The organism is Solirubrobacter ginsenosidimutans (genome assembly GCF_027587205.1).
In genome coordinates this window covers 56,742-109,502 of record NZ_JAPDOD010000032.1, presented here as the reverse complement: position 1 = coordinate 109,502, position 52,761 = coordinate 56,742, and the positions used below count along the sequence as shown (strand labels likewise).

The 52,761-nt window shown below is 71.4% G+C and carries 52 protein-coding genes and 2 pseudogenes (1 of these 54 cut by a window edge); 30 read left to right on the top strand and 24 right to left on the bottom strand.

Annotated elements, in window-relative coordinates; translation table 11 throughout:
• From OM076_RS28845 to OM076_RS28830, 4 genes and pseudogenes are all read right to left on the bottom strand, one after another.
• A pseudogene (locus tag OM076_RS28845) lies at positions 1-412 on the bottom strand (hypothetical protein); the annotation flags it as partial.
• Positions 413-691 carry a hypothetical protein gene (locus OM076_RS28840; protein ID WP_270043582.1) on the bottom strand — a complete coding sequence of 93 codons (279 nt, stop codon included), beginning with the start codon at positions 689-691 and terminating at the stop codon, positions 413-415.
• A gap of 43 nt (positions 692-734) precedes the next feature.
• Positions 735-1,700 carry an NADPH:quinone reductase gene (locus tag OM076_RS28835; protein WP_270043581.1) on the bottom strand — a complete coding sequence of 322 codons (966 nt, stop codon included), beginning with the start codon at positions 1,698-1,700 and terminating at the stop codon, positions 735-737.
• Positions 1,700-2,974: a mandelate racemase/muconate lactonizing enzyme family protein gene (locus OM076_RS28830; RefSeq protein ID WP_270043580.1), complete on the bottom strand. Its 1,275-nt coding sequence runs from the start codon at positions 2,972-2,974 to the stop codon at positions 1,700-1,702. Before OM076_RS28830 ends, OM076_RS28835 begins: the two co-directional genes overlap by 1 nt.
• Positions 2,975-3,090: 116 nt before the next feature.
• Between OM076_RS28830 and OM076_RS28825 the strand changes: the two genes are divergently transcribed.
• Both OM076_RS28825 and OM076_RS28820 read left to right on the top strand, forming a co-directional pair.
• On the top strand, positions 3,091-4,095 hold the full coding sequence (locus OM076_RS28825) for a hypothetical protein (protein WP_270043579.1): 1,005 nt from the start codon (positions 3,091-3,093) through the stop codon (positions 4,093-4,095).
• A complete protein-coding gene (locus tag OM076_RS28820) occupies positions 4,096-5,067 on the top strand; it encodes a hypothetical protein (RefSeq protein ID WP_270043578.1) in 972 nt (323 codons plus the stop codon). It begins immediately after the preceding gene.
• On the opposite strand, the gene OM076_RS28815 is transcribed toward OM076_RS28820, so the two are convergent.
• Both OM076_RS28815 and OM076_RS28810 read right to left on the bottom strand, forming a co-directional pair.
• On the bottom strand, positions 5,042-7,093 hold the full coding sequence (locus tag OM076_RS28815) for a M14 family zinc carboxypeptidase (protein WP_270043577.1): 2,052 nt from the start codon (positions 7,091-7,093) through the stop codon (positions 5,042-5,044). The two genes, OM076_RS28820 and OM076_RS28815, sit on opposite strands and share 26 nt — an antisense overlap.
• 97 nt (positions 7,094-7,190) lie before the next feature.
• Positions 7,191-10,655, bottom strand: a complete 3,465-nt coding sequence (locus tag OM076_RS28810; RefSeq protein ID WP_270043576.1) for an amidase family protein — start codon at positions 10,653-10,655, stop codon at positions 7,191-7,193.
• Between the two features lie 165 nt (positions 10,656-10,820).
• On the opposite strand from OM076_RS28810, the gene OM076_RS28805 reads away from it, so the two are divergent.
• A complete protein-coding gene (locus OM076_RS28805; RefSeq protein WP_270043575.1) occupies positions 10,821-11,300 on the top strand; it encodes a DUF1707 SHOCT-like domain-containing protein in 480 nt (159 codons plus the stop codon).
• Positions 11,301-11,803: 503 nt separating this feature from the next.
• On the opposite strand, the gene OM076_RS28800 is transcribed toward OM076_RS28805, so the two are convergent.
• The gene (locus OM076_RS28800; protein ID WP_270043574.1) at positions 11,804-13,105 is read right to left on the bottom strand and encodes an aminotransferase class I/II-fold pyridoxal phosphate-dependent enzyme; all 1,302 of its coding nucleotides are present in this window, start codon (positions 13,103-13,105) and stop codon (positions 11,804-11,806) included.
• Between the two features lie 23 nt (positions 13,106-13,128).
• On the opposite strand from OM076_RS28800, the gene OM076_RS28795 reads away from it, so the two are divergent.
• The gene (locus OM076_RS28795) at positions 13,129-13,998 is read left to right on the top strand and encodes an MBL fold metallo-hydrolase (protein WP_270043573.1); all 870 of its coding nucleotides are present in this window, start codon (positions 13,129-13,131) and stop codon (positions 13,996-13,998) included.
• Here OM076_RS28795 and OM076_RS28790 read toward each other — a convergent pair.
• Entirely contained in the window at positions 13,937-14,848 is a 912-nt protein-coding gene (locus OM076_RS28790; RefSeq protein WP_270043572.1) for an epimerase, read from the bottom strand. The genes OM076_RS28795 and OM076_RS28790 overlap by 62 nt on opposite strands.
• 40 nt (positions 14,849-14,888) lie before the next feature.
• Between OM076_RS28790 and OM076_RS28785 the strand changes: the two genes are divergently transcribed.
• Positions 14,889-15,626 (top strand): DUF899 domain-containing protein, encoded by a 738-nt coding sequence (locus tag OM076_RS28785; protein ID WP_270043571.1) that lies wholly within the window; start codon positions 14,889-14,891, stop codon positions 15,624-15,626.
• Here the strand turns inward: OM076_RS28785 and OM076_RS28780 are convergent.
• Positions 15,619-16,404 (bottom strand): acyl-CoA thioesterase, encoded by a 786-nt coding sequence (locus tag OM076_RS28780; protein WP_270043570.1) that lies wholly within the window; start codon positions 16,402-16,404, stop codon positions 15,619-15,621. The genes OM076_RS28785 and OM076_RS28780 overlap by 8 nt on opposite strands.
• A gap of 31 nt (positions 16,405-16,435) precedes the next feature.
• Here OM076_RS28780 and OM076_RS28775 point away from each other — a divergent pair, with 31 nt between their 5' ends.
• On the top strand, positions 16,436-16,777 hold the full coding sequence (locus OM076_RS28775) for a YbjQ family protein (RefSeq protein WP_270043569.1): 342 nt from the start codon (positions 16,436-16,438) through the stop codon (positions 16,775-16,777).
• On the top strand, positions 16,764-17,090 hold the full coding sequence (locus OM076_RS28770; RefSeq protein WP_270043568.1) for a DUF1707 domain-containing protein: 327 nt from the start codon (positions 16,764-16,766) through the stop codon (positions 17,088-17,090). The genes OM076_RS28775 and OM076_RS28770 overlap by 14 nt, the downstream gene beginning before the upstream one ends.
• On the opposite strand, the gene OM076_RS28765 is transcribed toward OM076_RS28770, so the two are convergent.
• A complete protein-coding gene (locus OM076_RS28765) occupies positions 17,087-17,575 on the bottom strand; it encodes a GNAT family N-acetyltransferase (protein ID WP_270043567.1) in 489 nt (162 codons plus the stop codon). The genes OM076_RS28770 and OM076_RS28765 overlap by 4 nt on opposite strands.
• A gap of 10 nt (positions 17,576-17,585) precedes the next feature.
• Between OM076_RS28765 and OM076_RS28760 the strand changes: the two genes are divergently transcribed.
• From OM076_RS28760 to OM076_RS28750, 3 genes are all read left to right on the top strand, one after another.
• On the top strand, positions 17,586-17,891 hold the full coding sequence (locus OM076_RS28760) for a hypothetical protein (RefSeq protein ID WP_270043566.1): 306 nt from the start codon (positions 17,586-17,588) through the stop codon (positions 17,889-17,891).
• Between the two features lie 751 nt (positions 17,892-18,642).
• The gene (locus tag OM076_RS28755; protein ID WP_270043565.1) at positions 18,643-19,206 is read left to right on the top strand and encodes a cupin domain-containing protein; all 564 of its coding nucleotides are present in this window, start codon (positions 18,643-18,645) and stop codon (positions 19,204-19,206) included.
• Positions 19,175-19,792: a 3-keto-disaccharide hydrolase gene (locus tag OM076_RS28750; RefSeq protein ID WP_270043564.1), complete on the top strand. Its 618-nt coding sequence runs from the start codon at positions 19,175-19,177 to the stop codon at positions 19,790-19,792. Before OM076_RS28755 ends, OM076_RS28750 begins: the two co-directional genes overlap by 32 nt.
• Here the strand turns inward: OM076_RS28750 and OM076_RS28745 are convergent.
• Positions 19,747-20,667 carry a helix-turn-helix domain-containing protein gene (locus OM076_RS28745; protein WP_270043563.1) on the bottom strand — a complete coding sequence of 307 codons (921 nt, stop codon included), beginning with the start codon at positions 20,665-20,667 and terminating at the stop codon, positions 19,747-19,749. The genes OM076_RS28750 and OM076_RS28745 overlap by 46 nt on opposite strands.
• Before the next feature lie 69 nt (positions 20,668-20,736).
• Between OM076_RS28745 and OM076_RS28740 the strand changes: the two genes are divergently transcribed.
• The 4 genes from OM076_RS28740 (at position 20,737) to OM076_RS28725 (ending at position 23,166) form a co-directional block, all read left to right on the top strand.
• Positions 20,737-21,204 (top strand): pyridoxamine 5'-phosphate oxidase family protein, encoded by a 468-nt coding sequence (locus tag OM076_RS28740; protein ID WP_270043562.1) that lies wholly within the window; start codon positions 20,737-20,739, stop codon positions 21,202-21,204.
• 36 nt (positions 21,205-21,240) lie between these two features.
• Positions 21,241-22,011 carry an LLM class F420-dependent oxidoreductase gene (locus OM076_RS28735; RefSeq protein WP_270043561.1) on the top strand — a complete coding sequence of 257 codons (771 nt, stop codon included), beginning with the start codon at positions 21,241-21,243 and terminating at the stop codon, positions 22,009-22,011.
• Between the two features lie 138 nt (positions 22,012-22,149).
• Positions 22,150-22,695 carry a hypothetical protein gene (locus tag OM076_RS28730; protein ID WP_270043560.1) on the top strand — a complete coding sequence of 182 codons (546 nt, stop codon included), beginning with the start codon at positions 22,150-22,152 and terminating at the stop codon, positions 22,693-22,695.
• A complete protein-coding gene (locus OM076_RS28725; RefSeq protein ID WP_270043559.1) occupies positions 22,696-23,166 on the top strand; it encodes a hypothetical protein in 471 nt (156 codons plus the stop codon).
• Positions 23,167-23,229: 63 nt separating this feature from the next.
• Here the strand turns inward: OM076_RS28725 and OM076_RS28720 are convergent, their stop codons facing one another.
• Positions 23,230-24,690: a hypothetical protein gene (locus OM076_RS28720; protein ID WP_270043558.1), complete on the bottom strand. Its 1,461-nt coding sequence runs from the start codon at positions 24,688-24,690 to the stop codon at positions 23,230-23,232.
• Between the two features lie 146 nt (positions 24,691-24,836).
• Between OM076_RS28720 and OM076_RS28715 the strand changes: the two genes are divergently transcribed.
• Positions 24,837-25,877: a hypothetical protein gene (locus OM076_RS28715; protein WP_270043557.1), complete on the top strand. Its 1,041-nt coding sequence runs from the start codon at positions 24,837-24,839 to the stop codon at positions 25,875-25,877.
• Here the strand turns inward: OM076_RS28715 and OM076_RS28710 are convergent.
• Entirely contained in the window at positions 25,874-26,602 is a 729-nt protein-coding gene (locus OM076_RS28710; protein WP_270043556.1) for an SDR family oxidoreductase, read from the bottom strand. The genes OM076_RS28715 and OM076_RS28710 overlap by 4 nt on opposite strands.
• A 74-nt stretch (positions 26,603-26,676) precedes the next feature.
• Here OM076_RS28710 and OM076_RS28705 point away from each other — a divergent pair, with 74 nt between their 5' ends.
• Positions 26,677-27,540 carry a LysR family transcriptional regulator gene (locus OM076_RS28705; protein WP_270043555.1) on the top strand — a complete coding sequence of 288 codons (864 nt, stop codon included), beginning with the start codon at positions 26,677-26,679 and terminating at the stop codon, positions 27,538-27,540.
• On the opposite strand, the gene OM076_RS28700 is transcribed toward OM076_RS28705, so the two are convergent.
• Together OM076_RS28700 and OM076_RS28695 are read right to left on the bottom strand one after the other, a co-directional pair.
• Entirely contained in the window at positions 27,537-28,013 is a 477-nt protein-coding gene (locus OM076_RS28700) for a MarR family winged helix-turn-helix transcriptional regulator (protein ID WP_270043554.1), read from the bottom strand. The genes OM076_RS28705 and OM076_RS28700 overlap by 4 nt on opposite strands.
• A complete protein-coding gene (locus tag OM076_RS28695; RefSeq protein WP_270043553.1) occupies positions 28,001-28,372 on the bottom strand; it encodes a cupin domain-containing protein in 372 nt (123 codons plus the stop codon). The genes OM076_RS28700 and OM076_RS28695 overlap by 13 nt, the downstream gene beginning before the upstream one ends.
• 100 nt (positions 28,373-28,472) lie before the next feature.
• Between OM076_RS28695 and OM076_RS28690 the strand changes: the two genes are divergently transcribed.
• The 3 genes from OM076_RS28690 to OM076_RS28680 are packed head-to-tail and all read left to right on the top strand — an operon-like array spanning position 28,473 to position 32,484.
• Positions 28,473-29,486 carry an AAA family ATPase gene (locus OM076_RS28690; RefSeq protein WP_270043552.1) on the top strand — a complete coding sequence of 338 codons (1,014 nt, stop codon included), beginning with the start codon at positions 28,473-28,475 and terminating at the stop codon, positions 29,484-29,486.
• Complete coding sequence (locus tag OM076_RS28685) at positions 29,483-30,448, top strand: DUF58 domain-containing protein (protein WP_270043551.1); 966 nt, start codon at positions 29,483-29,485, stop codon at positions 30,446-30,448. The genes OM076_RS28690 and OM076_RS28685 overlap by 4 nt, the downstream gene beginning before the upstream one ends.
• The gene (locus tag OM076_RS28680; RefSeq protein ID WP_270043550.1) at positions 30,445-32,484 is read left to right on the top strand and encodes a transglutaminase TgpA family protein; all 2,040 of its coding nucleotides are present in this window, start codon (positions 30,445-30,447) and stop codon (positions 32,482-32,484) included. Before OM076_RS28685 ends, OM076_RS28680 begins: the two co-directional genes overlap by 4 nt.
• Before the next feature lie 5 nt (positions 32,485-32,489).
• Here OM076_RS28680 and OM076_RS28675 read toward each other — a convergent pair whose 3' ends face one another.
• Positions 32,490-32,660: a hypothetical protein gene (locus OM076_RS28675; protein ID WP_270043549.1), complete on the bottom strand. Its 171-nt coding sequence runs from the start codon at positions 32,658-32,660 to the stop codon at positions 32,490-32,492.
• A gap of 51 nt (positions 32,661-32,711) precedes the next feature.
• Between OM076_RS28675 and OM076_RS28670 the strand changes: the two genes are divergently transcribed.
• Both OM076_RS28670 and OM076_RS28665 read left to right on the top strand, forming a co-directional pair.
• Positions 32,712-33,170, top strand: a complete 459-nt coding sequence (locus OM076_RS28670; protein WP_270043548.1) for a hypothetical protein — start codon at positions 32,712-32,714, stop codon at positions 33,168-33,170.
• Positions 33,171-33,178: 8 nt separating this feature from the next.
• Positions 33,179-33,400, top strand: a complete 222-nt coding sequence (locus OM076_RS28665) for a hypothetical protein (protein ID WP_270043547.1) — start codon at positions 33,179-33,181, stop codon at positions 33,398-33,400.
• Here the strand turns inward: OM076_RS28665 and OM076_RS46955 are convergent.
• The 3 genes and pseudogenes from OM076_RS46955 to OM076_RS28655 all read right to left on the bottom strand — a co-directional run.
• Positions 33,397-33,480 (bottom strand): annotated as a pseudogene (locus OM076_RS46955) (hypothetical protein); the annotation flags it as partial. The gene OM076_RS28665 and the pseudogene OM076_RS46955 overlap by 4 nt on opposite strands.
• Before the next feature lie 69 nt (positions 33,481-33,549).
• Entirely contained in the window at positions 33,550-36,615 is a 3,066-nt protein-coding gene (locus OM076_RS28660) for a VWA domain-containing protein (protein ID WP_270043546.1), read from the bottom strand.
• A 54-nt stretch (positions 36,616-36,669) separates the two neighbouring features.
• A complete protein-coding gene (locus tag OM076_RS28655; RefSeq protein ID WP_270043545.1) occupies positions 36,670-37,359 on the bottom strand; it encodes a L,D-transpeptidase in 690 nt (229 codons plus the stop codon).
• Between the two features lie 196 nt (positions 37,360-37,555).
• Between OM076_RS28655 and OM076_RS28650 the strand changes: the two genes are divergently transcribed.
• From OM076_RS28650 to OM076_RS28615, 8 genes are all read left to right on the top strand, one after another.
• Positions 37,556-38,131: a hypothetical protein gene (locus OM076_RS28650; RefSeq protein WP_270043544.1), complete on the top strand. Its 576-nt coding sequence runs from the start codon at positions 37,556-37,558 to the stop codon at positions 38,129-38,131.
• 258 nt (positions 38,132-38,389) lie between these two features.
• A complete protein-coding gene (locus OM076_RS28645; protein ID WP_270043543.1) occupies positions 38,390-39,205 on the top strand; it encodes a conjugal transfer protein in 816 nt (271 codons plus the stop codon).
• A gap of 2 nt (positions 39,206-39,207) precedes the next feature.
• Entirely contained in the window at positions 39,208-39,507 is a 300-nt protein-coding gene (locus OM076_RS28640; protein ID WP_270043542.1) for a hypothetical protein, read from the top strand.
• Positions 39,507-40,070 carry a TcpE family conjugal transfer membrane protein gene (locus OM076_RS28635; RefSeq protein WP_270043541.1) on the top strand — a complete coding sequence of 188 codons (564 nt, stop codon included), beginning with the start codon at positions 39,507-39,509 and terminating at the stop codon, positions 40,068-40,070. The genes OM076_RS28640 and OM076_RS28635 overlap by 1 nt, the downstream gene beginning before the upstream one ends.
• Entirely contained in the window at positions 40,067-42,478 is a 2,412-nt protein-coding gene (locus OM076_RS28630) for an ATP-binding protein (protein WP_270043540.1), read from the top strand. Before OM076_RS28635 ends, OM076_RS28630 begins: the two co-directional genes overlap by 4 nt.
• Positions 42,475-44,379 carry a hypothetical protein gene (locus OM076_RS28625; RefSeq protein ID WP_270043539.1) on the top strand — a complete coding sequence of 635 codons (1,905 nt, stop codon included), beginning with the start codon at positions 42,475-42,477 and terminating at the stop codon, positions 44,377-44,379. The genes OM076_RS28630 and OM076_RS28625 overlap by 4 nt, the downstream gene beginning before the upstream one ends.
• The gene (locus OM076_RS28620; protein WP_270043538.1) at positions 44,372-44,956 is read left to right on the top strand and encodes a hypothetical protein; all 585 of its coding nucleotides are present in this window, start codon (positions 44,372-44,374) and stop codon (positions 44,954-44,956) included. The genes OM076_RS28625 and OM076_RS28620 overlap by 8 nt, the downstream gene beginning before the upstream one ends.
• A gap of 3 nt (positions 44,957-44,959) precedes the next feature.
• The gene (locus tag OM076_RS28615; protein WP_270043537.1) at positions 44,960-45,979 is read left to right on the top strand and encodes a lytic transglycosylase domain-containing protein; all 1,020 of its coding nucleotides are present in this window, start codon (positions 44,960-44,962) and stop codon (positions 45,977-45,979) included.
• 5 nt (positions 45,980-45,984) lie between these two features.
• Here the strand turns inward: OM076_RS28615 and OM076_RS28610 are convergent, their stop codons facing one another.
• From OM076_RS28610 to OM076_RS28595, 4 genes are all read right to left on the bottom strand, one after another.
• On the bottom strand, positions 45,985-46,140 hold the full coding sequence (locus OM076_RS28610; protein ID WP_270043536.1) for a type II toxin-antitoxin system HicB family antitoxin: 156 nt from the start codon (positions 46,138-46,140) through the stop codon (positions 45,985-45,987).
• Positions 46,141-46,218: 78 nt separating this feature from the next.
• The gene (locus OM076_RS28605; RefSeq protein ID WP_270043535.1) at positions 46,219-46,875 is read right to left on the bottom strand and encodes a hypothetical protein; all 657 of its coding nucleotides are present in this window, start codon (positions 46,873-46,875) and stop codon (positions 46,219-46,221) included.
• A 1,024-nt stretch (positions 46,876-47,899) separates the two neighbouring features.
• Positions 47,900-48,274 (bottom strand): response regulator, encoded by a 375-nt coding sequence (locus tag OM076_RS28600; RefSeq protein ID WP_270043534.1) that lies wholly within the window; start codon positions 48,272-48,274, stop codon positions 47,900-47,902.
• Positions 48,275-48,416: 142 nt separating this feature from the next.
• Positions 48,417-50,276, bottom strand: a complete 1,860-nt coding sequence (locus OM076_RS28595; RefSeq protein WP_270043533.1) for a sensor histidine kinase — start codon at positions 50,274-50,276, stop codon at positions 48,417-48,419.
• 347 nt (positions 50,277-50,623) lie between these two features.
• Between OM076_RS28595 and OM076_RS28590 the strand changes: the two genes are divergently transcribed.
• Positions 50,624-51,328: a hypothetical protein gene (locus tag OM076_RS28590; RefSeq protein WP_270043532.1), complete on the top strand. Its 705-nt coding sequence runs from the start codon at positions 50,624-50,626 to the stop codon at positions 51,326-51,328.
• Between the two features lie 121 nt (positions 51,329-51,449).
• Here OM076_RS28590 and OM076_RS28585 read toward each other — a convergent pair whose 3' ends face one another.
• Positions 51,450-52,761, bottom strand: partial view of an arylsulfatase gene (locus OM076_RS28585; RefSeq protein ID WP_270043531.1) — the 3' portion only. It continues 1,055 nt past the right edge of the window; only the last 1,312 of its 2,367 coding nucleotides appear in the window; its start codon lies off the right edge, out of view; the stop codon is at positions 51,450-51,452.

The window sequence follows — 52,761 nt, the reverse complement described above, 5'->3', positions numbered from 1 at the left end:
CCGCGCCGCTCGCGCCGCCGCCCGCCGCGCCACCGAACAACTGACCCGCCGTCGCCGCCGCGGCGCCGCCGCCCGCTGCGCCGCCGAACAACTGGCCCGCCGTCGCCGCCGCGGCGGCACCTCCCGCCGCGCCGCCGAGCAACTCCGCCGATCCAGCACCCGCACCCGCCGCGCCGCCGCTCGGGACGAACCCGGCCGCGTCGAACCGCGCGAGTGAGCTGGGGCCCGACGGGCCAGGACGGCGGCCGTTCAGGAGCCGGGCGACCGCGGCGTTGCCCGCGTGGCGTTGCAGCGCAGCGATCTTCGCCGCGGTCAGCGGCGCAGCGAGACTCGGGGCCTCAGCAGCGACCGCGGGTGCCGGTTCGTTGACGACCGGCGCCTGCTCGACCTCGCGCTCCCGGCTCGGGTCCACTTACTCAGGCAGCTCTTCCGGCAGTTCCTCGACCGCCGGGCCTTCGGCTTCCGTCTCTCCGGGCGCTTCAGCTTCGGCTTCGGGCCCTTCGGCCTCCAGCCCATCCTCTTCGCGGGCCACCACGGCGCGCGAGGCCGCGGCGCGGGCCACGGCCTGGTTTCCCACCGCGGACGCCCACCCGAGCGTTCCGGCTTTCAGCGGCGGCGCCGGCGAGGCTGCCGGGCGCGCTCGTTCTTCGCCGCTGCGTTCCACCTCTGGGTCCCGCCTGCGATCCAGCACGGCTGAAACCGTACCGGTCAATCCGCGTCCGATGGGGAACCCATCAGGGCAGCTCGATGACAACCTTGCCCGCCACACCGCTTTCGACGGCGTCATGGGCACCGGCGACATCGTCCAAGGCGAACCGATGCACCGGCAACGGGGTCAGTGCGCCGACCGCCACCGCCTGGCTCACACCATCCACCGCGGCGCGCAGCCCCACCCGCGGGATCGTGTAGACGAGCACGAAGCGCAGTACGAGGTTGGGTGTCATCAGCGCCCGGATCGGCACGTCCGCCGACGGCACATCCGCCGCATAGGTCGAGATCACCGCGAACGGGGCGGCGACCTCCAGGTCGAGCGAAAGGTTCGGCCCCAGCGCCAACTCGACGATCCGCGACACACCGTCCGGTGCGGCAGCGCGGATCTGCGCCGCGGCGTCGGGGTCGCGGTAGTTGACCACCACCGAAGCACCCGCGACGTCGGCCAGCACGCTTTTCTCCGGCCCGGACACGGTCGAGATGACCCGCGCGCCCGACCACACCGCCAGCTCGATCGCCGCGTGCCCGACCGCACCCGCCCCGCCCGCGACCAAGACATCTTGCCCGTCGATCGGCCCGTCCGCCCGCAGGCAGTGATACGCGGTCAAGGCCGGGATCCCCAAAGACGCACCCAACTCCAACGATGCCGAAGCCGGCAGCGGCACGGCCTGCTCGGACGGGACGACGCAGAACTCCGCCGCCGTCCCCCACTGCCGCTGCCACGCCGCGAAGTACACCCACACGCGCTCGCCGACGCGCGCCGAGTCCACTCCAGGACCCACGGCATCGATCTCACCCGCCCCGTCCTGCCCCGGCACCTGGAACTCGAACGGCACCTCCGCACCCGCGCGCGACTTCCAGTCGGTGGGATTGACCCCCGCGACCAACACCCGCACCCGCACCTCGCCCGGCCCCGGGACCGGCGTCTCGACCTCACCCACCGTCAGCACGCCGGACGGACCCGGCGCCGTGTAATAGGCGGCCAGCATCACTCGTCGAAGAACGGTTCGCCGGGCCGCGCGTACTGCCGCGCAAGGTCCAGATTCAACGTCACGCCCAGCCCGGGTGCGTCAGGCACCTTGATCCTCCCGCCATCGATTACCGGCCCGTCGAACCCGACCGCCAGGTCGTTCCAGAACGGCACGCTCATCCCGTGCCACTCCAGCGCCAGGAAGTTCGGGATCGCCGCCGCCACGTGCACATTCGCGATCGTCCCGATCGGCGACGCGATGCAGTGCGGCGCCATCGAGATGTAATGCGTGTCGGCGTAGTCCGCGATCCGCCGCGTCTCCAGCAGCCCGCCGGTCTTCTGCGGATCCGGCGCGCACACGTCCAGCGCGCCGCTCTCGAACGCCTCGCGGAACCCGTGCCGCATGTACCCGTTCTCGCCGGTGCAGATCGGCACCGAGGTGGAGCGGGTGACCCGCGCCAGGGCAGGCACGTTCTCCGGCGGCACGGGGTCCTCGAGCCACAGCAGGCCCAGCCCCTCGAGCTCGTGGCACAGTCGCGACGCATCCGCGACCTGGTAGCGCCAATGGCAGTCGAAGGCGACGTCGACCGACTCCCCGACCGCGTCGATCACCGCCGCCGCCAAGCCGACCATGTACTTGATCTCCGCCCGCGACAGCGTCCCCGACGCCGTGTCCTGCATGAACGGCGTCGGCACGTCGAGATCGAACTTCAAAGCGCTGAACCCGAGGTCCGCCACCACCTGGCGCGCCCGCGCCGCGTACAGCTCGGGCGTGAAGACCTCGTCCGGCACCCCCTTCGCGTACGCGCGCCCGTGCTCGGGGTTGCGCACCGAGCCCGCCGCAACCGCCGAGACCGGTGACTGGCCCCAGCGCGCCGGTCGCTCGACCATCGTCGCGTCCATCGAGTGCAGCGCCTCGCCCGCGTGACAGTCCGCGTACATCCGCACGGAGTCGCGGAAGCGGCCGCCGAGCAGCCGGTGGATCGGGACGCCGTAGGCCTGGCCGACGAGATCCCAGAGCGCGGCCTCGATCCCCGAGATCGCGTTGTAGACGATCCCCGCCGACGACCCCGCGCCGGACGAGCCCCAGCGCAACTTGGCCCACAGGCGGTCGACGTCCCGCGGGTCCTCCCCGATCAGCAGCGGCGCGAGATCGCGCACGATCGACGTCAGCCCGGGCGCGCAGAAGCATTCGCCGAGACCGGACAGCCCCGAGCCCTCAGCGTCCACGCGCACGAACGTCCAGTCGTAGTTGGCCTCGACGACGGCGGTGTGCACTCCGGTGATCCGCATTCCGCGGCCATCGTCCCAGAACCGATTCCCCGCCGAGGCCTAGACGCATGTCCAATGACCAACCGCCGATCGCCGCCCTACCTTGCGGCACTCATGGACCGGAACGGAATCTCTGAGTGAATCGTCGTCGCGCGATCCTCGCGGCGGCCGCCGCCACGCTGGCCACGGCCGCCTTCGCCCCCGCCGCACACGCATGGACGGAGTTCTCCTTCTCGAGCCAGAGCGGGACCACCGCGCTCGTCGAGGTCGACGCCACGGCCGCCCACAACCGCCTCGAAGTCGTCCGCGGCGCCACCCTGCTCGCGCAGTCGGCCGGCGATACGGTCAGCATCAGCGACGACCTCCACGCCGGCGACGTCGCCAACCTCTATTCCGGCAACGCGCTCGTGGCGACCGGCACGTACGACGGCCTGCCCAAGCCTACGAACGTCTGCATCGGGCACACCGCGTTCTCGGCCGCCCGCGCGCAGAACGCCACGATCTTCGACGCCGGCGCGTACCGGCCGGTCGCCGGTTCGGTCGAGTGGGTCGCCGCGACCTGGACGGCGGACGCGGACGCCGTCGTCACCCTCCGACGGCCGCTCGTCGCCGGCGACACGGTCTACGTCACGACCTCCGTCACCGACGGCACCGCCGAGGTGCGTTCCTCGCGTGGCGAGCCGGCGATCCGCTGCTGGTACGACCCGCCGACCGACGGCACGCCGCCGCCCCCGCCCCCGCCGCCGCCGACTCAGGCGACGATCCCGCCTTCGGAGCTGATCCCCACGAACGCCCAGATGCTGGCGATGGTCAAGGGCTCGCTGTCCGTGTCGGGCTCGAGCTTGAAGAGCCGGACGACGCGCCGCCTCGCCCGCTCGAGCTCGGTCGCGCTGCCGTTCGCCTTCCCCGAGCCGGGACGCGTGGACCTGCAGCTGGTGGCCAAGCACAAGGTGATCGGCACCGGCACGAAGACCTCGGCGATCAACGGCAAGGCGATCATCACCGTCACCCTGACGAGCGCCGGACGCAAGCTGCTCAAGCGCTCGAAGAAGCTCAAGGTGACCGTCAACGGCATCTTCGCGGCGTCGCGCACCGGGGCGGAATTGTCTCGCGCGAGCCTGAGCGTGACAATGAAGGGCTAGATGCCTGACCTGCGCTCGTTCGTCATCGCCTTCACGACCGCCGCGGCCCTGGCCGCGGCGGGTGCTCCCGCGGCCCTCGCCGACATCAACTTCGTCGCGATGCCGGGCTACGCCGGGGTGGAGCTCGATGACGACGCCGCGTCGCGGCTGGAGCTGGTGCGCGACGGCGTGGTCATCGCCTCCTCCGACGAGGGCGTGATCTCCGTCGACGCGCTCGAAGTGGGTGACGTCGCGCGGGCGTACGCTGGCGATACGCCGGCGGGCAGCGCGACCTACGACGGCACGCCCGTGCTCAGCGACGTTTGCGTCGGCAGCGCCGCCTTCACCGCGACGCGCGCGCCCGCGGCGGCCTTCGAGTTCGCGGGCGCGTTCAGCGACAACGCGCTGGACCCCGTGACCGGGACGTGGGACAGCAACCCGACCGCACGCATCACCCTCGATCGCCCGCTCGCCGACGGCGACATGGCGATGGTGGCCGTCGGGAATGACCGGCTCGACCCGCCCGTCTTCTCGATGCGGATGGAGCCCGCGGTCGCCTGCACCGGCGCGCCGACCAAGCCCAAGCCGACACCCACCGGCACCCCCACGCCGGCCCCGGGCGCGAACGGGGAGCCAAAGGCCCCGGCTCACAAGCCCGCCTTCGCGGCGACCGTGCACGCCGCGGGCGCCGCGCTGGCGCGGCGCAAGCTCGCCCACCGCGCCCACGTCTCGCTCCCGTTCGCCTTCCCCGAGCCGGGCAAGGTCCAGTTGCGCATCGTCGCCCACGGCCGGACGATCGCCGTCGGGAGCCGGACCGCGGCCGGAACGGCGAAGGTCACGCTCAAGCTCTCCGCCGCCGGTCGCCGACTGCTTCAGCGCAGCCCGCACCTGAAGGTCACGCTGAAGGCCGTCTTCACGCCCTCGCGCGCCGGGGCGGCACCCCAGCGCGCGAGTACGAAGGTGACCCTTACGGGGTCGTCGTCGAGAGCGTGAACGTCAGCGTCTTGGCGTAGGTGCCGGTGCGCAGCGGCTCATTGGCCGCGATCGACTGCTTGAACGCGATCGCGACCGCGTCGTTGGAGACCGGCGCCGCGTAGGTCTTCACCGTGCTCGGCAGCGGATTGCCCGCGACCAGCAGCGGCGAAGCCAGCGAGAAGGTGCCGTTGACGAGGCGACCCGGAGCGGTCGTGCTCGGGTCGCTGGCGGTCAGCGTCGCGTCACCGGCGGTCGAGATGACCGTGGCCGACATCGTCGCCGTGTAGTCCTTCGCGACACCCGCGGTGAACGGGCCGAACGACGCCGACGCGCCGAGCGACAGCGACAGCGTCGCGGGAACGGTCCCGCTCACCGGCGCGTCGGTCCGGAAGCAGTACCGGCGCTGGGCGGTGGTGAGCATCGGCAGCGGCGCCGCCGAGTCCAGGATCGGCGCGATCAGGCCGCGGTAGGGCTGCTTGAGCGGGACGAACACGCCGCCCGCCGCGGGCTCGACCTTGATCCCGTGGATCGCGAGGCGCTGCGCGACGGTGCCGTCGGGATCGGCCTTCGTGTAGTCGATCTCCGGGATGAAGTACCCGCACGGCGACGGCGTCAGGATCGCCGAGGCCACTGGCGTGTCCACGTCCGGCTGGTCGTTCGGGTTCGCACCCACGCTGGCGACCAGCGGCCACGGGTAGGAGCCGCGCAGCACGGTCCGGCTGTTGGGCACGTCGGAGGTCTGGAACGCCACCGACCGCGCGACCGCGGCGAGGATCTGCGGCATGCGCGCGTCGAAGTACCGCATGCCCTCCCAGTTCTCCCACAGGTGGGCGTAGACCTTGCGGTTCTCGTTCGGCCGCGAGTTGGTGTTGCCCTCGGCGGGCCGCGTGACCCCGCCCGCGGCGCGCGCCTCGCCGAGCATGCTCAGGCCGTTCTTCAGCGCGCCGGTGTTGCGCAGGATGCCCTCGTGGCTGTCGCCGCCGGTGCTGTACGGCCCCATCCACCAGCCCGACTCGGCCGCGTGGTTGTACATCCAGCCGTTGACCATGTCCCTGCCCTCTTCGAAGAGGCTCTGCTCGACGTTGAGATGGCGGGCGCCGAGGATCGGCAGGTCCTCGCTGTCGCCCTCGTGGTTGTCGACCATGACGTCGGGCGTGTAGTCGCGGATCATCTCCGCGAAGCCCTTGGTCTCGTTCTGCGTGATCAGCGCGTGATCGCGGTTGAGGTCCTGGCCCGTGGTGTTGCCGCGGGTGTTGTGGGCGCGGCCGTCGGCGTTGATCGACGGCACCATCAGCACGACCATCTTCGTCAGCATCGCCAGGATCGCCGGGTCCTCGGTGGACGTCAGCTGGCGTGCCATCGTGAAGCACGACTCGCGGCCGGAGGCCTCGTTGCCGTGCACGTTGCAGTTGATCGCGTACGTCGGCTTGGCCGAGATCTCCGCCGCGGTCTCCGGCGGCTTCGGATAGCCGATGATCCACAGGTTCATCGGCCGGTTCTCGAGCGTGCGAGCCAGCTCGACCACCCGCATGCGGTCGCTGGCGGCGTCGAGCGCGGCGGTGTACTGCGCCTCCTCGACGTCTGAGGTGTAGACGTTCGTGGTGCGCGACTCCCACGCCGTGCGCAGCCCGCCGACGGCGCCGGTACCCGGGATCGGCAGCGTGGTCTGCGTGACCGCCGTCGAGTAGGGCTGTGGCTGGGCGGCGCTACCCGTTCCGATGCGCGCCCGCACGCGCCACGAGTAGCGCCCGCCCAGTACGTACCCCGACTCTGCGAAGGACGGCTTGTCCGGCGTGACCGTCCGCTGCGACTGCCAGACCCCGACGACCGTCGCCGCAGCCGTCGGCTGGTCATTGGCGTCGACCGGCGTGCGTTCGATCTGGTAGTCGGTCGCTCCCGCGACCGGATTCCACTTCAGCGTGGTGAACCCGACGTCCTGCGTCGCGGTCAACCCCGTGACCTGATTGGGCTCCTGTGCGCCCGCAGCGCACGGGAGGACCAGCATCGCGGCCATGACCACCGCGAATACGCCCTTGCCCCTCATTATTCCCTCCCCGTAGGAAGGGTAGAAAACTACCCCACCCCTCCACGCCCGCAATTGCGCGGGCGTGGAGATGAATCAACGGTGAGTGATTGAACCTTTAAGGGTTCGTCGTGGACAGCGTGAACGTGAGCGTCTTGCTGTAGGCGCCCGTACGCAGCGGGTCGGTCGCGGAGATCGGCTGCGTGAACGTGACCGGCACCATGTCGTTGGCGACCGGGCCGGCGTAGGTCTTCACGACCCCCAGGCCCTGGAGCGGCTGCGGCAGCGCGAAGCTGCCGTTGACGAGGTACCCGGGGTGGTTGGTGCTCGGGTCGGTCACGGTGATCGCGGCGTCACCCGCGCTGGAGATGACGGTCGCGGTGGTCGTCGCCGTGTAGCTCTTGGCGATGCCGGGCGTGAACGCGCCGAAGGTGGCCGGCGTCCCCAGCGTCAGCGAGAGCGTCGCCGGGACGGTGCCGCTGACCGTCGCGGCGGCGGCGTCCGCGTTGGCGGGCGTGTTCGGCGCGCACGCGCGCGTGGTGACCGTGTACGCGTTGCCCGGCACGCAGCGCCACAGGCTCGGGTTGATCTCGCTCGGCGGCTTGCGCAGCTTGGTCGCCTGCTCGTAGGCGTAGCCGAAAGCGAGCAGCTTCGCCTCGCTGTAGGCGGTGCCGTTGAACCCGATCCCGACGGGATCGCGCGAGCCGGCCGCGTACCCGGCGGGCACGACGAGCTGCGGGTAGCCGGCGCGGGCGCCGATGCCGGTCAACGTGCCCGCCGGCGTCAGGATCGCCTCGACGTCGTCGGCCGGATCGGCGGTCCCGCGGGTGAGCTGGTTGTCGATCGCCTGCTGCGCGGCCCGGCGCTGGGTGTCGCGCGCCGTGACGTAGGCGGCGTTCTGCGCCGGGTCGGTGAGGTCGGTCGCGTCGCTGGCGATCACCTGCGACTGCCCGTACTTGGTCGCGTCCGCCGGATGGGCGGCGTTGTAGTTCTTGATGTCGGTCAGCGTCTTCATCGGCGCGCTGGCGGGGAGCCGGCCGAGGTAGGCGTTGAGGTCGCGCTTGAACTCGGGGGTGAGGATGTCGAACGGCGCGTTGGAACTGGGCGTCGACACCGTGACGGTCGTCGCGCCGAGCGCCTGCACGACGCTGACCGCTGCGACGTACTGGGCGTTGGTGTTGGCGATCACGCCGATCCGCTTGCCCGCCAGCGCCGTCGGCGAGAGCGCCGCGAGGTAGTCCGGGACCGTGTCCGGCGCGGTCGCCGTGGCCGGGTCCTCCGGATCCTTGCCGGCGATGGCGCCGAGCTCCGCCGCCGCGTCGGCGACGGTGCGCGTCATCGGGCCGGCGGTGTCCTGCGTGGCGCTGATCGGCACGATGCCGGTGCGCGAGACGAGGCCGATCGTGGGCCGCAGACCGACGATCCCCTGCGCCGCCGAGGGCGACACGATCGAGCCGCTGGTCTCGGTGCCGATCGTGATCGTGGCCAGGCCGCTGGCCGCGATCGCCCCCGACCCGCTGGACGAGCCGGACGGCGTGATGTCGGCGTTGTACGGGTTCAGCACCTGGCCGCCGAGTGACGAGTAGCCGCTCGGCATCCCGCTGGTCAGGAAGTTCGCGAACTCCGACAGGTTGGCTTTGCCGAGCAGGATCGCGCCGGCGGCGCGCAGCTTCGCGACGACCGGCGAGTCCTTGTCGGGCACGCTGTTCTCGAGCGCGACGGACCCGGCGGTGGTCGGGATGCCGGCGGCGTCGAGGTTGTCCTTGACGATCACGGGGATGCCGTGGAGCGGGCCGCGCACGTGGCCGGCGGCGCGCTCGGCGTCCAGCGCCGCGGCCTCCTGGAGCGCCTTCGGATTGAGCCGGCGGACCGCGTTGATCGACGGTCCCTCGGCGTTGGTGAGCGCGATCCGCTGCAGGTAGGCCTTGGTGAGCTGGGTGGCGGTCAGCGTGCCGGCGGTCATGCGGGCCTGCAGGTCGCTCACGGTCGCCGTCTCCAGCGGGAAGTCGAGCGTGACGCCGGTCGCCACCTCGCGTCCGGGCGGGCACGAGCGCGGAGCGCCGGCGTAGCAGCGCCAGACCGCGGGGTTGATCTCGCTCACCGGCCTGCGCAGGTTGGACTTCTGTTCATACGCGTAGGCGAACGCGAGCAGCTTCTCCTCGCTGTAGGCGGTGCCGTTGAAGGCGATGCCGACCGGCAGGCGGTTGGCGGTGTTGTAGCCCGCGGGCACGACGACCTGCGGGTAGCCCGCGCGGGCGCCCGTGGTGGTCAGCGTGGCCGACGGGGTCATGATCGCGTCGAGGTTGTTGGTCGTCAGCGCGGTGTCGATCGCGGTGCGCGAGGCGGCGCGGCCGCCATCGCGGTTGGCGACGTAGGTGGCGTTCGTGGCCGGGTCGCTGAGGTCGATCGCCTGGCTGGCGGTCAACTGGCCCTGGCCGAACTTCAGCGCCTCGTCGGCGTGCGCGTCGTTGTAGGTGATGATGTCCGCCAGCGACTTCATCGGCGCGGTCGCGGGCAGGCGGCCGAGGTAGGCGTTGAGGTCACGCTTGAACTCGCTCGCGACGACGTCCGGGAAGTTCTGCGCCGGGGTCGGGGTCGGGATCTGGACCGTGGTGGCGCCGAGCGCCTGGATCGCCAGGATCGCCGCCTGGTACTGCGCGTTGGTGTTGTTGATGACGCCGATGCGCTTGCCGTTGAGCGCCGTCGTGGTGAGCGCGGCGAGGTAGTTCGGGACGGTCGCGGGGGCGCCGTCGGTCGCCGGGTCCTGCGGGTCCTTGCCGGCGATCGCCTGCAACTCGGTGGCGGCGTCGGCGACGGACTTGGTGATCGGGCCGACCGCGTCCTGGGAGGTACCGCCCGGGAGCATGCCCGCGCGCGAGACCAGGCCGAGCGTCGGACGCACGCCCACGCCTCCCTGCGCGACGGCCACGGTCACGAGCGCGCCGGACGCTTCCGCGCCGACCGTGATCGCGGCGAGACCGGCTGCCGCGGCGGCCGCGCTGCCGGACGACGGCCCGTTCGGCGTCGCGTCGACGTCGTACGGGTTCAGGACCTGGCCGCCGAGCGACGAGTAGCCGTTCGGCAGGCTGGTGCTCATCAGCCCCGCGAACTCGGTCACGTTCGTCTTGCCGACGATCACGGCGCCGGCGGCCCGCAGGCGGGCGACGACCGCGGAATCGGCGGCGGGAACCGAGGACTGCAGCGCGACCGAGCCGCCGCTCGTGGGCAGCCCGGCGACGTCGAGTTGGTCATTGACCAGGACCGGAATCCCGTGCAGCGGACCCTTCACGTGGCCGGTCGCGCGCTCGAGGTCGAGCAGCGCCGCGTCCTGGAGCGCGGCGGGGTTGACCACCCGGACCGCGTTGATTCCCGGGCCGCGCGCGTTGACCGCGGCGATCCGGTCGATGTAGGAGCGCGTCAGTTGCACGCTCGTGAGCTGACCCGCGGCCAGCTTCTGCTGCAGCTCGGAGACACTCAGCGTCTCCAGATTGAGCGGCGGATCCGCCGCTCTGGCCTCCTGCGATCCGACGAGTAGTAGCCCGACCAGCAGGCAGGCTACGCGCACCAGCTTGAAGCTCGACATCGGTTCCCCTCTCCCCTCCCTGGACCCTTTCGCGCCGAACTCAACCCGGCGCGGTGCCGTCCGTCAAGCGACGATCGATAAACGTCGAGTGGATCGGGTGGGGTTAGCCAGAGACTTGTCCACGCGTTCTTGCAATCGCGCTGCAGAGCCCCCACACTGGATCCCATGACGTACTCCGAGCTCCGTGCGTCCGACGCCGAACGTGAACGCGTGGTGACCTTCCTGCGCGAACACGCGCTGCTCGGGCGCCTCACGGATGACGAGCTCGAGGACCGGATCGGCCTCGCGTACGCATCGGTGACTGTTGGCGACCTCGAGAAGCTGATCGGCGATCTCCCGCGCGCCAATCACCCGTCCCGGCGCGCGCCCGCGCCGCGCCCCCGTACGGCGGCCCGCCCGTCGCGCCACCGCCAGCACGGGCCGCCGCCCGCGCTGATCGGCCTCGGCATCGGCGCGCTGCTGGTCAGCGGCGTCGGTGTGGCGATCGTCGTCGCGATCGTCGCGGTCGCCGTGGCGCTGCTCGCGGTCGTGTTCGCGGCGAGCATGGTCCTTGGGCCGCTGCTGCTCGTGGCGCTGCTGGTGATCGCGATCGGCAAGCGGCACCATCGCCGGCCGCAGTCGTCGCACTGGCACCCGCAGTACTAGGGACGCAAAGTCAACTGCGCCGGGTGGGGGAGGGGGGGTGGCGAGCCACCCGTCCTGGGCTGCCGTGAGTCCGTCGCTCGGCGCGGCTCTGTTGCCCGAAATCTCGTGCTGGGATACCGACAGTTACGGGCGTGGGCTGGCCAGCGTGTCCCACGCTCGCGCTGTCCCGGGTCGCCGTGGTTGAGCGTGCGCGTTTGCGGGCCTAAGCGGCGGGTTTCGATCAGGTTCCCACTGGTCGAGTTGGCGCGCTGGTGGGGGTTCGTACGCTAAGTGCGGTCAGGCCGCACTAGGAGTACGCACCCCCGTCGCGCATGACTTCGTTGCTCGCCGTAACCGATCACCGGCAGGCCCGGCGCGGACGGGGGTGTCAGTACCACGCCCGTAACTGTCGGTATCCCGGCACGGCACTTCGACCCCAACAGAGCCGCGCACCGGGCGGGTCCACGGCGAGTCAGATCCGGAGGGCGCGCCACTCCCCCACCCGGCGCAGTTGACTTTCGGGCCTAAGGCAGGTCTTCAGGCGTCAAGCACCACCGCAACCCAACGCGACGCCGCCGCACCTCCGCGACGTCCCGACGCACGTCGCGGTCGTGCAGCAACACCCCCGCGCACGCCGCCGCGATCGCAGGCATGTCGTCCTCGATGAAGCCCTGACGCGTGATCGCCTGTGTTCCGAAGCGGACACCGCCGGACGGGTCGGACGGAATGCCGATGTCCGATGCGAGCAGGTTGGACTCCGCGAGCTTGACGGCCGCGGCGGTTCCTCCGCCCGGGATCTCGATGGCCACGTGGTGGGAGGTGGTGTAGCCGCGGTCCGCGCCGCCGACGACGGCGAAGCCCTCCTCCGCCAACGCCTCCGCGAGCGCTTGGGCGTTGGCGATGCACTGGTCGGCGTACGCGCCGGCTGAGCGGTCGCGTTCCAGCGCTGCCGCAGCGAGCGGCACGAGCCGGGAAGCGTCGTAGTTGGCGAGCAGCACCGGATGGACGGCGTTCGCGACCTGCTCGGCCAGTTCGGCGTCGTTGGTGACGATCACCCCGCCGGGCGGGCCGCCGAAGGACGTGTAGGTCGAGAAGGTCATCAGGTCCGCGCCCTCGCGCAGCGGGTCCTGGAAGCGATCTTCAGCAATGAGCCCGGCGACCTGCGAGGCGTCGTAGAGCAGCGGGATGCCGTGCCCGCGCACGACGTCGGCGATCGCGCTCAGGCGGTGCGGGAAGAGCATCAGGCTTCCGCCGAGGACGAGCAGCCGGGGGATCTCCCAGCCGAGGAACTCGTCGAGGGCGTCGAGGTCGACGTCGAGCGCCTCGGTGTCGTAGGGCAGCGCCGCGACCCGGAGGCCGCGGACGCTCGCCACGCCTGCGGCGTGCCGGCCGCCCGCCCAGTCGGGGAGCACCGCGATCGTGTCGCCCGGATCGGTCAGCGCCGTGTACACCGCGAGGTTCGCGAGCGTCGCGCTCGTCGGGCGCACCTCGGCGAACGCCGCGCCCATCAGCCGCGCCACGGCCGTGGCGGCCGTGACCTCGACGACGTCGATCGCCTCGAGTCCCGGCTGGTACTTCGTCCCCGGGTAGCCCATGCTCGGCTGCGCGGCCAGCGCGCTCTCGTGGAGTGCGGCGACCAGCGGACTCGGGACGTTCGTGCCCGCGTTGAGTTGCAGGGTGTCCTCGTCGAGCCGCTGGGCGTGGGAGTGCGCGGCGGCCGCGGCGCGCTCGAGCGCTTCGGCGGGATCGGACGGCAGCGCGGCCTCGACGGCGGCCAGACGCCGGCGGGCGGCTGACGAGGCCCAGGGTGCGGTGTAGCTCTCCACTGGGGCGTAGGGTGTCAAACCCGGTGCCGGATGACCTGACAGCGCTGCGTGAGCTCGAACGCGTGCCCCTCGGGCTTCCCGCCGGGCTCGAGCTCCAGTGGCTCGGCGTGGCGGGTTACCGGCTCAGTTTCGAAGGCACGACGGTCCTCGTCGACCCTTACGTCTCACGGGCGCCCTTGCGCTCGCTGCTCCTGCGCCGCCCGGCGCTGCCGGACCTCGCTGCGCTCGACCGGTACGTCGCACGCGCGGACGCGATCCTCGTCGGCCACACCCATTGGGACCACGCGGTCGACGCCCCCGCGCTGGCCCGCCGGGACGGCGCGACGGTCTACGGCAGCGAGTCGCTCGCCCACCTGATGCGGCTGCACGGGCTCGACAGCGTCGTGGCGGAGCCGTACCGGGCGTACGAGATCGGCCCGTTCGTGGTGCGCTTCGTCCCCAGCCGGCACTCGAAGCTGCTCTTCGGCCGGAAGGTCCCGTTCGACGGCGCGTTGAGCTGCGAGGACCTGCACGGACTGCATCCCGGCGCCTACAAGTGCGGCGACGTCTTCGGGATCCGGATCGAGGTCGCCGGGACGAGCTTCTACCACCAGGGCAGCGCGGACCTGCGCGACGACGAGCGCATCGACCCGGTCGACGTGTTCCTCGCGGGCATCACCGGGCGCCAGGTGACGCCGCACTACTGGCGCCGGATCCTCCCGCGCCTTGACCCGCGGGTGGTCGTCCCGACGCACTACGACAACTTCTTCGCGCCGCTGGAGCGTCCGCTGTCCTTGATCCGTCGCGTCGCGCTGACTGAGTTGCCGGCCGAGATCCGCGCGGTCTCGTCGGCTACGACGCTCGCCGCCGTGCCACGAGATCCCGGGCGGCCTCGGGCCACGTCGGGTGGGTGAAGGTGAAGCCCGCTTCGACGAGGCGGCCGGGGACCACGCGGCGCGACTTGAGCACCAGCTCGGTCTCGGTGCGCATCAGGAAGGCGCCGGCCTCGAGCATCCACTTCGTCGCCGGCAAGCCGAACGGCATGCCCTCGGCTTTGCGCAACGCGGCCATGAAGTCGCGGTACGGCAGGGGCTCGGGCGCGGCGAGGTTGACCGGGCCGTCGATGTCCTCACGGGCGATCAGCAGCTTGATCGCGTTCGCGAAGTCGACGTCGTGAATCCAGGAGACGAACTGGCGCCCGCTGCCGGCGCGACCGCCGAGGCCGCGGCGGACGAGCGTGCGCAGCGTGTCGAAGACGCCGCCGCGGTCCGGGCTCATCACCATCGCCGAGCGCAGCAGGACCGTCCGCGTGGCGGCGCCGGCGGCGGCCTCCTCCCAGCGGCGGGCGACGTCGATGCTGAAGCGCCAGGTGTCCGGCAAGTTCGGCTCGTTCCCGCCAAGCGTGCCGTCCTCCGCGTTGGCGGGACCGTAGGTGTCGGCGTAGATCGTCGCGGTGCTGGACTGCAGCCAGACCCGCGGCGGGACGTCGGCCTGGGCGATCGCCTCGCGCAGCACGTGGGTGGATTCGAGGCGCGAGTCCATGATCGCCCGCCGATTGTCCGCGGTGTAGCGGCAGTCGACGGTCCGCCCGGCGAGGTTGATCAGCGCGTCGGCGCCGTCGAGCGTGTTCGTCCACGCGCCGAGCGTCCGGCCGTCCCAGCGCACGTCGCCGGAGCGCGAGAGGACGGTGACGTCGTCGGCGGCGAACGCGCGCTTGAGGACCGCGCCGATCTGGCCTGATCCACCCGCGAGGACGATTCTCATCCGACCGATGATTTCAGGGAAGCGGGTAGGTCTAACTGGTATGAGCCTTCCAAAGGTGGTTTCGCGTGGCGAGTGGCTGACTGCTCGTAAAGAGCTCCTGGAGCAGGAGAAGGAGCTGACCCGCCGTCGCGATGCGCTGAGCGCCGAGCGCCGGCGGCTCCCGATGGTCGAGATCGAGAAGGAGTACGTCTTCACCGGCCCCGACGGTGAGAAGACGCTGCTCGAGCTCTTCGACGGGCGGCTGCAGCTGATCCTCACGCACTTCATGTTCGACCCGAGCTGGGAGAACGGCTGCCCGAGCTGCACCGCCGGCACCGACGAGATGTCCGACGGCCTGATGGAGCACGTCGCGATCCGCGACACGTCGATGGTGTGGGTGTCGCGCGCGCCGATCGAGAAGCTCGAGGCCTACAAGGCGAAGCGGGGCTGGACGATCCCGTGGTACAGCTCGTTCGGGTCGGACTTCAACTACGACTTCCACGTCACCAACGACGAGTCGCGGGCGCCGCTGGAATACAACTTCCGCAGCAAGGCCGAGCACGAGGCGGCCGGCACGGGCTACTACGTCGAAGGGACCGAGAACCCGGGCACGAGCGTCTTCCTGCGCATCGACGACAAGGTCTTCCACACGTACTCGTCGTTCGCGCGCGGCGCGGAGTGGAGCGGCGGCTCGTACGCCTTCCTCGACCTCACGCCGCTTGGGCGCCAGGAGGATTGGGAGGAGCCCAAGGGCCGCTCTGAGAGCGTGCGGGCTGCGGTGCCAGACTTCGCTAGCTGATCGGCGGGAGCAGCAGACCGAGCTGACGGGATTGGGCGACGAGCGTTCCGTCCGTCGCCCACAGCTCACTGTCCTCCTCGAAGAAGCCGCCTCTCGCGAGCTTGGTCGTGAAGCGCGCGAGCAGCGGGCCTTCGACGGGGAGCGGTGCTCGGAAGTGCACGGTCAGGTCGATCGTCGGTGCCGGGTGGAGTTGGGTCAGACGCGCCCAGATCGCCGGGTACCAGCCGTCGGCGAGCACGCAGAGCGCGGGGCCGTCGAGCGGCCGCGGCTCGCGCAGGTCGATCCAGCCGCCGACCATCTCGTTGTCCGAGCCGGTGAGCGGGGCGTCGCCGAAGCGGGGCTGCATCGCGAGCTGGTTCGCGAAGGCCGGGGCGCCCGGGAGCGGCGGCGAGAGCTCCGCGGGTGGGGCGACGCCGTCCGGCATCGGCGCGTCTCCGACGTCTGGCGCATCCCAGGCGGGTGAGAAGGCGCCGACGCCGAGCGCGACCGGCTTGCCGTCCTGCTCGAGCCGGGCGGTGACGGTGGACAGCGCCCGTCCCGCTCGCTCGATGAGCGGCCGCGCGATCACCGGGCCGAGCTTCGGCGGGCGCAGGAAGTGCACGGTGAGCGACCGCGGCTGCCGCTGCGGATCGCCGATCGCGAGCTCCATCGCGTGCAGGACCATCGCCATCACGTAGCCGCCGTGCGGGCCGCGCGGCGTCGTCCACCCGTCGGCGATCCGCCCCTCGTACGCCCCCTCACCGGCGGGGGCGAGCGCGATGTCCTCGTCGAAGGCCATTCGGGCGCACTATGCCGATACGCTCGGCCGGATGACGGACTTCGAGCTGCCGATCACCACCGCCCAGGAACTGCCGGGCGCCGTGATCCGCGAGAACCTGGGCATCACCTTCGGGCTGGTCGTGCGCAGCATGGGCTTCGCGAAGAACTTCAGCGCCGGCTTCAAGTCGCTGCGCCAGGGCGAGGTCAGCGAGTACACCGAACTGCTCGAGGACACCCGCCGCCACGCGATCGACCGCATGGTCGCCAACGCCAAGCTCCTCGGCGCCAACGGCATCGTCGCGATGCGCTTCGACTCCTCCGAGATGGGCAACCAGCTGACTGAGGTCATCGCCTACGGCACGGCCGTCGTGATCGACAGTGCCGCCTCCTGAGCAGGAGCGCGCGGCCGCGGCGCTCGGCCGCCACTTCGCCATGGACCGGCTCGACGCCGACGAACTCGACCGTCGCCTCGATCTGGCCTTCGCCGGCTCGGTCTCGGACGCGTTGGACGGCCTCCCACCGCTCGCCGCGCCCGAGCCGGTGAAGCGCCGCTGGGGTCGCCGCCACGGCGAGTCGGACGCGGCCAACCCGTCCTGGATGCCCACCAAGGAACGGTTCATCGACCCGAGCACCCAGCGGGTGATGCGCGTGTGGGTCGACCCGGCGGACCAGTCCCGCCACTACGTCCCGGAACCGCGCGCCTAGAGCGTGCGCCACATGACGTGCAGCCCGACATAGCCGTGGGTCGGGTGCTGGAACGCTTCCGGGAGCGTCGTCATCACCTCGAAGCCGAGTGACCGCCACAGCGCGACCGCGCGCGCGTTGGTCTCGACGACCGCGTTGAACTGCATCGCCCGATAGCCGGCCTCACGGGCCCACGCGAGCACGTACTCACCGAGCGCCCGGCCGACCCCGCGGCCGGAATGGACCGGATCGACCATGAAGCTCGCGCTGGCGATGTGCGACGCGGGCCCGCGATGGTTGCGGTTCATCTTCGCGGTGCCCAGGAACGTCCCGTCGTCATCGACCGCGACCACGGTCCGGTCGGGCGGCTTGAGCATCCACATGTCCCGCGCGTCGGCCTCGCCGATGTCACGCGGCAGCGTGAACGTCTCACCCGCGGCCGCGACCGCCCGCACCAGCGGCCAGATCGTCGGCCAGTCGTCCTTCGTCGCCTCCCGGATCTGCATGCTTTCAAGGATGATCGGACGCCTATGGAGCGGGCGCACACAGCCCGCGAACGCCGATGGCTACGAAGCGTTTCTGCGCGACGACCTGCTGCCGCAGGTCGCTGCGCTCGAAGGCTCGCGCGGGGCCTACGTCATGCGCCGCGACACGCCGGACGGTGTCGAGTTCGTGACGCTGACGCTCTTCGAATCGCTCGCGGCCGTGCAGCGTTTCGCGGGCGAGGACGCCGAGGTCGCGGTCATCGAACCGCGGGCGGAGGAGTTGCTGGACTCCTACGACCCGCGCGCGCGGCATTTCGAGGTCGTCGTCGAGCCCTGAAGACGCGAAAACCGCCTCGGCGGGCGGTCTAGTCCTCGTTATCGGCAGAGGCGGAGCGGACCTTTAGCCCGATTCGCGATCGTGGCGCGTTGGCGCTCGTGTGGGACGAACGTCAACTGCTCCGGTGAGGGGGGAGGGAGTGGCAGTGCCGCCCGTCGCGGGCTGCCGTGGACTCGCTCGGCGCGCGGCTCTGTGGGCCCGAAATGCCGTGCTGGGAGACCGACAGTTACGGGCGTGGGCTGGACACCCCGATCCGCGCCGGGCCTTCCGGTGATCGGTTTCGGCGAGCAACGAGGTCATGCGCGAGGGGGGTGATGTACATCTGAGTCCTGTGAGGACTCAGATGTACATCACCCCCACGAATGCGCCAACTCGACCAGTGCGAACCTGATCGAAAACCGCGCACGGACCCTCAAACGCGCACGGTCAATCACGGCGACCGGAACAGCACGAGTGCGGGACACACTGGCCAGCCCACGCCCGTAACTGTCGGTCTCCCGGCACGAGAATTCGAGCCAACAGAGCCGCGCCGCGAGCCGGACGACGGCAGGCAGCAACGGAGCGTGCGCCACGTCCCCCTCCCCCACCCGGCGCAGTTGACGTTCGTCGTCCGCGCGGGTGACGCCCAGTCGTCCTGAAGGAGCACGGAAAGATCAGCCCGCGTGCCGACCAAGGATCGTCGTCGCGGCCGACGACACGCAAGGCCGGAAACCGGAGGATTTGCTCACCCCCCAAACGGAGCAAAGACACCATGGCCTTCAGCGGACAGATCATCCACAACCCCATCAGCGGTGAGCGCATCCACTTCCTGCGCACGGCGCAGGACACCGACGGTGCGCTGCTCGAGTTCGAGCTCCAGCTCACGCCCGACGGCAAGGTGCCCGGGGCGCACGTGCACCCGGAGCAGGAGGAGCGGTTCCACGTGCTCGAGGGGACGATGGCGTTCAAGCTCGGGTTCAAGAAGATCGTCGCCGGGCCGGGCGAGACCGTGGTCGTGCCCGCCGGTGCACGGCACAAGTTCGCCAACGGCGGCGAGTGCACGGCGCGGGTGCGCGTCGAGGTCGAGCCGGCGCTGGAGATGGAGCAGCTGCTCGAGACCACGGCCGAGCTCGCGCACGAGGGCAACACGCTGCGCTCGGGCATGCCGAAGCCGCTGCACCTCGCGCTGTTCGTCCAGCGCTTCAAGCGCGAGGTCCGCGCGCCGTTCCCGCCCGCCTGGATGGTGAGCGTCACGATGGCCCCGCTGCGCATGCTCGCGCGCCTGCGCGGGCACCACGCACGGTATGCCCCGGAGCTCGCTTTCGCGGCGGCGTAATGGTGCGACGCTGCTCGCCGCGGCGCTGGCGGTGCTGCTCGCGCCGCCGGCGCACGCGCAGACCCTGTTCGACGGGACGTCGCTGAAGGGGTGGCGGCACGCGGGTGGCGCGCCGCTGGAACTGCATGACCACACGATCCGCAGCGGCCCGGGCGACGACGGCCGGCTCGGGCTCTTGTACTTCGCCGCCAAGCGCTTCCGCGACTTCAAGCTCACGCTCGAGTTCCGCGCCCAACAGGGCGCCAACAGCGGCGTGCACCTGCGCTTCCCCAAGCCCGGCGGCTGCTCGTGGATCGACTGCGGTTACGAGGTGCAGATCAACGACTCGGCGCAAGACCCGCGCAAGACCGGCTCGATCTACGGGTTCGCCGACCTCGACGCCGCCCACGCCCACGTCAAGCCGCCCAACACGTGGTCACGGCTGACGATCAAGGCCCGAGGCCAGACCTACACCGTCTACCGCGACGGGAAGCGCATCAACCGCTTCACCGGCTCGCGGCGAAGCGCCGGCTACATCGGCCTGCAGGCGCACGGCGGCCCTCAGGACATCGTCGCGTTCCGAGCGATCCGCGTCCGAGCACTCTGAGCCTCCCACACGATCGGGTCGCCGCATGAGGGGACGGTCGCGCCCAACTCGACCAGCACCGACGCCAGCGCCTCGCGCCGCACCGCCCCGTAGGTCAAGACATGTGACAGCACGCCGCCATAGGTGAAGGACTGCGGCGGCTCGCACAGCGCGTCCACGAACGCGTCGTCGAAGGCGCCGCGGTCGCGGATCCGCTTCGCCAGACGCTCAAACGCCAGCGCCGCCCGCTCGAACCGCGGCTCCCAATCACCACCGGCAACCGGGACCGGCGAGCCCGCCATCGCCGCCACCCACACCTCGAGCGTGAAGACGAGCCGCTCGCACATCAGCGCCGCGCTCGGCTCGACGCCCTCGAACCACACGAGCACCACCCCCGGCCGCACCTCGCGCGCGAGCGCCTCGTCGGACAGCGTCGCGGCCGCCGCCAGCAGCTCGCGGACGCGATCGAGATGATGCGAGACGAGCCGATCGGTGAGGTCGGCCGGCGCGCCCGCGCGCACGCCCGGGATGAGGAGCCCCGCCGGCGGGTGGAAATGGATGCCGTTCGGCGCCTCCAGCTCGACCTCCCCCGCGAACGCGCTCGGCGGTGTCCCGTACGCCCGCGCGAAGGCGCGCGAGAACGCGGCGGTCGACCCGTACCCGGCCGCCTCCGCCGCACCCGCCGGCGACGCGGCGCCCGTCCGCAACTGCCACGCCGCCCGCTCCAACAGCAACCGCCGCCGCATCGCCACCGGCGACTCGCCCGTCGCGGCCGCCAGCAGCCGATCCAGGTGGTCGCGCGAGAAGTGCACGCGCGCCGCCAACGACGTCCCGTTGACCGGCTCGTCGAGCGAGCCGAGCACGACGTCGATCAGTTCCCGCAGGCGATCCTCCATCGCTGACATGTTGATCGTTTTCGACGTGTCGGTGGACACCGAGCGCGCCGCCCGCCACCGTGGACGCCCATGGCTACCTGGTCCGAATTCGCCGCCGCCGCCCCCGCGCTCGCCGAGCGCGTGCAGGAGCGGTTCGACGCCCACAAGCACAAGACGATCGCCACCCTGCGCAAGGACGGCGGCCCGCGCATCAGCGGCACCGAGTGCCAGTTCAAGGACGGCGAGCTGTGGATCGGCTCGATGTGGAAGGCGGTCAAGGCGCTCGACCTCCAGCGCGACCCGCGCTACGCGCTCCACAGCGCCACCGACGACCCGGACAACTGGCACGGCGAGGCGAAGATCGCCGGGACGGCCGAGGAGATCGTCGACGAGGAGGAGGTCAAGCGCCGCAACGGCGAGGCGGGCGAAAACGGTCCGAGCCACGCGTTCCGGCTCGACATCAACGAGGTCTCGCTCGTCGGTCTAAACGAAGCGAAGACCAAACTGGTGATCGAAGCCTGGACCCCCCACCGAGGTGTATGGACCATCGAGCGGTAACCGGAGGGTCACTCCGCATCGTCTAACGTGCGGCGAATGGCTTCGATTCGCGTAGGAGTACAGGTACAGCCCCAGCACGCCGACTACGACGGCATGCGCCGCGCGTGGCAGGACGCGGAGGCGCTGGGGGTCGACTCGATCTTCTGCTGGGACCATTTCTATCCCCTCTACGGCGAGGCGGACGGCAAGCACTTCGAGGCGATCTCGACGCTCGGAGCGATGGCGAGCGTGACCGAGCGCGCGCAGATCGGCGCGCTGGTGATCTGCAACAGCTACCGCAACCCGGAGCTGCTCGCCGACGCCCACCGCACGATCGACCACATCTCCGGCGGCCGGGCGATTCTCGGCATCGGCGCCGGCTGGTTCCAGCGCGACTACGACGAGTACGGCTACGAGTTCGGCACCGCGCCGGACCGCCTCAAGGACCTCAAGGCCGGGCTCCCGCGGATCAAGGACCGCATCGGCAAGCTCAACCCGCCGCCGATCGGCAAGCTCCCGATCCTGATCGGCGGCTCCGGCCCCAAGGTCACGCTCAAGCTCGTCGCCCAGTACGGCGACATGTGGCACGGGTTCGGCGACGCCGAGACGTACAAGGGCAAGAACGAGATCCTGCTCCAGCACTGCCAGGACGTCGGCCGCGACGAGACCGAGATCGAGCGCACCTGGGGCATCCAGGCCGACAACCTCGGCCACGCCGACGCGCTCGTTGAGGCCGGCATCACCCACCTGATCGTCGGCATCGGCGGCGACGGTTCCGGCTACGACCTGAGCGCCCTGCGCGAGCTCGTCGCCTGGCGCGATCAGTAGCCGTTGTTGGCGCCTGTTAGCGGCGTCAACACGCGGTGACGTGATTCACATACACGCCGCTTCGCTCGGGTAGGCCGTTCTCAACCCCATCGCTCCGGCGGTCCGCCGCCGGAGCTCCAGAGCGAACGGAGGAGAGACGTGATCTGGCTATTGGTCATCGTCGTCGTCGTGCTGCTCGCCGTCGTCGGCGTGCTCGCGTACCGCCAGCAGCGCTCGGCGAAGCTGCGTGAAGGCTTCGGCCCCGAGTACGACCGCGTTGTAGAAGAGCGCGGCGACCAGCGTGAAGCGGAGAACGAACTGCTGCAGCGCCGTGAGCGCCGGCGCCGGTTCGAGATCCGCCCGCTGGGCGCGACCGCCCGCGACCGCTACGCCGAGCGCTGGCGCGCGACCCAGTCGCAGTTCGTCGACCAGCCGGCGTCATCGCTCAACGACGCCGACGCGCTGCTCACCGAAGTGATGCGCGAGCGCGGCTACCCGGTCGAGGACTTCGAGACCCAGGCGGCCGACGTGTCCGTCGACCACCCCGAGGTCGTCGAGCACTACCGCAAGGCGCACGCGATCCAGAGCAAGCGCAGCGCCAGCACCGAGGACCTGCGCGAGGCGATGCTGCATTACCGCGCGCTGTTCGCCGAGCTCCTCGAACCCCCCACCCGCGAAGAGCAGACCCCCCAGGAGGTCAGGTAGATGGAAACCCCCACCAGCACCCGCGAACTCATCGGCGACGACACCAAGGCTGCCGACACCGCCGAGCCGCGCCGGTTCGAGCGCGAGCCGGGCGAGCCCACGAGCGCGATGACCGACGAGCGCCGCGACGCCGCGCGCGAGACCACCGAGCGCTCCGGCACCGCCGGTTTCGCCGCCGAGGCGAGCACCAAGGCCGACGATTCGCCCGAGCTGCTCCCGCGCGACCAGAACGAGGGCTTCCAGCGCCGCTGGGAGCAGATCCAGACCGGGTTCGTCGACGAGCCGCGCCAGACCGTCGAGCAGGCGGACGAGCTCGTGGCCGAGGTCATGAAGCGTCTCGCCGAGGGCTTCGCCACTGAGCGCGAGCGCCTCGAGGGCCAGTGGGGCCGCGGCGAGGACGTCTCCACCGAGGACCTGCGGATCGCGCTCCAGCGCTACCGCGGCTTCTTCCAGCGCCTGCTGTCGGCCTAAGACGCATCCGGGCCCTTCCTCGCGTGAGCTGGGGAAGGGACCGAACGTCTGTAGGCAGGTCGGTTAGCGCTTGATCCGCACGGCGTTGGCGGCGACGGTACGCGTCCCGCCCGCGCCGGTCGCGCTCACCGAGCACCCGATCCGCTGCCCGCGGTCGGAGCCGCGGACGGTGTAGCGGCTCGCGACGGAGCGCTTGATCGTCTTGCCGTTGCGCGACCACGCGTATGCGAGCTTCGAGGCGCCCTCCCAAGTGCCCGCGGCGCAGCGCAGCCGGTGGCCGGCCTTGCGCGTGCCCGTCAGCGCCGGCCGCTTCAGAACCGCCGGCGCGGCGCTGCGGACCGTGGAGATCCTCGCCACGTCGTCCCCAGGAGCGGGCGTGGACGTCTCGGTCGGCGTGGGCGTCTCAGTCGGCGTCGGCGTCGGCGTCGGCTCATCCTCGACCGGGTCCGGCGCCGCGAGCGTGACCGGCAGCGACACAACGCTTCCGCCGCCGCTGCGCACCTTCACCGTCTTGCCGGGGACGAGACCGAGCTGGGCCGCCGAGCCCGTCCAGGTCCTGCGACCTCCATCGGCTGCCGTCGAGGACAGCACGGCGGCCTCGAGGAAGTCGCCGCCGCTCCAGTACGCGAGGATCGCCGCGCCGCCGGCGAACCGGACGTAGCGGTCGGCGCCGTCGTTGGCGGGATCGCCGGTGTTCGCGTCGCCGTCGGTGTCGAGATAGAAGTCCGACTCGTCAGAGGTGACGCTGAGCCGGCACGCGCGGTCCAGCTGCGCGTCCAGGTTCGCGTCCGACGCCGTCGCCACTTCCGCGGCCGGGCAGGCGGGCGCGGCCGGCAGCTTCACCGGGGACGCCGGGATTCGGGGCGTCGAGGTCGAGAACCACCAGCCCGCGACCGAGTGGAACAGCGTGACGCCGCAATACATCGAGTGGCCGACGTCGGCGGGCGTGACCGTGTACGTGTCGCCCGTCCCGACGACGGGGCTGTCCGAGATCCCGTCGCGGTGCCATTCCTTCAGGAGCGGCGTCGCCAAGGCGCTGCTCCATTGGCCGCCGTCGCAGGTGAGCTGCTGGCCGACCTTGAACGTCCCCGTGACGGATGCGGGGACGACCTCCCGCAGCGGCTCGATGCTCCAGTACGCGTGCGCCGGGGTCTGCTCGACGTTGCCGTCGAGGTCGCGCGCGCGGATGAAGAGGTGCTCGGCGCCGAGGCCGATGTCCAGTGTCGGCCGCGTCACCGGGGAGGTGCACGGGTACCAGGGTTCGTCCCAACCTCGGCATTCGAACGTCGCGGGCTTGTCAGCCTGGAAGGCGATCACGGCATCGTCCGGCCAGTACACGTACCGGGCAGGGAGATCCGGGAACGGGTGGCCGGCACCGGCCGTGTAGCCGACGCCCGGATACTGGGTGATCGTCGTGTGAGGTGGCGTGGTGTCAGCCGCATTCGCGACGGCCGGGGCGAGAGCAAGGACCGCGGAGACCGCGAGAGCCGCCTTATACGAGGCGAGTGCGACGCGCTGAAGCATTGCCCACCACCCTAGCCCCGGCGACGCAATCCAGACCCTGAACACTTGTCGAAGTCTCAGGTCCTTCACACGGTCCAACAGGCATCCGGAGAGGGCGGTCGTGCGCACGCAGTTCCATGACCGCCCGGCCCCTCCCTCTCGCGGCAGTGTTCCTCGCCGCACTCACCGTCGGCGCTTCACGGGCCGACGCGGCAACCTTCCTCGGCTCGCAGGACACGTCCGCGACCCCCGACGCCTTCGCCTGCGCGGACTGCGCGCCCGGCCTCGACGTCGGCTTCCGCCAGTTCGCGCTGCGCCTCGCGACCGTCGATGCGCCGGAGGACGGCGTGATCACCACCGCGAGCGTCAACGCGCGCCGGATCGCCGGCACGGAGGCGCCGCGGATCGCGGTCCTGCGCCCCGCGGCCGACGGCGTGAGCCTGACGGTCGCCGCGTCTGCCCCGCTCCCGCTCGCCGGCGACGTGTCGCACGCCGACGACCTGCACCTCCCGATGGAGCGCGGCGACGCGCTCGGCTTCCTCTACCGGACCGGCGAAGTCGCGCTCGGCGTCCGCAATCGCCCGCGCCCCGACGGCGCCCTGCAGTCCTTCACGTTGCCGTGCGCGCCGTGCGGGATGGACGGCGGCACCGGCACCGAGCTGCTCTTCGACGCCGTGCTCGAGCCCGACGTCGATCAGGACAGCCTCGGCGACGAGACGCAGGACCCAGATGGCGGCGGGCTCGGCCCGAACTGGACCGACGACTGGTTCCGCGACTGGGACGCGGGCGACGGCCTCGACGACGACGCGACCGCGGACTTCGGCGACTCGCGCAATGGCGGCTCCGACAACAACAGTTCGGGCAGCGGCGGCGGCAAGAAGCGCAAGGTCCCGAAGGACCTCCGACTGCTGGAGTCAGATCGCCGGGGCATGAAGACCTCGCTGCTGATCAGCGCGCCGAAGGCCGGCATGGTGAGCGCAAGCGTCACGCTCCCCGGAAACGCCAAGACCGGCGCCGGCCCGTTCACGACGATCCTCACGGGCTCCAAGCGCGTCAAGCACGCCGGGCTGGTTCGCCTGCGGCTCGCGTCCACCCCGGCCGGCGCGCACGTGCTCGCCCGCCGCAAGCACGTCCGGACCAAGGTCGTCGTCGCGTACTTCCCGCGCAAGTCGACCCTCTCGCTGCTGATGCGCTCCGCCCGCTTCTAGATCACGCCGCCGTTGGCGCGCAGCACCTGGCCGTTGACCCAGCGGCCGTCGGGTCCGGCGAGGAAGGAGACGACGTTGGCGATGTCCTCCGGCTGGCCGAGCCGCTGGAGCGGCGGCTGCTGCGCGAGGCGGTCGATCGTCTCCTGGTCCTTGCCGTCGAGGAAGAGGCTCGTGGCAGTCGGGCCGGGAGCGACGGCGTTGACGGTGATGTCTCGCCCGCGGACCTCGCGGGCGAGCACCAGCGTCATCGCCTCGACCGCGCCCTTGGTGGCGGCGTAGACGGAGTACGTCGGGAAGGCGAGGCCGACGACGCTGCTGGAGAAGTTGATCAGCGCGCCGCCGTCGCGGAGGTGCCTGAGCGCGTTCTGGGAGATGACGAAGGTGCCGCGGAGGTTCACGCGCACCTGCTCGTCGAGCGTGGCGAGGTCGAAGTCGGCGAGCGGGGCGAGGTCCATCCGCCCGGCGGCGTTGATCACCACGTCGACGCCGCCGAAGCGCTCGATCGCGGCCTCGAACAGCGCCTTGACCGCCGTCTCGTCGGCGATGTCGGCCTGGACGGCGATCGCGTTGTCCGCGCCCGCCTCCTCGACCGCCGCGGCGGCTTCCCGCTGGTTGCCCGCGTAGTTGACGACGACCTTGAAGCCGTCGGCGGCGAGCCGTTTTACGATCGCGCGGCCGATCCCGCGGGAACCACCGGTGACGATTGCGACACGTTGCGAAGTCATGAGCATCAGCATGCGCCGCGGGAGCCGTTCAGACAAACTCGCATCCGTGGTCGAGACACATGCGGGCCGCGTGAATGCCTGAGCTGCGCCATCTGCGGGCGTTCGTGGCGGTCGCCGAGCAGCTCAGCTTCACCCGCGCGGCGGAGCTGCTGCATCTCACGCAACAGACCGTGTCGCGCACCGTGGGCGAGCTGGAGCGCGAGCTCGGGGTGACGCTGCTGGAACGCACGACGCGCGAGGTGCGGCTGACGGCCGCGGGCGCCTCGCTGCTGCGCGACGGCGTGGAGGTGGTACGAGCCGCGGACGCGGCCTTCACCCGCGCGCGGGAGATCGGGACCGGCGCGCTCGGCCGCGTGCGGATCGGCGTCTCGCCCGCGATCGGGCCGCTCGACCGCGACGACGTCGTCCGCGCGCTGCGCCCACCCGGGTCCGACATCTCGCTGGCGCTGCACGAGGTCCGCCCGGCCGACCTGCGGCCGCTGCTGCGCGCGCACGAGCTCGATCTCGCGCTGACGCGGGTGAGCGGGGAGCGCGACGAGACGCTGCACAGCGCGCGGCTGCGGCCGACGCCGATGGTGCTCGCGGTCCCGGCGCACCACCCGCTCGCCGCCCGCGCGTCCTTGACGCTGCGTGACCTCGACGGGTGCCGGCTGCTCGTCGCCAGCGCGCGCGGCACGTCCTACACGGACCTACTGGTCGATGCCGTCGAGGCCGCGGGCGCGTCCGTCGAGGTCGTCGAAGCGCGGGTGACGGGCGGCGCGGCGTTCCTCACGCCGCTCGCGGAGGAGGACGCCGTCGCGCTGATGCCCGCGGGCACGCCGCCCCGTGACGGCGTCGCGATCGTCGCCGTGGAGGCGTTCACCGTGCCGCTGGTGCTGCTCTGGCCGGCGGGTCTTCCCTCCGCCGCCGTGGGGCGCTTGCGGGCGGCGCTCTCCTAGTCCGTCGTCGCGCGAGAGCGGTTGTGCGCCAGCTCCTGGCCGCCGCCGTGGCGCTCGACGAAGTCGGCGAGCAGCGCGCGCAGGTGGGAGACCTGCTCGTCACCGAAGCGCTCGCGCAGCTCGGCCTCCATCGCTTCGCTCTCTTGGCGGGCGCGGGCACGGACCCGCTCGCCGGTCGGGCTCAGGTGCAGCAGCGTCCGGCGGCGGTCAGCCGGATCGCCGACCCGCTCGAGGTAGCCGAGCGAGACCATGTCGTCCGTGAGCCGGCTGGCGGCCTGCTTGGTCACGCCGAGCAACTCCGCCAGGCGCGAGACGGTCGGCTGCTCCGCCGCCACGGCACGGATGACGAACCCGAACGACGGCCGCATCGTCTCGCCCCCCGCCGTCGCGACCGCTGCCCCGAGGCGGTCGGCCACGCAGCGGTTGGCGGCGACGATCAGGATCGCGAAATCCGGCTCGCTCACACGGTCCACGGCGGCGCGAACGTCTCGCCGTCCAGCGTGGCGCGGCCGCCGGAGCGCATGCACGCGACGGCGCGGAACGGCTCGTCCTCGCCGACGCGGAACGAGAACATCGCGCCGGGCGCGATGACCAGGCAGTCGCCCGGGCCGAGTGGGTGCTCGGTGCCGTCGACCTCCGCGACCGCGGTGCCGCTCTGCCCGAAGAACAGCTCCTCGCTGTCCATGTAGTGGGGCGCGCTCGTGGTTCCGGCGGCGAGCTCGACCGACCACAGGCTGATCTGGGAGGCACCGCGCGAGGGCGCGGCGTAGGCGGTGAAACTGGCGCCGGGGATGTCGAAGACCGGCGCGTCGTCATGTGTGATGAGGGTCACTTGGCGGACTATAGGTCAACTATCATTGACCGTCAACACATAATGACCATCAAATGACCCATGGTTGATTCGGGGCCCATCTGGTCACACTGAAGGGTGCATGAGCACGGAATCCCCGGCTGACCGGCGCCGCGACCGAGACCTGGACCGTCCGCCGGCCCCCGCGCTCTCGCTCGCCCGCGACCGTCCGCTCGAGAAAGTCGACGTCGCCGATTTCGGCGAGCGGCTGCGCGCCGCGATCCGCCAGCCGATGCAGATCTCCGACGACACGCTGGAGGTGGTGCTGAGCACGCTGCTGGCGGGCGGGCATCTGCTGCTCGAGGACCGGCCCGGCGTGGGCAAGACCCAGCTCGCCCGCACGCTCGCGGGCAGCGTCGACGGCCGCTTCGCCCGCGTGCAGGCCACCGTCGACCTGCTGCCGACCGACATCCTCGGCGCCACGATCTGGCACGCCGGCACCGAGACGTTCGAGTTCCACCCCGGCCCGGTCTTCGCCAACGTCGTGCTCGTCGACGAGCTCAATCGCGCCACGCCGAAGACGCAGTCCGGCCTGCTGGAGGCCATGCAGGAGCTGCAGGTCACGCTCGACGGCCGCACCCACGCGCTGGAGCGGCCGTTCATGGTCATCGCGACGCAGAACCCGAGCGTCGGCTACGACGGGACCTATCGGCTGCCGCCCGCGCAGCTCGACCGCTTCCTCGCGCGCGTCTCGCTCGGGTACCCGACCAACGCGCAGGAGATCGCGTTGCTGCGCGAGCCGCCGAGCGGCGGGATCGAACGGGCCGGCTCGCTGCGCGAGCTGCTGGCCGCGCAGGCGCTGGTCGAGGAGGTGCGGGCGAGCGAGGCGCTGCTGGCCTATGTCGTCGCCCTGCTCGAGGCCACGCGCGCGCACCCGCTGAGCGAGACCGGCGCCAGCCCGCGCGCGGGCCTCCAGCTGCTGGGCGCCGCCCGGGCGCGCGCCGCGCTGCAGGGCCGTGACTTCGTGCTGCCCGACGACGTCCAGGCGCTTGCGGCGTCCGTGCTCGCCCATCGCATCGAGCCCGTCCCCGCCGCGCCGGCTGAGGCGCAGCTCGAGATCGTGGCGGACGCCCTGCGAGACGTGCCGGCGCGGTGATCCGGCGCGGCGCGCTCGCCCTCGGCCCGGCGCTGCTCGTCGTTGCGGCGGCGGCGCTCGGATCGATGAGCCTGTTCGCGCTCGCCCTGGGTCTGACGGCGCTGTATTTCGGTTGCGTGGGCGCGTTGTGGCTCGCGGCGCGGCGCCTCGTCGTCACCCGCACGATCGATCGCACCGAGCTGCAGGAAGGCGCGCCGATCACGCTGCACTTCACGGTCGCCGGGCTGCGTGGGCTGCCGGTGCGGGTCGAGGTGCTGGGCGCCGCCGGCGACTGGCAGGACCTCGCGGACGCCGGCGGACGGGTGACCTACGTGATCGACCGGCCGGGCGCGCACGTGGTCGAGCCCTCGCCGCTGCGTCTGCGTGACGACCTCGGCCTCTTCTCGCGCCGGGCGCGCGGCGGCGTGGCGGAGTCGCTGCTGGTCCTGCCCGCCCCGGCGCCGCCGGAGCGGCTGCGCCGCGGCGGAGCCGAGGTCTCCGGCGACCCCGAGCCCGACGGGCTGCGTCCGTACACACCCGGAACGCCGATGAGCCGCGTGCACTGGGCGAGCGCGGCGCGCGGCGGCGACCTCCAGGAGCGCCACTTCACGACCGGGCGCGACCAGCTCCCGCTCGTGGTCGTCGACACCGCGGACGCCGACGACGAGTCGCTCGCGTGGGTGGCGCGGTCGGCCGCGGGCCTGGTGCTCGCGTTCTCGCGCGCGGGTGGGTGCCGTGTCCTGCTGCCCGGAGACCGGGTGCCGAGCGTGGTCGCCGATCCGAGCGCCTGGCCCGCGATGCACCGCCGCCTCGCCGCGCTGGAGCCGGGCGACGCGGCGGGGGCCGCCGCGCAGTCGCGCGGCGTGATCCGCGTGACCGCGGCGAACGCCCCCGAGAGCGACGACGAGCCGGGAGCGCTGCCGCCGGGCGTGGTCGCACTGTCGGAATGGACCGGCCGGCACGCGGAGCGCGTGGCCGCATGAGGGCGCCGGGCGGACGGCCGCTGCGCGAGCACGACGAGATCGCCCCTCGTCCGGTGGTCACTCGGCCCGCGCGCGAGTCCGCCGTGATCGCCCCGCGTCGCGTCGGCGGCTTGTGGAACCGCGCGGCCGCGGTCGGCGTGCTCGCCGCGGCGGGCATCGCCGGGTGGTGGCCCGTCTTCGGCAGCGGCCTGCTGTGGGCGGTGCCGATCGCCGTCGTCGCGTGCCTCGCCGTCGGGCGCGCCCTTTCGGTCCGCACGGCCGCCGCGCTGCTCGCCGTCTGGATGCCCGCCTCGCTCCTGCTCGCGGGGCTGCCCGTGAGCGTCTTGCGCCCGCGCGCACTCGGCGGAACCGGATCCTCGTTGCGCGACGGGTTGAGCGCGATCGCGGATGCCTCCGGGGCGCGGATCGTCGGCGACCCGTGGGCGCTGGCGGTCGCGTTGCTCGCGCTCGGCTTCACGTGGGTCGTCGCCGCGCTGCTCACGACGCGCGGCCCGGGCCCGACCCTCACCGCGGTGCTGATCCTCGTCTACCCGATCCTCGCCGCGATCCTGCTCCAGAGCACGCCGGCGAACGCCGCGTGGCACGGCGTCATCCTCCTCGCCGCGGCGATGCTGTGGAGCACGCGCGGCCGGCTGGCGATCGCGCTTCCCGCCGCGGCGCTGGTCTCCCTCGTGGCCGTGGGCGGCGCCCAGGCCTTCGGGCCGCACGAGCGCTGGATCAACTTCACCGGATCCCCGCTCCAGCCCGCGTTCAGCCGCCTGGACCCCACGCAGAGCTACGGCCCGCTCACCAGCCGCCGCACCGGCGCGACGATGCTCGAGATCACCTCGCCCGAGCCCGCGCTGTGGCGGATGCAGGCGCTCGAGGACTTCGACGGCAACGGATTCGGCTTCGCCCGCGAGCGCGACGAGCTGCCGCAACCCGCCGCGGTCCCGGTCACGACCAAGGTCCGCATCGTCGGGCTCGAGAACCGGACGATCGCCGCGCCCGGCCGCATCACCGCGGTCGAGAGCGACGACGGCGAGCCCTCCCGCGGCGAGTCCTGGCGGCTGACGAAGACGCCCCGAGCCGGCGACACCTACACCGTCACGAGCGAGGTCGTGCACGCCACCGCCGAGCAGCTGGCGAAGGTCCCGATGCCCAGCGGCGACGAATACGACCCGTACACGCGTCTATGGCCGCGGCGCCTGCAGCGTGGCGCGCCGTACGGCGCCGACCCGCTCGCGACTCCGCTCCCGCGCTGGCTCGACGGCACGCCGTGGGGTGAGGCCATCCAACTCGCGCGGCGCCTCTCGGCTGGGACGACTGGCGAGCTCGAGGTGGTCCGCCGCGTCGAGGACTACCTCAACAGCGGCCGCTTCCGCTACACGACCGACGTCGCCGATCCGGGTCCGGACCCTCTGCTGGACTTCCTGTTCAAGACCCGTGCCGGCTACTGCCAGCACTTCGCCGGCGCCGCCACGTTGCTGTTGCGCCTGGCCGGGGTTCCGACCCGCGTCGTGAGCGGCTTCGCCACCGGCAAGCGCACCGGCGAGACGACCTACGCCGTTCGCGACAAGGACGCGCACGCGTGGATCGAGGTCTACTTCCCCGGCTACGGCTGGGTCCCCTTCAACCCGACGCCGGCGAGCGCGGACGCCGATGTCGCACCCGAGACCGACGTGCTGGCCTCGGGCGGCGGCAACGGTGGCGCCGGTCAGGGCAGCGCGCTGTTCGGCGTCTTCGGCCTCGGCGCGCTTGCGGCGGCGGTGTTCTTCGTTCGCCGCCGCCGCCGCGGCGCCGGGATCGCGCTCGGCGAGGTGCTCGTGCGGCTCACGCCGGAGGCGGGACCGTCGACCACGCTGACCGCCCTACGCCCGCGGCTGGCCGCGATCGGGCCCTCGGTCGCGGCGCTGGCGGAGGAGGCCGAGCGGGCGCGGTTCGCCGCCGACGGCACGCCGGAGCCGCGGCATCCGCGCCTGCGCGTGTGGCGGGCGCTCGTACGTGATCTCGGCACCCTGCGCGCCACACGCGCGGTGCTTCGCTCCGTCGCGTGACTCGGTCAGATGCCGGCGATTCCTCCGCCGCCGGTGCCGTCCTTGAAGCGCTTGTGCTCGAGCCGCTGCGCCTTCCCCGTCGCGCGCCGCTGCGCCCTCTCCACCCGCTCCGCGCTGTCGCGCCGTCCTCGCAACCGCTCCCGCAACGCGCGCAGCGGACTCCGCGTCTTGGCCATGACGCGACTCTACCCGGGAAGAGGCCGCGCGTTCACGGCGTCCTTGTCGACATGATCACCAACACCTGGAGCGCCCGCGGACATCTCGAGAGCCTCGGGATCGAGCATTCCACGCTGACCCACCAGGACGTCGTGACGCTCAGCTACTCGCTCCACGGTTGGCAACTCCTCCCGACGACGCCCGCCGGCGCGCCGCCGATCGTCGCCCGGGTCTGGCTGTTCGCCGCGCTCAACGCGCGCGGCCGCTACCAGGCGCCCAAGCGCCCCGGCCATCCGTGCGACCTCGAGGACGGCGGACCCGTGGTCGACTCGGTCGTCCTGATGGCGATCATCCAGCGCCACTTCCTTCGTGAGGCGGCGGCGGCGTGGGACGACCACTCGCTCGCCGCCCAGCTCGGCCTCGATCCTGCGGATCTCGCCCGCGCGCAGCGGGTGCTCGACGCGATCCTCACCCTCCCGGCCCGCAACCCGCGCCCTGCCCCGCTCGGGTACCACTGGTGGGCTCGATAATGGAGTACGTGCCCGAGTCCGAAGACGTCCCGTGGACGCAGCTCCACCCGCTGCGGCGTGCGGCCGACATCCTGTTGGCCGTCGCGTGCCTCGTCCTGGCGACCTGGTTCGTGTGGGACATCGTCGACCACGACTCGATCCCGACCGCGTTCAACGCGGTGTCGGCCGTGGCCGCGGCGATGGTCGTCGTGGAGGTCGGCTGGCGCCTGTGGCGCACCCGTAAGGGCTAGCCGGCCTCTCGCGCCGTGAGGCGCAGCGTCGTGGCCCGATGCTCGTCATCCGTGATCCGCTCGACGATCGAGGCGTAGCGGCGCCGGCACTTCTGGCGATAGGCGGCGTCGACCTCGTCCTGGAGCTCACGCTGCGGCGCCGCTGAGCCCTAACCCGTGACGCCTGAGGGCCGCTGCGAGGCGGTCGCGCCGAGGACCACGCCGCACTGCTGCGGGAGCCCAGGACGGACGATGCGGCCCGGGGGTGCAAGCGAGATGACCCCGCCGCGGCGTGGCGTGAACGCGAAGCGCGCGCTGCCCGCGATCGTCGTCGTCCGCTGGGCGTCCACACCCGCGCCGCGCAGCCGCAAGGCCAGCCCGCCGACGCGCCGGCCATGCGCATCGAACGCGCGGGCGGTGACGACCGCCGTGCGCCCCGCGCGGACCGTGCTGGGCGCGACGACGACCGCGGCGCACCGGTCCGCCGCTGAGGCGCTCACCGCGCCGATGACGCGCACCACCGCGGAGGCGGTGTTGTTGGCGAGGTCGGTCTCAGCCGTGGTGGTGCTCGCGCGGATGGTGTTGACGACGAGGCGCGTCGAGGCCTCCTCGGTGACGGCGACGAGCGTGGCGCTCGCACCGGCTGCGAGCGTGCCGAAGTGGCAGCCGATGGAGTCGCAGTAGCCCTGAGACGGCGTGAGCGAGATGAGCGTGCTGGTCGTGGCGAGGCGCTCGTCAACGCGGAACACCGTGACCTCGGCGGCCGGGACGGCCGAGGTGTTCGTGACCGTGATCGTGTACCTGATCCGCTCGCCGACCGAGATCACCGCCGGCGTGGCGACCTTCGTGACCGCGATGTCTGTCGCGGTGGGCGGTGGAGCGGGCGGGGCGGGCGTGGGTGCCGGCGGCAGCGGGGTGGGCGTCGGCGACGGCTCGGGCAGCACTGTCGGGCACGGCTGGCTGCCCGCGCCGGCGGTGGCCACGGTGTCGAGCCGCCACGTGAGCGTCCCTTCGAAGGGCACTTCGAGCACGTTGTGCTGGCGCCCGGGAGCGAAGGTGACCATCTGGCCGCGGTCGGCGGGCGCGGGCACGAAGACGTTGCGGCCGTCCTCGCCCACCGACAGGTCGACCGGGAAGTCGTTCGGGTTGTCGTAACCCCAGACGGCGACGTCCGGCCCTGAGTCGTTGAAGCGCACGCACTCGAGCACGGGGACGATGCGCTCCACGCGGCGCGTGTTGGTGATCGTGCAGATGACGTCCTGGCCTTCGCGGACGGTCACCGCGAGCTCGGCGCCGTCCGGGTTCTCGCCGACCACGCCCGCGTCATCGCGACAGACCGTGGAGGTGTCGTAGCGGTCCAGGCGCGTTCCCGGTCCGGCGGTCTCGTCGATCGTGTGCGGAGTACCGGCGGGCGTGGCCGTCACCGCGATAGTGCCCGTCGTGCCGTTGTCGCCGACGAGCACGCCCGTACCGGCGACCTCACCGTCGATGCGCAGGTTGAAGCGCCCGTCACCGGCGGGATTGAGCCGCTTGACGATCGTCAGCGTGCCGAGGCAGCGGCGCGTGCTCCCGCTGGCCGTCACCCGGTGCGTGCCGAGCGTCCAGGTCAGCTGTCCGCCGGCTGGGAACCGCACCTGGACGACGTCGTCGATCGTCGTCGTGGGCAGGAAGCGCTCGAGCTGCCCACGGTCCGTGGGATCGGGCGAGAACGCGTTCCACTCGCTGCCCGCCAGCAGGGTCAAGGCCTCGCCGCTCGGGTTCGTGTAGCCGAAGTGGGCCCGCAGATCGCCGCTGCCGAGCACCTCGACGCAGCGCACCGTCGGGGTGATCAGGCGCACGGCGGGCGGGATCACGCACCTGTTCTGCCACACGACCTGGCCGACGCCACTCCAGTTCAGACCGACCGGATCGTCGGCGTAGGGCGGGATGATGTCGCCCCAGTCGGGTGCGGGGAACACCGGGCCGTCGTGGGTCTTGTGCTCCGCCAGGCTGGCGCGGCCGGCCGCGTCCAGGAACGTCGTGCGGATGTCGTAGGGGTCGTCGCGATCGCCGGTGGCGTGGCAGAAGGTGACCTCCCGCAAGCGGGCGTTGCGCACCACGCAGCTCGCGGACTGACCGGCCGGGAGCTTGACGGTGAAGTCGTCGCCGTCACGGGTGACGGAGCGGTCGCCGCAGTCGGCGTCGACGAACCGGTAGCCGAGGCGCGCGCCCTCGGAGAAGGTGAAGCTGGCGCTCGCGGTCGCATTCTGCGGGTCCCATTCGAACATCGCCGTCGGGTTGTCGTTCGTGACCGTGACCTTCCGCTGTCCGGGCGTGCTCGAGCCGGCCGGCTGGCGCCACTCGTAGCTCCCGGTGCTCATCGCCGCGTTGCCGGTGAACGTCCAGCCGCCGGCGGGATCGTCGTACGAGCCGTCCCCGTCCTCGTCGACGCGCTTGGTGACGCGGACCGAGGAGGCGCACAGCGAGGTAGCAAGGTCGGCGAGCGTGCTGGAGAGATCGCCGAAGTTCTGGACCACGACCCAGTCGACGCTGCCGATGGGCACGCCCGGCTTGAACTCCTGGTTGCCCGAGATTGCCTTCAGGCGGCTCTGTGAAGCCGCGTTGGTGACGCCGTTGCCGACGCCGAAGGCGAAGATGTGCGTGCCCTCCGCCTTGAGTTCGTTGGCGTGCGTGATCGCGTAATTGAGCGTGTTCGCCGACGAGCTGGTGGCCGCCCCGGGCACGGTGACCTCGGTCGGCTTGCCGTGATTGTTGTTGAGCGCGGTCGGGTCGCCGTCGGTGATGAACACGACCGCGTCGGCGCGCGGCGTGCTCGAGTCGCTCGTGTAGAGCGCCTGCAGGAGGGCGTTGTCCCAGTTCGTGTAGTAGTCCGGGTTCTTCGTGAGCGGCGTGTAGGCGTTGGCCGCCGGGGTGAAGACGAGCTTCACGGACCCGTCGGTGACCTCGGTGTACGGAACGTCGACATTGACCCGCGCCTGCAGCGCGAAGTCGAACATCGCGATCTTCGTGCCGGTGCCGGCGAACGCCCCGATGAACGTCTTGGCCGCGTTGCGCACGTCCTCGGTGCCCTTGCTCTGCGCGATCGATTGGGACGCGTCGAGCACGACGACGACCTTCAGGCCGCAGCGCGGCGTCAGGTTCGGGTTCGGTGCGGTCGCGGGCTGCTGCTGCGCCTGCGCGACGACGGCAACCGCGAAGAAGGCAACCGCCAGTGCGACGACGGCGATCCGGCTCATCGTTACACCGAACGGCGAGCCTGGGTGAGTCCGCCTCGCCCAGGCTGGATGAGTTCAGCGAACCTCCACCGGTGTACCGGCCAGCCGCGCACTTCCGATCCTGCGCACGAGCCAGCCGATCGCCGCGTTGTCGAGGCGCACGCAACCGTGACTGCGAGCGCTGCCGAGCGGGTCGCGCAGGCTCGCCCCGCCGCGGCCATGTAGCGCGACGCGCCCGTCCCCGCCGTCGTAGCGCTGCAGCACGTCGCTGTGGGCGGTGAGGCTGACGACCCACGCGCCGTAGAAGTCGTTCGGCGCGCCGCGGGTGGCGGTGGCGATCGCGAAGAGCCCTCGCGGCGTGGGCGTCGAAGGCGCGCCGACGACGACGCGAAAGCGCCGCACGATCCGGCCGTCGCGACGCACCCGGACCTCGCGTCGCGCGCGTCGCACCTCGATCCTCCAGCGCGTCGCCCGCAGCTGCACGCGGCGGGTCTCGACCCACGCGGCCGCGTCGTTGGGCCGCGACGCCAGCCGCACGCGCACCCAGCACCGCCCGTCGAGCAGCCGCGCCGGCCCGAGTACGAGGAGCGCGCCGGCGGCGCGCGGGCCGATCTGGACCGTGGCGGTGCGCGTGAGCCGTGTCCGCGCCGGCGTGTTCCCCAGCAACTCGGCCCGCCACGCCCGCGCTCGGGTGGGAGCGGGGACATCGGGGCACGCCGTCTGCGCCGGGGCGGCGCCCAGGAGCACGCCAACGGCGGCTAGCACGCTCGCCACCACGGCCGAGCACACTACGCCCGCTTCGGGTGAGCGCGGATTCACCTTGCGCGGGTGATCCGCTCGCCAACCTCGCTGGGCGCGCGCCTCGCCGTGTGTGCTGTTCCCGGTCCTCTCCGCGTCGAGCGACCGGACCGGTAGGCAAGGGATCGGGCGTCCGATCCCGTATTCCGCTAGGGGCTTCGACATGCACCTCGCGACCGCCATTCCGCTCGTCGTCACCGCGGTTCTCGCCGTCGCCGGCTTCGTCGTCACGTACCGGGCGAACCTCCGCCTGGCGCAACGCAAAGATCGCCTCGACCGCGTCAACCGTCAACTCGGCGAGTTGTACGGGCCGCTCTTCGCCCTGACGCACGCCTCGGGCAACGTCTTCATGCGGTTCCGGAGCGTGCATTGGCCCGAGCGGCAGGCGTTCTTCGACGCCCCGGAGGCGAGCAGCGAGGACTGTGAACTCTGGCGGCGCTGGATGACGCATGCCTTCATGCCCCTGACCCGCCAGATGGTCCACGCGGTCGTCGCACACTCGGATCTGTTGCGCGAAGAGGCGATGCCGGAGTGCCTCATAGACCTTTGCGCCCATGTGGCGGGATACGAGCCGATCGTCGCGCGCTGGGCGGAGCCCGGATTCGACTCGACCGCCGCCGAAGACCACGTGTCCCTGATCAACTTCCCGGCCGAGGCGTTGCTGCGCTACGCCGAGGAATCGTTCGGCCTTCTGCGTGCGGAGCAGGCGAGCCTGCTCGCGCTCGTGCAGTCCCGTTAGCGCGAAGCGCCCGCGCGGGCGGCGGTTGGTCCGGCAGAACGGTCCGAACCGAAACAACCTGCAAACAGGTTGTTTCCGAGTTGTTGCCGAGACCCCCGGTTCCGTCCGTGGGTGGTGGGACTGTCGAGGTCCTCGCCACACGATCGACGGGGAGGTGCGCCCTTGGCTCACCTGCGAGTTGGTGCGGCCGTAAAGGGGCCGCGCCGGGACGTTGTGCGCCCTCCGGTGCTCCGGACACCGGCTGGATTCGCGAAGCGATTGGGACGCGCGGTCTTGTGGCTGCTGGTCGTGGTGTTGTTGTTGCGCGGGCTGGCGAGCGTGATGGAACCGCGGAGGCCCGTGGCGACGGCGGCTGCTCCGAAGCCTGCGCCGCCGTCGTGGGTGGATGACGGGGTGCGGGCGTTCGCGGCGGATTTCTCGCGGGCGTATCTGACGTACTCCCCGTCCGATCCGGAGGCCTCGGCGACGGCGATCCGGGCGTTCGTGGCGCCCGAGCTGGCGTCGTCGGTGGTGCCGGAGTACGCCGAGGATGCGCCGCGGCGGGCGGTCGGGGCGGTGTCGGTCGCGCGGGTGACGGTGCTCGACTCCTCGCACGCGTTGGTGACCGTTGCCGCGGCGGCGACGGGTGGCACGCGGTATCTGTCGGTGCCGGTCGCGCGTGATTCGCGGGGCGGCCTGGTCGTGTCGGATCTGCCGTCGCTGGCGGCTCCGCCGGCGCGTGGGTCGACGACGCCGGCGTTGACGGAGTCGCTGCCGGCAAGTGAGCGCGGGCCGATCGAGGACGTCGTCTCGCGCTTCCTGCGCGCGTACCTCGCCGGTGACGCCGGGGGTCTGACGTTCTACGTGTCGGCGGGCGTGCGGATCGGCGCGCTGGGTCAGCGGCACGAGCTGATCGATGTGACGTCGCTGGTTCTGGCGGCGCCCGCGAAGGGACGAACGCGGGACGTGTTGGCCACCGTCCGCGCCAAGGACGCGGCGACGGGCGCTTCGTATGGGCTGCGTTACCGGCTGGAGCTGGTGCGCGAAGACCGCTGGCTGGTGGCGGCGGTCAACTCGACCAAGAAGGCAGGTTGATCATGCGCAAGTTCGTGACCGCGGCCGTGGTGACGGTCTGCTCGTGGGCGGTGACCGTCCCGGCGCTCGCGGCGGGTGATGGGGAGAAGGTCGGCGAGAACATCGGCAACCTGCTCGGCGGGTGGGCCAGAAGCCTCTACCTCGGCATCGCCGCGATCGTCGCGCTGATGTTCCTGCTCAACCGGCGCTTCGCGGACATGGCGGTGTTCATGCTGGCGGCGCTGATCGTGGGCGGGTTCGTGATGGCCCCGAATGACGTGGCCGGCACGATCCGCGACATCTGGACGACGATCACGAGCTGATGGCCGACCGGGTCATCATCCGCTCCTACCGGCGCGTGTTCGAGGTCGACCGGCGCATCTATCGCGTCGACCGGTGGGCGCTGCCGGTGCCGGGAGGGGTGCCGTTGCGGGCGGTCGGCTACTTCGCCGCAGCGGTGCTGGCGGTGGTGATCCTGGGCGCTGTGCCGCTGACGAGCGAGCTCGTCGGGGTGCTCTCGGCGCCGTTGCGATACGTCGTGTTGCCGCTGGCGATCGCGGTGCTCGGAACCCAGGCGGCGCCGGATGGGCGGACAGCGCATCGCTTCGCGCTCGATTGGCTGCGGTACCGGTGGCGTGCGCGTCGGCGTTCGGCGGGGCGTGTGGTCGCGCTCGAGGGGGAGCCGGTGCGGTGGGACGGCGAGCTGGCGGTGCGCTGGGACGCCGACGGCGCTTCGCTGCATCGCGGGCGGGTGAAGGGGCCGGCGCGGGTGACGTTCAACGTGCCGGTCGCGTTGCGCGGCCTGGACGCTCGCCCCGGCGGTGATGGCGACCCGGGCGACGCGGTGGTGTTGTGCCCGGGTTCGGTGTTGGAGGTACGGCCATGACTGGGTTCCCGTTGCGCTACGCGCATCAGAACATCCTCGTCGGCGAGGGCGACGCGCGCGCCGCGCTGTTTCGCGTGGACACGGTCTCCTATCCGTTCCTGGCGGTCGCCGACAAGCGCGACTGGCTGCGCCGCCTCGCGCGGTTCGCCTTCGCGGTCGAGGCCGACTTCTCGCTGTGGCGGGTGTGCCGCGAGTACCCCGCGGACAGCTACGCGGACCAGGGGATGGCGCTGCTCGACGCGCGCCGGCAGTCGCCGGCGGCGTGGCGCTCGTATCTGAACGGACACGAGGCGCACCTGCGCGAGCTGCGCTCCTTCACGCCCGAGGTCTATCTCGCCGTGTCCTTGCCGGCGACGCGTTCGGCGGGGTTCGATCGGATGCGCCGGCGGGTCGAGGGCCTGTTCGGCGTCGCGAACCCGGTGCCGATCCCGGCGACCGAGATCGACGCGCTGGTCGTGGCCGAAGAGCGGGCCTTCCGTCGCGCGGAGGCGTCCCTGCCGGTGCGGCGGGCGACGACCCGCGAGCTGCAGTGGCTGCTGCGCCGCGCCGCCTGCCGCGGCGTCGCCGAACCCGCGCTGGATGATCACTGGGAGCCGAGCGCGTTGATCGTCGAGACGGCGGGCGGCCGGCCGGCCTACGAGCCGCTGGGGACCGACATCGTGCGCCACGCCAACGCGCCGGTGTTCGAGCAGGAACGCGCCCTGGTCGTCGACGCCGAGGAGGGCCGCTCGCACCAGGCGATGCTCGGCATGGGCGCGCTGCCGGAGGAGTCCGAGTTCCCGGGCGGCGCGGAATTGCTGTTCTCGCCGCTGGAGGCGCTGGCGTTCCCGGTCGACGCGGTCGTGCACGCGCGTTGGTTGGGCAACCGCGAGGCGATCACGCGCGTGCGCCGGCGAATCGTCGACGCCGACGTCGCCTTCAGCGAGCAGTTGAGCTCGACCCACGGCCCGCTCTCCTACACCGCGGAAGAGAACCGGCAGCTCGCGCGCGAGCTCGACGCCTACCTGCAATCGCACGAGCGCCCGCCGTTGCTGAACGTCGCGATCTCGTTGGCGGTCGGCGCGGCGTCAGCTTCGGAGCTCGAGGCGCGCGTCGAAGCGCTCGTGCACCGCTTCGGCACCGTCGCGCTCCACCGGCCGCTGGGTCTGCAGCCCTCGCTCTTCCTCGACCACCTGCCCCGCGCCGACGGCGGGACGGTCCGCGACTACGCCGACGTGCTGACGATCGAGCAGTTCGGTGCGCTGATGCCCGTCGGCACCCATCAGGCCGGGTCGGATCGCGGCGTGTACATCGGCCGCACGCTGGCCGGCGGCGCGCGGCCCGTGCGCTTCGACGTCACCGAGGCGTCGCGCACGGGTCGCCCGCCGTCGATCCTGTTGGCCGGCACGCTCGGTTCCGGCAAGACGATCGCCGCCGAGCTGCTCGCTTTCCAGGCCGAGCGCCGCGGGTCGCTCGTGGTCGACGTCGACCCCAAGCCCGATCACAACCTCGAGGGCCTGCCGGAGCTCGCCGGCCGCGTGCACGTGATCGAGCTCTCCGGCGACGATCGCTACCGCGGGTTGCTCGACCCGCTCGTCGTCGCGCCCGAGAGCCTGCGCGAGGACCTCGCGAGCTCGTACCTGATGGAGCTGCTGCCACAGGCGCCCGCGACCTGGGAGACGCAGGTGCGCAAAGCGGTGCGGGCCGCGTTGGAGGGCCCGTCGCCGAGCTGTCTGCGAGTGCTCGAGTTGCTGCTTGCGTCGGCTGACTCCGATGCCCGTTCCGCGGGGGAGGCGCTGTCGGTGTGGGCGGACTCCGGCGTCGCGCGGCTCGGCTTCGGTGACGGTGAACGCGCTCGCGTTGCTGCCGAGCGGCCGGTGACGACGATCAAGGCCCGCGGGCTCTCGCTGCCCGCGCCCGGGATCGCGCGCGCCGACTACGACCAGTCCGAGCGGCTCGGCGTCGCGACGTTGAAGCTGATCGCCGCCTACGCGATGCGACTCGTCGCCGGCGACCGCTCGGTGCACAAGGTGGTGCTCTTCGACGAGGCGTGGTTCCTGCTCGCCTCCCGCGACGGCCGGCGCTTGATCGATCGGCTCAACCGGCTCGGACGCGCGGAGAACGCGACGCTGATCCTGGCCACGCAGCAGCTGACCGACGTCGGCGACATCGAGAACCTGATCGGTACGCGGTTCATCTTCGGCCAGGAGACCGCCGCGGAGGCGCGCCGCGCTTTGGAGCTGCTCGGCCTCGATCCCGAAGATCGCCAGCTGGTCGAGCGGGTCCGGTCCTATCGGCGCGGACGGTGCCTGATGCGCGACATCGACGACCGCGTCGCCGAGCTGCAGATCGAGCCGGTGCACGAGCACCTGCTGCGGATCCTCGACACCTCCCCTGGCGCCCGGCCGGTGCTGGAAGCGGCCGCATGAAGCGCCGGGCCGCGTTCCTGCTCGCGGCCACGGCCACGCTGATGCTGCTGGCGTGGCCGTCCGCCGGGGCGGAGTATCGCGGCAGCGATCTGCTCGGCAACATCGCCCCCGAGTCCCAGGTCGCCGGCGGGCTCGCCGATCGCTACCCGCTCTCGGCCTACTCCCTGGACTACCACGTCGACGTCGGCGTGACCGACCCCGAGGGCGTGCCGCCGATGATCGCCCAGTGGGCCGCGGCGCAACTGTGGAGCGCGACGTCGCTGCTGGTCAAGTGCACGATCGATCTGTTCACGTGGGCGTTCTCACTCGACCTCTTGAATGGGTCGTCGGGTGCGCTGGCGCCGATCGGGGAGGCGATCTCGTCGCTGTACGAGAACGTCCTGGGCGAGTCGTGGATGGTCGCCGCGATTCTGATCGCCGGCATCTGGGGCATCTGGAAGGCGCTCGTCCAACGGCGCTACACCGAGACCGCCGGCGCGCTCGCCGTGTCGGTCGTGTTCGTGGTCATCGCGCTGTTCTTCGTCTACCAGCCGGAGCGCACGATCGGGCAGGCGTCGCAGTGGACGAACACCCTGTCCTTGGCGTTCCTGTCGGGCGCGAACCGGGGCGCACTGGATAACCCGGAGCAGGCCAAGCGCCAGGTGAGCGACCACCTGTTCGAGACGCTGGTGGTGCAGCCGTGGGCGGTGCTCGAGTTCGGCGGGCTCTCGCACTGTGTCGACACCGACCAGCTCGATGACGACGGCTTCCCGCGGCCGGTCGGCCCGCACGACACGGCCCGAGACGTCTGCCGCGATCACCTCAAGGTCGGCAAGGACGGCTACGGCGGGTATGCGCCGCGGTTCCTGCGCCAGCGTCCCGGCTCGGAGGAGCGCAAGGCCGAGTACGACGCGCTGCGCGAGGGCCAGGTCCCGGCCGACCGGCAGTTCGCCGGCTACAAGGTCGACAAGGCCGACGCCCCGGCCGTCGACGCCCAGCAGGCGGGCGGCGCGTTTCAGCGCTTGACGTTCTCGGTCCTGGTGACGATCGGCGCGCTCGGAGCGGTCGTGCTGCTCGGGTCCCTCTCACTGGCGGTGATCCTCGCCCAGGTCGTCGCGCTCGTGCTGCTGGGCTTCGCGCCGGTCGCGCTGATCGTCGGCATCTTCCCCGGCGCCGGGCACGCGTTCTTCCGCGGCTGGCTGACCAAGCTCGCAACGGCGATCTTCATCAAGGCGCTCTACTCGCTCGTGATCGCGATCGTCGTGGCCGTCTCGGCCGCGCTCGCCGCCTCAACCGGCTCGCTCGGCTTCCTGTTCGCGTTCGCGCTGCAGACGATCTTCTTCTGGGCGATCTTCCTCTACCGCAAGCAGATCACCAATCGCCTCGTCGGCGCGACCGTCGGCCGCGCCGACGCCTCCCCGTTGCCGCACCCATCGGTCATGCAGCAGGGCGCGCAAGCGGCGGCGAAGCCGTTCACCGCGCTCGCCGCCGTCAGCCGGCCGAGCTCGAGTCGCCAGCAGAGCGCCCTCTCAGGCGCGAGCGAGTCGACGAGCAGCCACGCCTCCGAGCCGGCGACGGCGAGCTCGGACGACCATGACTCGCCCGCGACCGGCGACCGTCTCGCGCCCGCCGCGGTCCCTCAGCACAACGGCCACTCGAGCACCGGACGGTTCGCGCGGGTGAAGCCGGGCGACCCGCTGAGACCGGTCCCCGCGAACGGCTCGCCGCCTGAGGCGTCGGCCAACGGCAAGTCCGCCGCGGCGGCACCCGCCACGGCCGAGCGTCCGAGCAGCTCGCCGGAGGAGCACGGGGCGACGACGGACGCGACGCCGCGGATGCTGCACGAGGACGTCATGCGCCGCGCCCGCGAGCTCCGTCAGCGCCAGCGCGACACGATCCCGAGCGAATGGGACCGTGGTTGATCAGCTCCGGATCCTGTTCAACCGGCCGCTGCAGGACGGCGACCGGCCGCGGCTGTTCGCGATCGCCGTCGCGCTGATCGCCGCCTCCGCCGGTCTGTTCTCGCTGCTCGACGATGCCGGCCCGGCACGCGCGCTCAGACGTGAAGCGCCGGTCAGCCGGCCTGCAACGGCCGGTAGCGCTGCGGCGATCGTGCCGGCCTCGACGCCGGTCGCGCCGAGTGAGGAGAGCGACCCGCCGGCCGGCCTGCGTCCCGCTCCGGCGGACGTGACCCGAAGCAAGCGCGCCGCACGCCGCTTCCTCGCGGGCTACCTGCGGTTCTCCTACGGCCACGGGGAAGCTGGGCAAGTCCGCTCGGCGTCGCCGCAGCTGCGCGCCGAGCTGGCCCGCAGCCGTCCGCGCGTCCCGAGCTCCGAGCGCCGTCGCCGCCCGCGGATCCAGCTGCTGCAGAGCAACGGCGTCAGCCGCGAACGAGCCGACCTCCTCGCCCTCGTCGGCGACGGCGCCCGCCGCTACAGCGTTCGCCTGCAGCTGGCGAACACGCCGACGGGCTGGCTGGTCACCGGCCTGGAGCGCTGAACGGTGTCCGCGCCCGCCGTCGCAGTGGCCGGGGCCGCGCTGCGCAACCCGCGCGCGACCCGCCGCGTCATCACGGTCGTCGTGGTCGTCCTCGGGCTCTGGCTCGTGCTGCTGATCGGCGTGCTCGGCGCGATCTTCGGCATCCAGCCGATGCAGGGCGGCGGCTACGGCCCGTCCAGGCTCGCCGGCGACGAGATCCCGCCGATGTATTTGAAGCTCTACGAACAGGCCGGCGCCCGCTACGGCGTCGATCCGTGGATCCTGGCGGCGATCGGCTCGATCGAGACCAGCCACGGAACGTCGACCGCTCCGGGCGTGCGATCGGGCGTGAACACCTACGGCTGCTGCGCGGGCCCGATGCAGTTCTCGGTCATCGGCTCACCCAGCACCTGGGACAGCTACGGCGTCGACGGCGATGGCGACGGCCGCAAGTCCCCGTACGACCCGGCCGACGCGATCCCGGCCGCGGCCCGGTATTTGCTCGCCTCCGGTGCGCCTGGCGACTACCACCGGGCGATCCTCGCCTACAACCACGCCGAGTGGTACGTCGCTGATGTCCTGGCCCGCGCCGAGCAATACCGCGGCGCAGCCCGCGGACCGTCCTCGAGATCGCCGATGGACACCGCGACCGTCCGCGAGCTCCTCGCCAACCCGCGCATCATCCTCACGCCCGGGCAGCGCGACGACCTGCGCTCCGGCGGCATCGACCCGCGACTGCTCTCCACGCTCGGCTGGATCGGCGCGCGCCACACCGTGATCATCACTGCGCTCCGGCACGACCACGCTCCGGGCACCAACCACGAGGCCGGCCGCGCGATGGACATCGGCTCAGTCGACGGCGAGATCTGCCGCGGCACCCGCTTCGGCCGCTGCGCCGACGTCGTCCACGAACTCGCCGCCATCACCGGCCCCAACCGCTCTACCGAGCTCATCTACTGCTGGGACCCCGACGGCCCGCTCGACCCCCGCGGCTTTGCCCGCGCGGACCACTGCGATCACATCCACTGGGGGATGGACGCGTGATGCGGCTAGGCGGCGACTCTGACGTACGTCGCGGTGAGCCCGGAGGGCTCGGGGATCACCTCGCCAGCCTCTCGCAGCCCTTCGATGTGAAAGGCGATCGCGTCGTGCATCTGGTGCTGGACGTCCTCGCGGCTCGCGCCGGCGGCCACGCAGCCGGTCATACCTAGCTAGCCGTCTATTCGCACGCCTGGTTCAAGCGGGGGGTTGATGCCCGGTAGTCGGCTGAGCGATGCCTCCGCTCACGGCACCTTGTACGCCCAGCCGCCGAACGCATGGAGGGCTCCGGGTCTCGTGGCCCGAACGGCGAGGCCGGTCCCGGTGAGCTCGACGAGGTTGGCGGCCCCGGCGAAGTTGATCCGCACGTCGGGCTGGTTGCCGGTGCCGTCCACGTAGATGCACAGGACGCCGGGAGCGGGGTCGGGATCGCCGCCCCAGCCCTGGCAGTCCGGCGTCGTGAATCCGGGGTCGGCCAGGAGGCGCACGGCGGTCGGTTGCGCGGGAAGCTTGTGGCCGAAGGAGAGCGTGGTGGGGAACGTGTCCCCGGCCTGGACGGCCTGTCCCCGAACGTCGAAGACGCCCGCCAAGATCTCGCCCGACGTGGGCGCGTCGGACGTGGGCGCGTCGGACGCCAGGCCGGCCGGAGCGGCCTGCAACTGGGGCGCCGCCGGACCGGCGTCGCCCTTCTCGCCCTGCGGGCCGGCCAGCACCTGATGTTCGAAGTCCTCGGCGCGCAGGGTGTGGTCGCGGATGTCGCGACTGGTGACGCTCCCGTCCTTGATCTGGGCGCCCGTGACGGTGATCGCTGCGTAGCTCGTTCCGCCGAGCGCGACGCTCAGCGCGAGCACGGCGACGAGAAATGCCGGGCTCGGTCGGTGGAGCCAATGGGGTTTGGGCATGCTCGGGATTAGTGCCGAGGGCCGGACTGCAGTCAATCAGGGGACACCCCTGGACTTAGAGCACTCGGTCGTTGACGTCCACTTGACCGTGCGGGCGCGCAGCCGGCCGGAACGCGCCGCGCGGGCACCCGCCCCCGGCGGGCGACCGCAGGCTGAGGCCCGGGGCTGGCCCGTGGACGGGGCTGTGCAGGGTCGGGCGCCGTCGCGGCTCGATGCCCTGAGCCGCGGCCGCTACTAGCGACGGCGTACGTCGAACACGATCCTCGGCCAAGGCTGGGCGTCGGCTGGCTCGGATGCATCGTCGATCCCGGGCGCGCAGCGTGGCGTCGGTTATCTGCTCGCCGAGCGCGACCGTCCGCGAAAGCTGCGCGGGTTCTACCTCGACGACGTCGCCGCGATCGCGAGCCGGGCGGCGGCTCAACGAGCCGACAAGTGGCTCGAAGAGGGCGTGGCGGCATGAGCGCGATCGTGATGCCGACGAGCGGATCGCTCCTCGACGACGTGCTCAAGCGGTCCGTCGCGCGCGCACGAATAGGGGTGATGCGTTCCAGTTCGTGGCGAGTGGGATGCGGCGGGAAGGGCGTGCCTGAGTCGGTCTCCGCGCATCCGATAGGTGTTCCTGACGCGCCCGGCTTCGGGCCGGTGCACTCGCGTCGGGTTGTCGACGGCAAGGCTCGTCGGTGCGGGCCGCGCCGCAATCCCGAGTCTGCGCACACGGCGCGTCGATCGACCGTCTCGTACAGGTAGATCATCTGTGACTCGCGGTCGATCTCTGCTTCTCGCCTCACCGCTCCTTCTCGCGGCGCTCCGCCGGCTCCTGCTGCCCGCGGCCCGCCGCACCGATCGATCGTTCACCTCCTTAACCCGCTGAGGGACGCCAGGGGCAAACGGAGTCGAGGCGCCGCGAGAACAGCCGCGGCACGCACGCGGCTGCGAGCCGAGCGAGCGCAGGGCAGCGACGGCCGCCACAGGCCGCAGGTTGTGCCCACCCCTCCAACCAGTCCGGGCGCTTCGTGGACGCTGATCAGTTCGCGCCGTCGCCGCGGAGAAAGCTGGAGAAGTCGGTCGACAGCAGTCGGGACTTGAGCAGGAACGCGCGAGCTCCACAATCGTGGATGGCCTGGCGATTGTGCTGTTCCCTGGCGGAGACGAGCAGCACTGTCAGTTCAGGGTTGCGCTGGGTCAATGTGTCGCAGACGTCGAAGCCGTCGCCGTCGGGCAGGCCGATGTCGAGCACGACGATCTCGGGCTCGACGCGTTCGGCGGCCTCTAATCCAGATGTCGCGCAGTCGGCCTGGGCCACTACCGCAAATCCACGGTGCTCGAGCAGCTCGCGAGCGGCGTCGCGAAACGCGGCGTGATCGTCGATGATGAGGACTCTTCGGGGCTGAGTTGACATTCAGGTACGGCCGTTCGACGTGTTGGGCAGACGTTCGACGTTGGTTGCCGGGGGAACCGATTGCGAAACGCGCTGTCGTCGGGGGGCGAACCGTGACGCTCGTGATGGAGCGGTGTCCGATCCGCCGCCGGCAGTTCAGCCGTCAGGCGGAGATCCTGTCGAGGTCGGTCAAGGGAACCGCGCCCGTGACCGACGTGCCCTGGCCGGGCGCGGTGATGATCGACATGCGGCCGCCGAGGGCGCCGAGCCGGTCGTGCATGTTCTGCAGCCCGACGCCCCCGTCGGTATCGGATGGGTCGAAGCCGGGCCCGTCATCGGTCACTTCAAAGCGCAGCGCTTCATCGTTCTCGGTCAGCGTGACTGAGATCTGGACGGCCGGGCCGCCGTGTTTGGTGGCGTTCTGGACGCCCTCGAGACAGCAGTAGTAGACGGCTGACTCCAGCTCGGCGGGGTGGCGTGTGACGCGATGGGTGTGGATCGTCAGCGGGGCAAGCACGTACCGGAGCGCCGCCGCTAGCCCGCGATCGGCCAACATCGGCGGGTACAGGCCGTGGGCAATCTCGCGCAACTCGGCCATCGCCACCTCGACGCTCTCGCCGATGTTCAGCAAGCGCTCGTGCATGCTCGAGCCTGTGTCAGCCATCTCGCGCGTGAGCTCCACGCTGATTCGTGTCGCGATCAGCCGCTGCTGCACGCCGTCGTGGAGGTTGCGCTCCAGCTTGCGGCGCTCGTCGTCGGCTACGCGCACGATGCGAGCGCGCGAGCGGCGCAGCTCGTCGAGCGCGTCGTTCCACGCGGCGTCGAGTTCGGCATTCTCAGCGGCCAGCAGCGCGACGGCACCGGCGGCATGCAGCAGTTCGGGGTCGTCGTCGAGTTGCGCGTCGTGCAGGATCGCGACCGCCGGGCGGCCATCGCGGCGCTCGACCAGGGCGACGGTACGTCCGGGCTCCGCCTCCGGGGGATCGAGGGCGCCCTCGCCGGTCGCTGCGTCCGGCCAGGCCCCGGTGCTGGGGTCCTGGAACACGAGACGCAATCGCGGGTCGCCGAGCGGCTCGCGCAGGAGCGCTTCCAGCTCGTGCTTGTTCGGGCGCCGCAGCGATTGCCGGACGAGTCTGTGCAGCGTGCGTCCCGCGAACAGCTGCGCCGCGATCAGCGCGAACAGGAAGCCGTACCAGATCAACGAGCGCGATCCGGCCAACCCCCACTGGATCACCGAACGCACCTCCGTGGCCTCGGGATGGACGAGCTTGAGCGCTTGATAGGTGATCTGCAGCGCCGTGAACAGCAACGCGATCGGCGCGCCGATCGCCAGCGCCCGGCGCTGGGGTGGAGTTCCGCGGACCATCCGCGACACGAGCAGACCGCCGGTGGCCAGGGCCACCGCGATGACGGCGACGCGCACGAACTTCGAGAGGTCGAGGGCCAGCGACGGCTGGGACGTGATCGCCAGCGCGTTGTCGGGGCACAACGCCTGGCAGCCCGAGATCGACCCGTCCGGGCCGAGCTGCGAGATCAGCAGGCTGATCACCGAGTTCAGCACGACGCCGAGGACGGCGGCCAAGAAGATCAGCTTCGCTGCACGGCCATCCAGGCGTCCCGTGGGAAAGGTCAGGATCACCGTCAGGTTGACCAGATAGATCGCGCCTTCCCAGAGCACGCCGGTACCGAACAACCAGGGGTTGCTCGACGATTGCAAGATGTAGACAGCGCCGACGAACCCGAACCCGATCAGCAGCGGCCCGAAGCGGCTCTCCGGGCGAACCCGCATCCAGTAGAGGCCGACGAAGACCGGGCCGACGATGAAGTCGGCCTTCTGCGCCGCGAGCCATCCCGGATGGGCCAGAAAGTCCGCGTTCAGCGTGATCCAGACGGCGGCCACGGCCGCCGCGATCGCAGCGGCGGCGACGGCGACCTGCCAGCTCGCGAACCCGAATGACGACGGGCCGGCGCTCGCCAGCGGCGCCGAAGCGTGCCCCCTGCGGGAGCTATCGGACTCGGACATCGTCATATATGCACCAACGTGCCGCCGCAACCGCCACCGGTCACCACAGCACCCCGCGATCCCGCCTGGAGCCGCGACGCTACCCGCCCGCCGGTCGTCCAGCAAGCTTCTCGCCCGTACCCGTCGAGAAGATGAACCAAGGTGGCGCAACCGCGCACTACCGGGGCTGGTGCTGGGGCTTCGGGGGATCGGGTTCGATGCGTGCCGTTGCTTCAGGCGCGGACCGGCGGCAGAACTCGTTGAGAGCCCCGCCGCTTCCGGGTCCCGCGTCGACGTCATCCGCTTCGGGCGATGCGCGGCCCGTTCGCAGGACTTAGGTTCGCGGCCGATGACGGGATCGCAAAGTCATGCCTGAGGGTCTGTCACCAGCAGAGGTCGGCAAAGAGATCGCCGAGCACAAGAAGCACAGCGACGCCGCGGGCGACGACCACGATCGGCACGATCGCCGGTTGTCGATCGTCGAGGCCGTGCTGCTGTCCTTCGTGGCCATCCTCGCTGCGTACTCCGGCTACGCGGCCGCGAAGTGGGGCACTGAATCCTCGATCAGCCTCGCCAGTGCATCCGCTCAGCGCACAAAGGCCAACCGCGCCGACACCGAGGCGATCGTTACCCGCACACTGGATTCCGCTTCCTTCAATGCCTGGTTCACCGCCTTCACGGCCGGAAACGCCGACGCGCAGCGGTTGGCCGAGAAGCGGATGCGCCCCGGTTATCGTCCGGCATTCGACGCCTGGCGGGCGACGGATCCCGAACACAATCCGAGCGCTCCTGCCGGCCCGGCGTACATGCCGCAATACGTCATCCCACAGGACGCGGCCGCGAAGGCCTACGACGCCAAAGCGGACAGGGCGTTCGCCAAAGGATCCGAGGCAGGTCAGACAGCGGATAAGTACATCCGTGCGACCGTCTTTCTCGCGACCGTGCTCTTCCTTGTGGGCATCAGCGGCCACTTCCGGATTCGTCAAGCACGTATCGGCCTGATCGTCGCGGCAGGATTCCTGCTCGGCTTCGCGGTGATCCAGTTGCTCGGCCTCCCGGGACCGCCCGCGTAAGGCACACTCGAACCGGCTGCCGGAGTTTTGCGACGGTTCCACCTCGCCATCGCGCTTCAGGTTGAGGTGACGAGCGCCTCGCGCGCAAGCTCGTCCTTGCGCGCGAGGGTGCGTCGTTTGCCTACTGCCTCGCCATGGCGATGCGCACGCGTTCCTCGGGGTCGATGAAGTGGTCGTGATCGTCGGTGCCGACGTCGATCTGCACCCAGTTGATTTTCCCGGTGAACCGGCTGCCCTGGGCGGTGTAGTCGGGTGAGACGGTCGTGCCGGTCTCGTGACCGATGTCGGTCGTCTCATCGGCGGAGAAGACCATGGGCTGGGTCTGTTCGACGCGGCCCGTGCCGACCGCGGCGCCGTCGTAGAACAGGGTGACGTCGCCGCCCTTGGCGAGTCCGCCGCCGTCGTAGGCGAACTCCATGCGCACCTGGTGCGTGCCCGCCGGGATCGGCGTGTCGGCGGCGACGGGGTACTCGTGGATGCCGAGCACGTTGTAGGTGAACTTCGCCCTGCCGTCCTTGGCGTAGACGGCCCAGCCGCCGAACCGCCCGCCCTGCGCGATGATCACCCCTTCGGCGCCGCCGGCGGGGACGTCGACCTCGGCGGTGACCGAGAAGGACTTGTTCTTCATGCTGACCACGCTGTTTTCCGAGAGGCGTCCCATGCCGGCGAAGAACAGCTGTGAGTTGCCCCGGATCAGGGTTGGCCGCCCGGCCATCGACGGTTCCAACCGCTCGGAGGTGCGGTCGTCCATCGGCACGACGTTGTACTTGACGGCCTCGATCAGCCACAGCCGTTGCAGCTTGGCCAGCATTTCGGGATTGTCGGCCGCGAGATCGTGGGCCTGGCTGTAGTCGCTCGTGCCGTCGTAGAGCTCCCACACGTCGTCGTCGAAGGCCGGTAGCGCACCGCCGACCATCACCCAGGGGGTGCGGTGCTTGGTGACCGCGCTCCAGCCCTTGTGGTAGATGCCGCGGTTGGCGAACATCTCGAAGTACTGCAACTCGTGGCGCTCCGGGGCGTCGGCGGCGTTGAAGGCGTACAGCATGCTGGTGCCTTCCATCGGCGACTGCTGCACACCGTTGACCATCGTCGGTTCGGGCAGGCCGGCCGCTTCGAGGATCGTCGGAGCGAAGTCGATCACATGCGTGAACTGACTGCGCAGCTCCCCGGGCTGTTCGATCCCGTCGGGCCAGTGGACGATGGTGCCGTTGCGGGTCCCGCCCCAGTGCGAAGCGACCTGCTTGGTCCACTGAAACGGGGTGTCCATGGCCCAGGCCCAACCGACCGCGTAGTGGTTGTAGGACGTGGGTGAGCCGAACTCATCGATCTTGGAAAGCATGAACTCGGGCGTCTCGAGCGCGGCCATCCCGTTGAAGTTGGCCATCTCGTTAAACGCACCGTTCAATGTGCCTTCGGCGGACGCGCCGTTGTCG

Bases quoted from the DNA above. Each gene is read 5' to 3' on its own strand.
- OM076_RS28835 (WP_270043581.1), bottom strand. From the start codon at position 1,700: ATGCTGGCCGCCTATTACACGGCGCCGGGTCCGTCCGGCGTGCTGACG.
- OM076_RS28830 (WP_270043580.1), bottom strand. From the start codon at position 2,974: ATGCGGATCACCGGAGTGCACACCGCCGTCGTCGAGGCCAACTACGAC.
- OM076_RS28820 (WP_270043578.1), top strand. From the start codon at position 4,096: ATGCCTGACCTGCGCTCGTTCGTCATCGCCTTCACGACCGCCGCGGCC.
- OM076_RS28815 (WP_270043577.1), bottom strand. From the start codon at position 7,093: ATGAGGGGCAAGGGCGTATTCGCGGTGGTCATGGCCGCGATGCTGGTC.
- OM076_RS28810 (WP_270043576.1), bottom strand. From the start codon at position 10,655: ATGTCGAGCTTCAAGCTGGTGCGCGTAGCCTGCCTGCTGGTCGGGCTA.
- OM076_RS28805 (WP_270043575.1), top strand. From the start codon at position 10,821: ATGACGTACTCCGAGCTCCGTGCGTCCGACGCCGAACGTGAACGCGTG.
- OM076_RS28790 (WP_270043572.1), bottom strand. From the start codon at position 14,848: ATGAGAATCGTCCTCGCGGGTGGATCAGGCCAGATCGGCGCGGTCCTC.
- OM076_RS28785 (WP_270043571.1), top strand. From the start codon at position 14,889: ATGAGCCTTCCAAAGGTGGTTTCGCGTGGCGAGTGGCTGACTGCTCGT.
- OM076_RS28780 (WP_270043570.1), bottom strand. From the start codon at position 16,404: ATGGCCTTCGACGAGGACATCGCGCTCGCCCCCGCCGGTGAGGGGGCG.
- OM076_RS28775 (WP_270043569.1), top strand. From the start codon at position 16,436: ATGACGGACTTCGAGCTGCCGATCACCACCGCCCAGGAACTGCCGGGC.
- OM076_RS28765 (WP_270043567.1), bottom strand. From the start codon at position 17,575: ATGCAGATCCGGGAGGCGACGAAGGACGACTGGCCGACGATCTGGCCG.
- OM076_RS28760 (WP_270043566.1), top strand. From the start codon at position 17,586: ATGATCGGACGCCTATGGAGCGGGCGCACACAGCCCGCGAACGCCGAT.
- OM076_RS28755 (WP_270043565.1), top strand. From the start codon at position 18,643: ATGGCCTTCAGCGGACAGATCATCCACAACCCCATCAGCGGTGAGCGC.
- OM076_RS28750 (WP_270043564.1), top strand. From the start codon at position 19,175: ATGCCCCGGAGCTCGCTTTCGCGGCGGCGTAATGGTGCGACGCTGCTC.
- OM076_RS28745 (WP_270043563.1), bottom strand. From the start codon at position 20,667: ATGGAGGATCGCCTGCGGGAACTGATCGACGTCGTGCTCGGCTCGCTC.
- OM076_RS28740 (WP_270043562.1), top strand. From the start codon at position 20,737: ATGGCTACCTGGTCCGAATTCGCCGCCGCCGCCCCCGCGCTCGCCGAG.
- OM076_RS28735 (WP_270043561.1), top strand. From the start codon at position 21,241: ATGGCTTCGATTCGCGTAGGAGTACAGGTACAGCCCCAGCACGCCGAC.
- OM076_RS28725 (WP_270043559.1), top strand. From the start codon at position 22,696: ATGGAAACCCCCACCAGCACCCGCGAACTCATCGGCGACGACACCAAG.
- OM076_RS28720 (WP_270043558.1), bottom strand. From the start codon at position 24,690: ATGCTTCAGCGCGTCGCACTCGCCTCGTATAAGGCGGCTCTCGCGGTC.
- OM076_RS28710 (WP_270043556.1), bottom strand. From the start codon at position 26,602: ATGACTTCGCAACGTGTCGCAATCGTCACCGGTGGTTCCCGCGGGATC.
- OM076_RS28705 (WP_270043555.1), top strand. From the start codon at position 26,677: ATGCCTGAGCTGCGCCATCTGCGGGCGTTCGTGGCGGTCGCCGAGCAG.
- OM076_RS28690 (WP_270043552.1), top strand. From the start codon at position 28,473: ATGAGCACGGAATCCCCGGCTGACCGGCGCCGCGACCGAGACCTGGAC.
- OM076_RS28680 (WP_270043550.1), top strand. From the start codon at position 30,445: ATGAGGGCGCCGGGCGGACGGCCGCTGCGCGAGCACGACGAGATCGCC.
- OM076_RS28675 (WP_270043549.1), bottom strand. From the start codon at position 32,660: ATGGCCAAGACGCGGAGTCCGCTGCGCGCGTTGCGGGAGCGGTTGCGA.
- OM076_RS28670 (WP_270043548.1), top strand. From the start codon at position 32,712: ATGATCACCAACACCTGGAGCGCCCGCGGACATCTCGAGAGCCTCGGG.
- OM076_RS28660 (WP_270043546.1), bottom strand. From the start codon at position 36,615: ATGAGCCGGATCGCCGTCGTCGCACTGGCGGTTGCCTTCTTCGCGGTT.
- OM076_RS28650 (WP_270043544.1), top strand. From the start codon at position 37,556: ATGCACCTCGCGACCGCCATTCCGCTCGTCGTCACCGCGGTTCTCGCC.
- OM076_RS28640 (WP_270043542.1), top strand. From the start codon at position 39,208: ATGCGCAAGTTCGTGACCGCGGCCGTGGTGACGGTCTGCTCGTGGGCG.
- OM076_RS28635 (WP_270043541.1), top strand. From the start codon at position 39,507: ATGGCCGACCGGGTCATCATCCGCTCCTACCGGCGCGTGTTCGAGGTC.
- OM076_RS28630 (WP_270043540.1), top strand. From the start codon at position 40,067: ATGACTGGGTTCCCGTTGCGCTACGCGCATCAGAACATCCTCGTCGGC.
- OM076_RS28625 (WP_270043539.1), top strand. From the start codon at position 42,475: ATGAAGCGCCGGGCCGCGTTCCTGCTCGCGGCCACGGCCACGCTGATG.
- OM076_RS28610 (WP_270043536.1), bottom strand. From the start codon at position 46,140: ATGACCGGCTGCGTGGCCGCCGGCGCGAGCCGCGAGGACGTCCAGCAC.
- OM076_RS28605 (WP_270043535.1), bottom strand. From the start codon at position 46,875: ATGCCCAAACCCCATTGGCTCCACCGACCGAGCCCGGCATTTCTCGTC.
- OM076_RS28600 (WP_270043534.1), bottom strand. From the start codon at position 48,274: ATGTCAACTCAGCCCCGAAGAGTCCTCATCATCGACGATCACGCCGCG.
- OM076_RS28595 (WP_270043533.1), bottom strand. From the start codon at position 50,276: ATGTCCGAGTCCGATAGCTCCCGCAGGGGGCACGCTTCGGCGCCGCTG.
- OM076_RS28590 (WP_270043532.1), top strand. From the start codon at position 50,624: ATGCCTGAGGGTCTGTCACCAGCAGAGGTCGGCAAAGAGATCGCCGAG.